This window comes from Chloroflexaceae bacterium (assembly GCA_025057155.1).
GTDB lineage: Bacteria > Chloroflexota > Chloroflexia > Chloroflexales > Chloroflexaceae > JACAEO01.
Map to the genome: position 1 here is coordinate 1 of JANWYD010000029.1, position 42,018 is coordinate 42,018.

34 protein-coding genes and 1 tRNA gene are annotated in these 42,018 nt (G+C 65.9%); 16 read left to right on the forward strand and 19 right to left on the reverse strand.

Translation table 11 applies throughout. The features are described from left to right. Window positions 1-448: 448 nt before the first annotated feature. From NZU74_19190 to NZU74_19205, 4 genes are all read right to left on the reverse strand, one after another. The gene (locus tag NZU74_19190; GenBank protein ID MCS6883459.1) at window positions 449-1,588 is read right to left on the reverse strand and encodes a pyridoxal phosphate-dependent aminotransferase; all 1,140 of its coding nucleotides are present in this window, start codon (window positions 1,586-1,588) and stop codon (window positions 449-451) included. Window positions 1,589-1,812: 224 nt separating this feature from the next. Next, entirely contained in the window at window positions 1,813-2,835 is a 1,023-nt protein-coding gene (locus NZU74_19195) for an LLM class F420-dependent oxidoreductase (GenBank protein MCS6883460.1), read from the reverse strand. Between the two features lie 13 nt (window positions 2,836-2,848). Continuing rightward, a complete protein-coding gene (locus NZU74_19200) occupies window positions 2,849-3,457 on the reverse strand; it encodes a hypothetical protein (protein MCS6883461.1) in 609 nt (202 codons plus the stop codon). After that, on the reverse strand, window positions 3,454-4,734 hold the full coding sequence (locus NZU74_19205) for a DNA double-strand break repair nuclease NurA (GenBank protein MCS6883462.1): 1,281 nt from the start codon (window positions 4,732-4,734) through the stop codon (window positions 3,454-3,456). The genes NZU74_19200 and NZU74_19205 overlap by 4 nt, the downstream gene beginning before the upstream one ends. A gap of 231 nt (window positions 4,735-4,965) precedes the next feature. Between NZU74_19205 and NZU74_19210 the strand changes: the two genes are divergently transcribed. From NZU74_19210 to NZU74_19220, 3 genes are all read left to right on the forward strand, one after another. Next, window positions 4,966-5,784: an META domain-containing protein gene (locus tag NZU74_19210; protein MCS6883463.1), complete on the forward strand. Its 819-nt coding sequence runs from the start codon at window positions 4,966-4,968 to the stop codon at window positions 5,782-5,784. A gap of 97 nt (window positions 5,785-5,881) precedes the next feature. Next, complete coding sequence (locus NZU74_19215) at window positions 5,882-6,244, forward strand: hypothetical protein (protein MCS6883464.1); 363 nt, start codon at window positions 5,882-5,884, stop codon at window positions 6,242-6,244. Between the two features lie 208 nt (window positions 6,245-6,452). Next, on the forward strand, window positions 6,453-7,019 hold the full coding sequence (locus NZU74_19220) for a GDSL-type esterase/lipase family protein (protein MCS6883465.1): 567 nt from the start codon (window positions 6,453-6,455) through the stop codon (window positions 7,017-7,019). 873 nt (window positions 7,020-7,892) lie between these two features. On the opposite strand, the gene NZU74_19225 is transcribed toward NZU74_19220, so the two are convergent. The 3 genes from NZU74_19225 to NZU74_19235 form a co-directional block, all read right to left on the reverse strand. Then, window positions 7,893-8,465 carry a hypothetical protein gene (locus NZU74_19225; GenBank protein MCS6883466.1) on the reverse strand — a complete coding sequence of 191 codons (573 nt, stop codon included), beginning with the start codon at window positions 8,463-8,465 and terminating at the stop codon, window positions 7,893-7,895. A gap of 8 nt (window positions 8,466-8,473) precedes the next feature. Next, a complete protein-coding gene (locus NZU74_19230) occupies window positions 8,474-8,854 on the reverse strand; it encodes a hypothetical protein (GenBank protein ID MCS6883467.1) in 381 nt (126 codons plus the stop codon). 265 nt (window positions 8,855-9,119) lie between these two features. Next, window positions 9,120-9,407: a DUF3253 domain-containing protein gene (locus NZU74_19235; GenBank protein MCS6883468.1), complete on the reverse strand. Its 288-nt coding sequence runs from the start codon at window positions 9,405-9,407 to the stop codon at window positions 9,120-9,122. Between the two features lie 27 nt (window positions 9,408-9,434). Here NZU74_19235 and NZU74_19240 point away from each other — a divergent pair, with 27 nt between their 5' ends. Together NZU74_19240 and NZU74_19245 are read left to right on the forward strand one after the other, a co-directional pair. Next, entirely contained in the window at window positions 9,435-9,653 is a 219-nt protein-coding gene (locus tag NZU74_19240; protein MCS6883469.1) for a hypothetical protein, read from the forward strand. 36 nt (window positions 9,654-9,689) lie between these two features. Further along, entirely contained in the window at window positions 9,690-10,091 is a 402-nt protein-coding gene (locus tag NZU74_19245) for a hypothetical protein (protein MCS6883470.1), read from the forward strand. A 67-nt stretch (window positions 10,092-10,158) separates the two neighbouring features. On the opposite strand, the gene NZU74_19250 is transcribed toward NZU74_19245, so the two are convergent. The 3 genes from NZU74_19250 to NZU74_19260 all read right to left on the reverse strand — a co-directional run bounded on the left by NZU74_19250 (window position 10,159) and on the right by NZU74_19260 (window position 12,205). Next, window positions 10,159-10,233: transfer RNA gene (locus tag NZU74_19250), tRNA-Asn, on the reverse strand. A gap of 503 nt (window positions 10,234-10,736) precedes the next feature. After that, a complete protein-coding gene (locus tag NZU74_19255; GenBank protein ID MCS6883471.1) occupies window positions 10,737-11,891 on the reverse strand; it encodes an iron-containing alcohol dehydrogenase in 1,155 nt (384 codons plus the stop codon). Then, window positions 11,888-12,205: an antibiotic biosynthesis monooxygenase gene (locus NZU74_19260; GenBank protein ID MCS6883472.1), complete on the reverse strand. Its 318-nt coding sequence runs from the start codon at window positions 12,203-12,205 to the stop codon at window positions 11,888-11,890. Before NZU74_19260 ends, NZU74_19255 begins: the two co-directional genes overlap by 4 nt. Window positions 12,206-12,458: 253 nt before the next feature. Here NZU74_19260 and NZU74_19265 point away from each other — a divergent pair, with 253 nt between their 5' ends. Further along, entirely contained in the window at window positions 12,459-15,029 is a 2,571-nt protein-coding gene (locus tag NZU74_19265; GenBank protein ID MCS6883473.1) for a protein kinase, read from the forward strand. Between the two features lie 496 nt (window positions 15,030-15,525). After that, on the forward strand, window positions 15,526-20,802 hold the full coding sequence (locus NZU74_19270; GenBank protein ID MCS6883474.1) for an Ig-like domain-containing protein: 5,277 nt from the start codon (window positions 15,526-15,528) through the stop codon (window positions 20,800-20,802). Between the two features lie 214 nt (window positions 20,803-21,016). On the opposite strand, the gene NZU74_19275 is transcribed toward NZU74_19270, so the two are convergent. Together NZU74_19275 and NZU74_19280 are read right to left on the reverse strand one after the other, a co-directional pair. After that, window positions 21,017-22,420: a UTP--glucose-1-phosphate uridylyltransferase gene (locus NZU74_19275; protein MCS6883475.1), complete on the reverse strand. Its 1,404-nt coding sequence runs from the start codon at window positions 22,418-22,420 to the stop codon at window positions 21,017-21,019. Window positions 22,421-22,634: 214 nt separating this feature from the next. Continuing rightward, complete coding sequence (locus tag NZU74_19280; protein MCS6883476.1) at window positions 22,635-23,288, reverse strand: hypothetical protein; 654 nt, start codon at window positions 23,286-23,288, stop codon at window positions 22,635-22,637. Window positions 23,289-23,587: 299 nt separating this feature from the next. On the opposite strand from NZU74_19280, the gene NZU74_19285 reads away from it, so the two are divergent. Next, window positions 23,588-24,286: a carbon monoxide dehydrogenase subunit G gene (locus tag NZU74_19285; GenBank protein ID MCS6883477.1), complete on the forward strand. Its 699-nt coding sequence runs from the start codon at window positions 23,588-23,590 to the stop codon at window positions 24,284-24,286. A 1,656-nt stretch (window positions 24,287-25,942) separates the two neighbouring features. Beyond that, complete coding sequence (locus NZU74_19290) at window positions 25,943-26,176, forward strand: LuxR C-terminal-related transcriptional regulator (protein ID MCS6883478.1); 234 nt, start codon at window positions 25,943-25,945, stop codon at window positions 26,174-26,176. Window positions 26,177-26,189: 13 nt separating this feature from the next. On the opposite strand, the gene pstB (NZU74_19295) is transcribed toward NZU74_19290, so the two are convergent. The 6 genes from pstB (NZU74_19295) to NZU74_19320 all read right to left on the reverse strand — a co-directional run bounded on the left by pstB (NZU74_19295) (window position 26,190) and on the right by NZU74_19320 (window position 32,748). Continuing rightward, window positions 26,190-26,960 carry a phosphate ABC transporter ATP-binding protein PstB gene (gene pstB / locus NZU74_19295; protein ID MCS6883479.1) on the reverse strand — a complete coding sequence of 257 codons (771 nt, stop codon included), beginning with the start codon at window positions 26,958-26,960 and terminating at the stop codon, window positions 26,190-26,192. Between the two features lie 288 nt (window positions 26,961-27,248). Then, window positions 27,249-28,067 carry a phosphate ABC transporter ATP-binding protein PstB gene (pstB, locus tag NZU74_19300; protein MCS6883480.1) on the reverse strand — a complete coding sequence of 273 codons (819 nt, stop codon included), beginning with the start codon at window positions 28,065-28,067 and terminating at the stop codon, window positions 27,249-27,251. Between the two features lie 258 nt (window positions 28,068-28,325). Then, window positions 28,326-29,267, reverse strand: a complete 942-nt coding sequence (gene pstA, locus NZU74_19305) for a phosphate ABC transporter permease PstA (protein ID MCS6883481.1) — start codon at window positions 29,265-29,267, stop codon at window positions 28,326-28,328. A gap of 105 nt (window positions 29,268-29,372) precedes the next feature. Beyond that, complete coding sequence (pstC, locus tag NZU74_19310) at window positions 29,373-30,227, reverse strand: phosphate ABC transporter permease subunit PstC (protein ID MCS6883482.1); 855 nt, start codon at window positions 30,225-30,227, stop codon at window positions 29,373-29,375. 282 nt (window positions 30,228-30,509) lie between these two features. After that, window positions 30,510-31,409 (reverse strand): phosphate ABC transporter substrate-binding protein, encoded by a 900-nt coding sequence (locus tag NZU74_19315; protein MCS6883483.1) that lies wholly within the window; start codon window positions 31,407-31,409, stop codon window positions 30,510-30,512. Between the two features lie 340 nt (window positions 31,410-31,749). Next, window positions 31,750-32,748, reverse strand: a complete 999-nt coding sequence (locus NZU74_19320) for a ribose-phosphate pyrophosphokinase (GenBank protein MCS6883484.1) — start codon at window positions 32,746-32,748, stop codon at window positions 31,750-31,752. A gap of 351 nt (window positions 32,749-33,099) precedes the next feature. Here NZU74_19320 and NZU74_19325 point away from each other — a divergent pair, with 351 nt between their 5' ends. The 4 genes from NZU74_19325 (at window position 33,100) to NZU74_19340 (ending at window position 38,032) form a co-directional block, all read left to right on the forward strand. Then, a complete protein-coding gene (locus tag NZU74_19325; GenBank protein ID MCS6883485.1) occupies window positions 33,100-33,234 on the forward strand; it encodes a hypothetical protein in 135 nt (44 codons plus the stop codon). A gap of 308 nt (window positions 33,235-33,542) precedes the next feature. Next, window positions 33,543-35,942 carry a hypothetical protein gene (locus NZU74_19330; GenBank protein MCS6883486.1) on the forward strand — a complete coding sequence of 800 codons (2,400 nt, stop codon included), beginning with the start codon at window positions 33,543-33,545 and terminating at the stop codon, window positions 35,940-35,942. After that, window positions 35,939-36,898 (forward strand): ABC transporter ATP-binding protein, encoded by a 960-nt coding sequence (locus tag NZU74_19335; protein ID MCS6883487.1) that lies wholly within the window; start codon window positions 35,939-35,941, stop codon window positions 36,896-36,898. Before NZU74_19330 ends, NZU74_19335 begins: the two co-directional genes overlap by 4 nt. 105 nt (window positions 36,899-37,003) lie before the next feature. Next, window positions 37,004-38,032, forward strand: a complete 1,029-nt coding sequence (locus tag NZU74_19340) for an ABC transporter permease subunit (GenBank protein ID MCS6883488.1) — start codon at window positions 37,004-37,006, stop codon at window positions 38,030-38,032. 159 nt (window positions 38,033-38,191) lie between these two features. Here NZU74_19340 and lexA read toward each other — a convergent pair whose 3' ends face one another. Then, window positions 38,192-38,854, reverse strand: coding sequence for a transcriptional repressor LexA (gene lexA / locus NZU74_19345; GenBank protein ID MCS6883489.1), 663 nt, complete (start codon window positions 38,852-38,854; stop codon window positions 38,192-38,194). A gap of 200 nt (window positions 38,855-39,054) precedes the next feature. On the opposite strand from lexA, the gene NZU74_19350 reads away from it, so the two are divergent. The 3 genes from NZU74_19350 to NZU74_19360 form a co-directional block, all read left to right on the forward strand. Next, window positions 39,055-40,089: an ROK family protein gene (locus NZU74_19350; GenBank protein ID MCS6883490.1), complete on the forward strand. Its 1,035-nt coding sequence runs from the start codon at window positions 39,055-39,057 to the stop codon at window positions 40,087-40,089. A 7-nt stretch (window positions 40,090-40,096) separates the two neighbouring features. Then, window positions 40,097-41,512 carry a hypothetical protein gene (locus NZU74_19355; protein ID MCS6883491.1) on the forward strand — a complete coding sequence of 472 codons (1,416 nt, stop codon included), beginning with the start codon at window positions 40,097-40,099 and terminating at the stop codon, window positions 41,510-41,512. Between the two features lie 210 nt (window positions 41,513-41,722). Further along, window positions 41,723-42,018, forward strand: a 296-nt coding sequence (locus tag NZU74_19360; protein ID MCS6883492.1) for a 3-hydroxyacyl-CoA dehydrogenase NAD-binding domain-containing protein, incomplete at its 3' end; no start/stop codon positions are given.

The following is a 42,018-nucleotide window of genomic DNA, read 5'->3' on the forward strand; positions in this document are numbered from 1 at the left end:
AGGTCAGGGTCTACCTGCCGCTGGCGCAGCGCTGAGCGCCGGTTCGGATAGCGGTTCTGCGGGGTCCGGGAGCGTTGTATGCTCCCGGACCCTCTTTTCCTACCATCCGCCTGTCGCCGCGCGGCGCACAGGCGGTTCTGCAGGAGCGTGTCGCGATGCCGAATACTGCGGCGGGGCGGGTTCTGCCTCCGGGGGCCGGCGGAGAACGCCGCGGGCGAAAGCCCTGGCTGAGCGCTTGCAAGCCCCTGCGGGACTTCCGCGTCCTGAGCTGCGCGCCGCGGGCGAAAGCCCTGGCTGAGCGCTTGCAAGCCCCTGCGGGGCTTCCGCGTCCTAAGCCCGCACCGCCACTGCAAGGATCAGACTGGCATACCGGATTCGCTTCATAATCTGCATATGAAAGCACTGGAGGCGGGCCAGCGGCTCTTTTCACCGCAGGGGCGGTTCCCCCTCAAAGCGCCTGAACCAGCCGATCGAGGCCCGCAGCAAAGGTCGCCGGTTCGGTCAGCGCGGAGAGCAGCAGATGGGCGCCGGGAACGTCGCCGTAGAAGTAGCCGGGATGGACCAGGACGCCCTGATCGAGGAGGCGCAGCGCCAGGGCCTCTTCATCGTCACAGCCGCTGACGGCCGGGAAGAGGTAGTAGCCGCCGTCGGGCGGGCGGACGCGCAGGCGGGGATGGCCGGCCAGGCGTTGCAGGGCCAGGTCGAGGTTGGCCCGCACCCGCGCGGTCATCCGGGCGACGAAGGGCATGCCGTGGACGAAGAGGGCCGGCAGGAGATGCTGGCTCAGGCTGTTGGCGCCCAGGAACGTGTCGTTGAGCAATTCGAGGCGCGGGCCAAAGGGACGCGCGGCGGCATTGAGGGCGATCCAGCCCAGCTTCAGGTCGGGGAGGGCGAAGAGCTTGGAGATGCCGTTGAGGGTAAAAACGGGCAGATCGGGATGCAGGGCGGCGAGGGGCGGCACGTGGGGCACGGCGTAGGTGAAGGCGGCGAACACCTCGTCGCAGATCACCGGCAGGCCCATGCGGCTGAGGGCCGCGAGGGGGGCCGAGACCACGGCCCCGGTGGGGTTATGGGGCGAGACGATCAGCACGGCGCGGGTGCGGGCGTCGGCAGCGGCGTGGAGGGCGCGCTCATCAATCGCCCAGCCCTCCTCCTCCCGCAGCGGATAGGAGCGCAGTTCCAGACCGCGGAGGGCGGCCAGGTATTCGAAGAGCGGGTAGGTGACATTGGGCGCCAGCAGGTTGTCGCCCGGATCGGCCAGGAGGGCGAAGAGCAGGCTGTAGGCTTCGCTGGTGCTGGCGGTGAGGAACACGTCGTCGGGTTCCAGGGGCAAGGGAGGCGCGCGCCCGGCGTAGTAGGCGACAACAGCGGCGCGGGCCGCCGCGCCGCCCCGCGGGTCGGGCTGGTAGCGCCGGGTCTCCCAGAAGCTCTCGGCAGCGGCGCGCAGGATGGCCGGAGGGAAGAGGAGGCCCTGGAGGGTCGGGTTGCTGCTGGTCAGGTCGAGGTAGCCGCCAGCGGCAAGGCGCCGCTGGCGGGCGAGTTCGAGGGGATTGGGGCTGAGATCCAGGTCGCTGAAGACGCCAGGCATAGGATTTTGGATTGCGGATTTTGGATTGCCAAGTGCTGAAGGCGCCAGGCGTAGGGGTTTTGGATTTTGGATTGCCGTATATGGTGACGCCATTCAATGGTCTGTAACGTAAGTTTTCTGGCATTTCCGCGCCTCTCCCAGACTCCCCCGTTGGGGGAGGAGCCGGACTCCCTCCCCCGGCGGGGGAGGTTCGGGGAGGGGGCAGAGTTACCGAAGGCTTTTCTCTACCCGCTGACGTCGCGCACCAGGCGGCGCCAGAACTCGTCCATCTGGCCGGGGACGAAGGGCATGTACAGGCTGATGCGGTCGAGCAGGCCGTCGTAGCGCTGGCGCAGGGCCGCGCCCAGCTCGCCGGGGGAGGCTTCGACGGCGAAGGTCGCCAGCATCTCATCACTCACCAGGCCGGGCATATCGGCCCAGCGCTGCTGGGCGGCCAGTTGCGACAGGCGCTCGCCGACCTCGCCCCAGCCGTGGCAGTCGAGCACGGGCCGGTAGGTGGGGGTGGAGCCGTAGAAGGCGATCTGCTGCCGCACAAAGGCGCGCATGCGCTCGGTGCTCTCACGGTCGAGACCGGTGATAACCAGGGGGCTGCCGGCCAGGGCGCACGCCGCGGGATCGCGCCCGGCCCTGCGGGCGCCCTCGGCGATCTGGGGGCGCAGATGCTCGCGCAGGTACTTCGCGCTGTTAAGCGGGTGGGCGTGAAACCCGTCGCAGAGTTCGCCGGCCAGTTGCGCCAGGCGCTCGTTGACCCCGGCGATGTAAATCGGAATATTGGGATGGTCAATTTTGCCGGGGTTGAAGAATGGCAGCATCAGCGTATGCTGGTAGAACTTTCCCCGGTAATTCAGGCGGCCATTGCCCTGAAAGCTCTGCCAGATGGCCCGCAGGGCCAGCACGTAATCGCGCAGCCGTTCGACCGGCTGATCGAAGCTGGCGCTGAAGCGACGCTCGATGTGGGCGCGCACCTGGGTGCCCAGGCCCAGGATGAAGCGGCCCCGGGAGAATGCCGCCAGATCCCAGGCGATCTGGGCGGTCACCATCGGGCTGCGGGGAAAGGCGATGGCGACCGCGGTGCCGAGGCCGAGGCGGCTGGTATGTTCGGCGGCGATGGTCAGGGGCAGGAAGGGATTGTGAGCGGTTTCGGGAGCCCAGAGGGCGGCGAAGCCCAGAGCCTCGGCGGAGCGGGCCACTTCGGCGGCGACCGGCAGGGGGTTGGCATCCACCATGAACCCGACATCGAGCAGCATAGGTTCCTCCTCATCAGGGCCGGATGCGCCGCAGCAGAGCCACGAGCCGGTCGTGCTCGTCTTTGAGCAGGCCGGCGAGATCGCGCCCGGCGCGCACCAGGTAGTCGTGGCGATCGGGGCGCGCCCGCGCCACGGCGCGGATGGCGGCGGCGAGCAGTTCGTCGCCGGGGACGGGGGTGGCGAAGAGCACGGCGCGGAAGAAGTCGTTCCGCGCGGAGAAGCGCAGCAGTTCGTCGGCGTCGCAGGCGTAGACCGAGTAATGCACCGGCGGCGGCTGGGGCGGGAGGTACTGGTAGATCGTCTCACCTTCGGCAAAACCTACGATGAGGGCCGAGAACTCGGTTTGCAGCACCTCGGCCAGGTCGGGGTTCTCGGCATAGATCTCTTCATCGTACAACTCGCGCCCGCTGTAGGTGCGCCCGCGGACCACAGCGCGGCCCCCCGGCTCGCGGCTGCCGGTGCGGATCTCGTACACCAGGCCATAAACGGCCAGGCCCTCGCTGCGGGTGGCCGCCCGCACCAGGGCGCCGAAGGGCGGGGCGGCCAGCAGTTCGTAGGCGCCCGCCGTGAAGCGGGTGGTGGATGACTCGATGATCTCGCCGATGCGCCGGGTGGTTATCACAGCCGGGTGAACTCCTTGCTCTCGCGTTTGGCGGAAATGGCGCCGTCGGCTTCGGCGCGGGCAAGGCTGCTTTCGAGCATACGCTCGAAGGCCCGCCGGTCCGCCGCGCGGATCACCGCCTGCTCGTGAGCGCGGGCGAGGGCCACGGGGTAGCCTCCCCCGCGAAGGCACTGATCATACACCAGGCTATGCACCAGGTCAACCTGTTCGGGCGCGGAGGCCACCCACTGCGGGATCTCGACCCGGCACACCTCCCGCCCGACGCGCAGGTGAAAGAAGTGGATGCAGTGGGGGCCGTAGCGCTCGATGTTGATGGTGCTCATCGAGACGAACAACGGCCCGCGCTGGCCCTCGGCAAGGCGGGGGCCGAGCACATCGGCGTCAACCAGGCCCTGGCAGAGAGCGCACGACGGCTCGCGCCCGACGCGGACGTCGCTGCACTCGGCGCAACGGGCGCCGCGGCTGGCGGCCACGTCCACATCCGGGCAGAACATCAGCCGGATGGCGCCGACCACCTCGGGGGAGCGGGGACGGCTGATGTACGACGCGGTCGGGATGCCGCGGGCGCGCATGCGCTCCAGATAGCCCAGGTACTGCCCCAGAAAGCGCTCCTGGACGAAGCGCTCGGCCCCGGCGAGCGCCCAGCGCACAAGGGTGCCATCTTGCAGCGCCAGGGCGGGCAGGGCGCCGTCGAGGAACGTCTCGGCCAGATCGGCCAGGGCCAGACCCTCTTCAACATCACGGCGGGCGCTCAGGTAGTTGCCCTCGATGAGCACGCGGCGGGCGCCATCGCTGAGGTAGAGGTCCTCCTCGCGGTAGTAGAGGGCGGGCCGCGAGCCAAGGCGCGCGGCGGGGCGCTGGCCGTAGCGGATGAAGACGTGGCCGATATTGATCAGGTAGCAGGCCACGCTGCCGTGGCGATCCAGATCGATCTGCGAGCCATCGGTGGCGACCACGGCATAGGCTGGCGGGCAGGCGGGCAAGTCGCGCACGGTGTCGAGGCGCTCGACGGGCCGGGCAAGCAACCAGTTTGCCGTGTCGCGGCTCAGATCTACCGCCCGCGTCCAGCGCCCCTCCTCACCGGCGGCGGCCAGATAGCGCTCGCGGGCCCGGGCGGCGCGCTGCGCCGCGCTGGCGGCGGTGCGCACCGCGGCGCCGCTCAACTCGCGGACTTGCCGGCTTAAGGCCGCCAGATCCAGCCCCATCCGCGGCTCCTTTCCGGTCATCCAGGGGGCTTCGCCGCACATCAACGGAATGATCCATGTCTGCCCAAGCATAGGACATTTGTTTCGAGTTGTCAATTGGTCTGGACGAGAGTGATGCACAAACTGGCAACTCAGGCTGCCCTGTCTGTGGCCTGTGGGAGCAACTCTGAGGGCTGCTCCCACAAGGAAAACCAGATCTCTCTGCTGCTGGCGGAACTTTCCAGCCCGCTGGCGCGTCTTGAGGTCGTATATTATGGTACTGGCCGGGCCGGTCCGGTGACCGGCTCACAAGGAGCAAGGCAAATGGCATCACGGATGGTCGCAGTTATCCTGGCGATGGCAACGGCTCTCGCCCTGACAGCATGCGGGGTGGGAACAATGACAACAACGGCGACAGAATCTCCCCTTGGCGGCACGAGCTGGCTGCTAGAGAGCCTGAACGGCGCGCCGCCGCTTCCCGACACGCAGGTGACCTTGAACTTCGAGGCGGACGGCTTCGCTGGCACTGATGGATGCAACCAGTACCGGGGATCGTACCAGGTGAATGGCGAGCGCATCACCATCAAGGACTCGATCGCCAGCACGATGATGGCCTGCCCGGAGCCGATCATGCAGCAGGCGACGGCCTACTACGAAGCGCTGAAACAGGCGGCCAGCTTCAAGGTTGATGGCCAGCAACTGACGCTGCTGAGCGAGAGCGGCGAGGTTACGGCGACCTTCGTTGCCCAGAGCCGCGCGTTGAGCGGCACAAGCTGGACAGTAACCGGCTATAACAACGGCAAGCAGGCTGTAGTGAGCGTGCTGAACGGTTCGACGCTCACGCTGGTCTTCGGCGCGGATGGCCAGCTCAGCGGCTCGGCCGGGTGCAACAACTACACCGGGTCCTATGAGGTCGCGGATCAGAGCCTGCGGATCGGCCCGCTAGCGAGCACGAAGAGGCTCTGCAACGAGCCGGAGGGGGTGATGGAGCAGGAGACGCAGTTCCTGGAGGCCCTGGGTACGGCGGTGACGTACCGCATTGACGGCGACCGGCTGGAGCTGCGCACCGGCGACGGGGCCATGGCAGTGACGGCTGTGCGCGCCGCCCCCGCTGCCGCGACGCCCGCCGGCGCCCGCGGGTGATCGTCAGACAGCAGACCAGGAGGAGGGAAGGGGCCAACTCTTCCAGGTTCTTGAAACGCTCGGGAGAGGGGTTGCGCTCGGCGAGCGGCTGTCATACGTGTGGTTCAACGACGCACGTTGTGGAGAAGGCAAAGGAAATCTGCCCATTCTTACTACCGGGGCCGGCGTTGACACCCGTGACGTCTACACGCTCGCGGTGAGCCCGGGCGAGAGTGGGGCTGCTGGAAGCAAATTCACCTTCGCAAGCAACATCTTTGCCGGCAACGAGCCGGTTTCGGCGTGGTACAATCTGCCTGATGCTTCGGTCCGCGCGGTTGGCGACTTTCGGGCCGACGCCGATGGGAAGTTAAGCGTCACATTCACCGCTCCTGGTACGCTTGCCCCCGGCACTTACTCGATGGTGTTGTACGGCCAGCGTACCGAGCTCACGGCGGTCGCGCGCTTTACGATTACACGCTGACCGTCTTTCCATCCCGTGTGGGCCGAGGGCGTTTGTTGCGGATCAGGGGCGCGGAGAGGCGGCGTCCTCTCTCAGGGAGAGGTATGGGCTAGAAAACCCTCCCTGCGAGGATGGCGCCTCTCCGCGCCCCTCTCGCTGCCCGCGGCGGTGTCTGACAGGCGCGAGCCACGGGCCGGCAGAGCCGGCTGTCCTGCTTCTGGCCAGCATGATGAGCGACACACAACCCACACCTGTGCGCCGCGTGGTCTTCTTCGGCGACTCGCGGGCCGACTGGTGGCTGCCCCCGCAGGCGCCGGGGTTTATGTTCATTAACACTGGAGTCCCCGGCGCCGGGGCGGGCTACCTGGCGCGGCGCTTCACAGCGATGGTCGCGCCGCTGCGCCCGGCGATCGTCGTGCTACAACTGGGGGTCAACGACCTGGCCGCCAGGTGGCCGGACCCGGCGACCCAGGAGGCGGTGGTCGAGGCGATTACGGCAGTGGTGGCCGAGGCGCGCGCGCTAGGGACGGAGGTAATCTTGACGACGATCTTCCCCCTGGCCCGCGGCCTCTGGGCCGATCCGGCGACTCAGGAGGCCATCGCTGCCGTCAACGAGCGGCTCGGCGCGTTAGCCGGCGCCGGGGTGCGGGTGCTCGACAGCGCCGCCATCCTCTGCGGGCCCGATGGCTACGTTCTCGACCGCTATGCCGATGACGAGTTGCACCTGAGCGCGGCGGGGTACGCGGCCCTGAACGCCGCGCTGCTGCCGTTGCTCGGCGGGGCAGCCGTTGGGTGAGTGGCGAGTTGACTGATCATATTCTCCTGCGAGACAATCTGCGGGAGCGTCGTGCCGTGGGCATTACCCTGTTCGACTATTCAATGCAATGATAAGGGCGCACTTGATGCGCTCGGCAAGCTCACGCTGAGCCACCCGGCGCCAACAAGAACGTTCGCGACGTGGGGCGCGCGCCGCCCCGCCGCCCCCGGACGGGATGCCGCTGCCGCGGGGTGCGGTGGCGCCCCATATCGGCCGGGCGACCTCCGGGTGGGGGCGTGGGGCGACCCGCCCCGATGGGGACGGCCCGCCCCGATGGGCGTGGCGTAGAGACGGCCCGCCGGGCCGTCTCTACGCCACCGATGGGGGAATGGCCTTCACGGAAGGGCGCGGCCGTTCCGGGGGGCCGTGGGCGGGCGACCCCGGGTGGCCGCCGCGCGGGGCAGGGTCCCAAACCCGCCCCTCGGCAGGGCATGGGGAAACCAGGTTTCCTGACCCTCCACCAGGCGGATGTGATATCGTTTTGTGATAATCTCTCGGACTAAGATAAGGATGCCGACCCTGCTGCGTCGCCTCTCATTGGCGGCCCTGATCGCCGTCTTGCTGCTGACCTGCGGTCCGGTGTTTGCCGAACATGAGGAGCAAAGCTCCGGGGCAAGCCCCAAACCGCACCGCTGGAGACAGAGTTTGTATTAGCTCTGCATGCAATACCGATCGCGCCGACGTCCGATTCCTGGGTGATGGGAGCAGTAAGGAGGCCGGCGTGAGCGGATTCCAGGTCACCTACTCCCAGAGCTGGCACAGGTCCGGCGAGCGTTCGCGCTCGTTCTCACCTGCGCATCATCCCAGGTCGCATTGGGACGCCATATACGGCAATCCACAATTCACAATCGATCACTCCTGGGGAAAGAAGAAATCAACGATAATACGGGTGGCGTCAAGGTTGCCGCTGGCCGCGCCCCCGGCGGCGACCCGAGGCTGGCGCGGGGGCCAGGCATGCCCCCCGCCTCTGACGATGTAAAGTTGCACCTCCGCTCCGCTTGCGCAGCGCGGGTAGACCCAATGCTCGACGCTGGTCCCGTCGTCTACCACCGGCGGCAGCGCCGTGACTCGTGGCCAGGCGGCGCAGCCGTTCGCGGCGGCGAAGCGCCTGACCGACTCGGCCGTGCTGAGCACAAAGCCCTTCTCGCAGACGCGCCGCATCCCAGCGCAGACCTCGCCGCCTTCAAAGGGAATGAAGGGATCCGCGTCGCCGTTGATGCTCAGAAGGTTGATTGTCGCCAGCGGCGTACAAGCCGCCGCCAGAGGCTGGGGGATGTTGGCGATGACCGGCGCCAGCCCGGCGAACACGCCGCGGGTTTCGCAGCCGAGCTGGCAGGTCATCATGCCGCCATTAGAAGCGCCCGTGACGTAGACCCGCGTCCGGTCCAGGGGGGCGCGCGCGGCGACCTCGTCAATCAGGGCCACCAGAAAGGCTACATCGTCAACCCCGCCCGCGAGGGGTCGAGGGCGCCCCGGCCGTCGTTCCAGCGCATGCCATTGAAGGCGTTCGGGTAGACGACGCGGAAGCCGCGCGCGTCGGCGTAGCGGTCAAAGCCGAGGGCGAGTTGCATGGTGCGGCCGCTGCCGTAGCCCCCGTGGAGCACGACGAGGAGCGGCAGAGGCTGCCCCGCGCGGGCCTGGGGTGGCACGTGCAGGATCGCGCTGCGGTCGCGGCCATCAACCCGCAGCGCGAGGGTGTGGTTGCCGGGCCACAGCGCGGCGCCGGGAGCGGCGGTCACCAGAGTAGTCAGTGCCAACCCGGTCAGCAGTGTCAGGGCGAGGAAGAATGCGGCAGGACGCAGAAGCTGGCGCATCGTGAACTCCTTGGATTATGCCGGGCTGGAGGATACTCGCAGGCCAGGTATAGCACCGGGTTGTGAACGCACCGTGAAGGTCCGGTGAAATCAAATCAGGCGTTGCCAACGGCGCCGGATACCTCCGTGTCGCCCGCATTGGCCGTGGAGGGCAGGTCTTATGGAGATTAAGAATTAAATCCGGTATAGCTCGCGCAGGCGGGTTTCGCATCGGTAGCCCGCGGCTTCAGTCGCCGGGCTACAGGGCAAATGCCGGTTGATACGCTTAAACTTCATCAGACAGTCCCAGGGCCGCGCGCCCGGCCGGGGTCAGCGCCACCCGGATCGGGCCGCGATACCCCGTGCAACCCACGGCGACTCCGCGCTGGGTGATGCGCAACAGGCCCCGTTCGCAGAGAGCGGCGCACACGGCGCGCATCCAGGCCATACGTTCGGGCGTGGGAACCGCGGGCCGCAGCGCGCGGCTGACAGCGCCCGGGCACGCCGTCGCTCCCGGCTGCAGGCGTGCCAGCGCCTGCAGCACGGCGTATTCGTCTGGAGAGAAGGACTGCATCTTTTCATTGATTATAGCATTCGGAACATGCCCGTGGCTCTGAGCTACCGCGCCCGTATCTCCATACCGGGTTCGCCAGCCTTCGCCATCCGGTCACCTGACCTGCTCCCCACTCGACCCGCAACCGGCGGGCCCGGCAATGATCAAAACGTCATCGAGTTCACTACTATCGAGGATGACGCCCTCGGCGAAGAGCTTCAGGTGATCTGGGAACTCGAGCCCGGCGCCCGCGAGGTCGCCAACTAGCTCGGCTGCCAGGCGCGCCGCGCCGTCGAGTTGCTCGTGCAGGCCCTCGATCTGGCTGACCAGAATGAGGGCAGCCGTCTGGAAGCGCTCTACACAGTTGCTCCGGGCCTGGGTCTGCGCGAGGGAGAGGCGCCCGGGTTACACTGGCGTGACATCAGCCTGGAGCAGCACACACTGTGCGTCGCACAGACCGTGCAGCGGATCACGGGCAGGCTGGCGCTCGAGCCGCCGAAGACCGAGCGCAGCGCTCGCTTGTTGCCATTGCCCCTCTTCGTCGAGCGAGCGCTGATGCGCCACGCCGAGCGCCAGGCGCTGGAGCGGCGCGTGGCTGGTGATGCCTGGGCGGTACAGACGACCATAGCCATCAGGTTGGACGCGGTGGCGCCTCCCTCCGCGTCCGCCCCCATACGCTGCCGGCCGCCGAGTTTGGCTACATGATTGGCTACATGGCCCAAACCAAAGCGCCCGGCGGTTGTCGCCGAGCGCTTCCTGATGCGTTATTATGTGGCTCCCCGACCTGGATTCGAACCAGGAACCTACTGATTAACAGTCAGCCGCTCTACCGTTGAGCTATCGGGGAACGTATTCTTATGCACCGCCGCATAGTATACCATAGGCGGCCTGGAGATGCAAATCAATGAAAGGTGATACGTGTTCACTTTTGAGGTAATGGTATCTTGGTTCTACTTTGTCACGTTGCCCCTGGCGGGGGCCTGTGGCGCCGAAGATCTCCCCTTCCTGGCGCGGCGAAGCCATGCCGCACCAGGAAGGGAAATCCTGGAGAGGTGCAACCCCTCCGAACCTCCTCCCAGCGGAAGCCGCGGCAAGTGACAAAGTAGAGTTGGGAGGACGACGGGGCTCATGCAACTGGGGCGAGCCCCGAACGTCGCACGATTTACTGGTTCTGGCGGTATAGTCGCCGCCGGACCCCGCCGCCGGGGGCGGACGGTGCATCAACCCTCAGGTAGCGAGAGCATCCACATTACGCTGCCGGCGTTGACGTAAGCGGGAGAGGCGCAAAGCCGCGACCTCAAAACCACCGGCGCTTTGCGTCAACCGAGGAACGCCGAATGCCTGCCACGGTCACAACGCGGCGTGCAGAATCGCCGTCAGTTCCTCGTCGGTCAGGGTGATGGGGTTGCCCTGCATGCTGCTCGCCCGGCTGGCACGGGCCACAATCGCGGGGAAGTCGCCCGCGGTGATGCCATAGGCGGCCAGACGCGGGATGCCCAGCTCGTCGGCGAGGGCGGCGGCCCACGCCGCGCCCTGCTCCGGCGTAGCCGCGGCTTCGCCGGTCAACAGGCGGGCCGCCTCGGTGTAGCGCGCCAGCGCAGGCGACTGCGGGGCGCGCTGCCGCAGCGCGGCGATGTTGCTCGCCATCACCGGGCCGAGCAGCCGCGCGCAGATCGCCCCGTGCGGAGCCGCGTACATGCCCCCCAGCGCCGCGGCAAATCCGTGGACCGCACCCAGTCGCGCGTTGGCCAGCGCCAGGCCGCCGCAGAGACTGGCAATGGCCATATCTTCGCGCGCCTGCCGGTCCCCGGGTTCGCGACAGGCGCGGCGCAGGCTGCGCGCCGCCCGCGCCAGCCCCTCGCGGCACGGCCCGTCGGTAAGCGGGGTGGCCGCCGGACTGACAAACGGCTCCAGGCACTGGGTCAGGGCGTCCATGCCCGTGCTGGCCGTCAGCGCCGCGGGCAGGCCATAGGTCAACTCCGGGTCCACCAGCGCCACCCGCGGCAGCATCAGCGGGCTGCGCAGACTGACCTTGACCCGCTCCGCGGGTACGCCCAGCACGGCGTTGCGCGTCACTTCCGAACCCGTGCCGGCAGTGGTCGGGATGGCGATACAGGGCAGCGGCGGCGCCGCCAGCGGTTGCCCGCGCCCCACTACCTCCAGATAGTCGAGCGGGTCACCCGGGTTAGCGGCGAGCGCGGCGATGGCTTTGCCGGCGTCGAGGGCGCTGCCGCCGCCCATCGCCACGACCAGATCGCAGCCCTCGGCGCGGGCCAGGGCCGCGCCCGCCGTCGCCGTCTCCACCGTCGGCTCGCCGGCGACCGCAAAAGTGGTCGTAGCGACCCCCGCGGCGCGTAGCGTCTCCAGCAGCGGCACCAGGCGCTCCGGCGAGCGGCTGCCTACCACCAGCGCCCGGCGGCCCAGGGCCGCGGCGAGTGTTCCCGCCTCGCGCGCCGCTCCCGCGCCGAAGATGATGCGCCCTGCGGTAGCGAACTCGAACCTCATCGCGGCAACTCCCACGCGGCAGGTTCGGGGAACACCGCGCGGTAGCGCACACTGCTGCGCGGCTCGGCCATCATTTCGGCCACCGTGTCGCGCCAGACGGCATAGTGCGCCGTGGCCTTGTGGGCCGCCGGGGCCTCGTCATCGCGGTAGATCTCGACCAGGATAAAACGAGTCGGATCATCCTCTTGCTGGATGACATCGAACCGCACCACGCCCGGCTCCTGCACACTGTTGCGCGCGTTCTCAAGCGTCGCCGCGCGAAACGCCTCGACGTATTCGGGCTTTACGTGGACATGCACGTGCACGATCTGCATGGCGCCACCTCCCTGAGGTTGTTATCGTACCCGATTGTACGGTCAGGTCGCCATAGACGCAAGCCCGGATCGCAGGGCGTCTCTTGTCGCCACAGGGCATCTGTGGGATTGGGTCTGCTACGATTTACCGTGGAGGGCATCGAAGACGGGCTATTTGAAACCTCCGCGCCTCTCCGCGCCCTCGGCGGTGAGTTCGTGTGCGGTTTCGACCCGTGCTATACTGGTTCGGACATTCGCCAGGAAAGCGCCGTCTATGACCGACCTGCTTGGCCAGCTTGTGGGCAACTACCAGCTCGAAGCGCTTCTCGCCATCGGCCCCACAGGACCAACCTATTCCGCCCGTCACGTGCAACTGCGGCGGCTCTGCACGGTCAAGGTGTTTGACCCGGGGCTGACCGCCGACCCTGCGGTGCGCGCGCGGCTGCTGGAGAGCCTGCAGCGCGTCGCGGGGCTCCGTCACCCCAATCTGCTCACGGTGTATGACCTGGGCGAGGTGCAGGGGCGAGTCTTCGTCGCCAGCGAGGCGCCCGCAGGCGGAACCCTGCGCAGCCTGCTCCAGCAGTTGCGCGGCACGCGCGCCCGTCTGACCATTGCCCGCGCCCTGGACCTGGCCCGCCAGTGCGCAGAGGGATTGGACCATGCCCATCGCGCCGGCATCGTTCACGGCGCGCTGCGCCCCGAGGCGCTGCGGTTGAGCAGCGTCGGCGAAGAGGCGACGCTCAAGGTGGGCGACCTGGGCATCGCCCCGGTGTTGCCAGTCGAGGCCACCGCCATGCCTGCCTACCTGACCCCCGAACAGGCCCGGAGCGGCCCGCCCGACGCCCGCAGCGACGTATACGGTCTGGGGACGCTGTTGTACGAATTGCTGATCGGGGTTCCCCCCTTCAACCTGAGCGACCTGGATCGGGCTACAGAGAAACACCTGCGCGCCCGCCCCGTGCCACCGCGTGTGGTGCGCCCGGAGATCCCCGCTGCACTCGAAACGATAGTGCTGCGTTGTCTGGCCAAGGCGCCCGAAGAGCGGTTCGCTCATGCTGGCGATCTGGCCGAGGCCCTGCGCCAGGTAGCGGGCGCCCCGGCGTCCACGGCGCCACCGCCGCCCGCGCCGGAACCGCTCCTTAGCAGCTTGCTAGAGACCCCGCCGCCTCCGCCTTCCGTTCCCGCCGGGCCGCTCGTCAGCCTGACCCCCGAACGCGAACGTATCGAACTGACCCCCGGGCGGCCCACGGTCGTCGCGGCGCAGATCCACCATCGCGGCCCCGGCGTCGAGCGCTTCAGCCTGAGCCTGGAGGGCGTGCCCGCCGAGTGGATCAGCGCCGTCGATCCGCCGGTTGAACTCGGCCCCGACGCCCGGGCGCGCCTGACGCTGCTCATCACCGCGCCCACCGACCACCGCCACGCTGCCGGCGAGTACCCGGCGCTGCTCCGCGCCCGCGCGGCGACCGCGCCGGAGCGTGAGGCCACGGCGCGCATCGTCTGCTCGGTGCGGCCCTTCGTCGCCCCGCATATCGTCATTACCCCCGAACGGGCCAGCGGGCGCATGGAGGGCGAGTACAGCCTGACCATCCGCAACGACGGGAACACCGAGGCGACGTTTGCGCTGAGCGCCGACGATCCCCGGCGCCTGCTGGCCTATGAGTTCGTGCAGGAGAGCGTGCGCCTGGCCCCCGGCCAGAGCGCCAGGGTGCCGCTTACCGTCCTGGCCCCGCGGCGGCTCTTCGGCGGCCCCGAAACCCTGCGTTTCAGCGTCTTCGCCGAGAGCGAGGAGGCCAGCCCGGTGGAGGCGCGGGCCGAGTTCACCCGCGTGCCGTTGCTGCCCCTCTGGGCGCCACTGGCCGCTGCCGGCCTGATCGCCCTGGCCCTGCTTGCGGGCCTGCTGCTCAACAACCCGCCCGGCGGCAACCCGCCCCCGCCCGCCACGGCCACCATTGCTCCCTCGCCGCAACCCGGCGCCCCGCAGATCGCCTATTTCACCGTCAAACCGGAGGTGGTAGCGCCAGGCGAGCCGGTAACCGTCGCCTGGGACGTGCGCGGGGCCGAGCGGGTGCAGATTGACCAGTTCGGCGACGTTCCCCCGCTCGGCGAACGCTCCTTCCGCCCCGAGCGCACCACCGACTTCCGCCTCGTCGCCCGCGCTGGCGACAAAGAGACCGTCGCCATCGTCCGCGTCCTGGTGGCCGAGGCCACCCCTACGCCCGAACCGACGGCCATCCCCACAGAGGCGCCATCTCCTGCTCCGGCGCCTTCGCCTACGCTTGCCGCGACGGCTACCCCGGTCGGAACGGCCACCCCGGCGGCCCCGACGCCCACCCTGGCCCCCGCGCCCGGCTCCATCGCGCTGCTCGACCTTGCCCCCGCCGCCCGCTGGACGACCAGCGCCGGCCCCATCACCTTCGGCGCGCCGCAGGGCAACCCCGAAGCGGGCGGCTGGGCCGACATCGCCAGGGTGATCCGCCTCGAAGACGGCAGCCTGGCCCCCGCCGCGCTGCTGACCTTCCCGCCGCTGGCGCCGGAGGCCGCGGGCGACGGCAGGACCTTTATCGAGGCGCGCTTCGACCTGCCGCAGATCCAGGCAGGCCAGTTCTTCCTCGCCGTCATCGGCTTCTCCAGGGAGGCCCGCGGGCCGGCGCTGGACGTGCTGGTCACCTTTAACAACGAGCTCCTCTACGAGGGGAGCGTGCTGCCCGACGGCGCCCTGACGGCCATCAGCGCCGACATGGCGCCCTTCGTGGGCCAGGAGGGGGACCTGGTGCTGCGCGTCAGCGCCGAGCAGGGCGCGGCGCAGGCCCTCTACTGGGTGAAGCCGCGCATTGATCGGCCGTGAGAAGACCAGGGAGGGCATAGCCCTCCCGGACACTTCCATTGGGCAGGGGAAACCTGGCTTCCCCACTTCTCAGGTGTAGGGTTTCCCGGCGCATGCTCGTGTCGCATGCGCCATCCGGGGCATTGGGACGCCTAACCCCCCTCTACCGCTCGCGGGAGAGGCGGGCGGGGGGGGGGTGAGGACCGTAAGCGCATTGGAATGCCAAAAACCTCTGCTCGCCAAAAAACCTGAGAGGGCTTCCCCAACCCCCTCTGGCTTCGCGAAGTTAAAAAAAGATTCACCCCCAGAGACACCAATTTGTCATCCCGTCATCCGACGAGTCTTAACATTCCCCTGCTACCATCGAAGGCGCAGTCCCGACGGAACAAGCGATGCGTGCGCCCTCTCCCGACAGGGTGAGCGCAAGCTGGCCACGTCGCTCGCTCACGACGCCCGGCGTTCGCCAGGGCTACGTACCGGGTGCTACGCGTATCGGTTCAGGGGAGAAAGGGAAGTTATGGCATCGTCGCACCCCCGTTGGCGCGCCGTCGCGCGCCTGGCGAGCATCAACGTCTTGCTGCTCGCCGTACTCGTCTCCTTCGTCGGACCCATTCCGCAACTCGCTCGCGCCACCGCCACCATTACCCGATGGACCTTCGACAACGACACCCTGACGCCCGCGGTTGGCTCGGGAACGGCCACTCTGGTGGGCGGGACCACGGCGTCCTTCGCTACCGGGCGCGTCGGCCCGCGCCCGCCTGACTCGGGCTGGAACACGACCACGTATCCCGCCCAGGGCGCTAACAACCGCACCGCCGGGGCACAGTTCGCCGTGAGCACGGTAGGCTACGAGAACATCGTCTTCAGTTGGGACCACCGGCACAGCAATACCGCCGCCAATACGGCCGTGCTGCTGTACTCCACCGACGGCGGCGCGACCTTTGCCGAGGCCAGCGTCTATACCGCCAACGCGGGCGACGCCTGGTTCAGCCGCAGTTTCGACTTCAGCGCCATTCCGGCAGTAAACAACAACCCCAATGTTATCTTCCGCATCGTTTCGTCATTCGCGGCCGGCGGCTCGACCTATGTGGCCTCGAACCCCGGCTCGAACTATGCTACCACTGGCACCTGGCGCTTCGATAATGTCACCGTCATCGGTACAGCCCTGGGCAGCGACGCGGCTCCGACGGTGACCAGCACCGCCCCGGCCAATGGCGCGGCCAATGTGCCTCTGGCCAGCGATGTTACCGTGACCTTCAGCGAGCCGGTGGCCGTCAGCGGCGACTGGTTCACCCTGGCCTGCGCCTCCAGTGGAACGCGCGCTCCCTCGGCAGCCAATGTCGCCGTCTCCGGCGGGCCGACCACGTTCACCATCAATCCCGCCGCTGATTTCGCCTTTAGCGAAACCTGCACCCTGACCGTGATCGCCGCCCTGGTGACCGATCTGGACGCAAGCGATCCGCCCGACACGATGGCGGCCGATTTCGTGGCCACCTTCAGCACTGTGGCTGCGCCCAGCGTCGCCACGCGCATCCGCGACATCCAGGGCGCCGCGCATGTCTCGCCGCTGGTGCCGGTTATCGCCGATAATGCCATCTCCTTCGGCAGCCGGGTCGAGAACGTGCCGGGCATCGTCACCGTCGTGCGTCCCAACGGGTTCTATCTCCAGGACCCCGAGCCTGACGCCAGTGATGCCACCTCCGAGGGCATCTTCGTCTTCACCGGCAGCGGCCAGGCGGTGATCACCCAGGGCGGCAGCGGCCCGGTGCAGGTCGGCGACCGCCTGGAGGTCAGCGGGCGCCCGGTGGAGATCCGCCCGGGCTGCACCAGCGCCGCCTGTGTCTCCGGCAGCAGCGCCTGGAATAACCTGACCATCACCAACCTCAACGCGACCACGTCTGCCGCCGATAACCGGGTGATCCGCCTGATCTCCCGCAACAACCCTCTGCCCGATCCGGTGGTGATCGGCCAGGGCGGGCGGACGCCCCCGGCCACGGCGACCGTCTTCGGCAGCCCCGGCGCCGCGCCGACCAACACGGTCGAGACAGCCAGCTACGTCTTCAACCCCGCCGCCAACGGCATTGATTTCTTCGAGAGCCTGGAGGGGATGCGCGTCCAGGTCAACGACGCGGTGGTCGTCGGGCCGACCAATAACTTCGGCGAGATCGTGGTCCTGGCCGACAACGGCACGGGTTATGGCCTGCGCACCCCCCGTGGCGGCCTGGTGATCACTCCCACGGACCTCAACCCCGAGCGCATTATCCTGGATGACGCCATTCTGCCCACGCCTCAGGTGAACGTCGGCGACCGCTTCCCCGGCGTCGGCGCGGTGGTGGGCGTGATGGACTACAGCTTCGCCAACTTCAAGCTGCTGATCACCCAGCCGCTGCCCCCCGCTGTGCCGGGCAGCCTCACGCAGGAGGTGACGAACCTCACCGGCGCGGTTGACCGCCTGACCATCGGCGCCTTCAACATCGAGAACTTCGCCGCCGACACCGTGACCCCCCAGCGGCGCGATGCTATCGCCCGGATCATCGTCAACAACATGGGCGCGCCCGACATTGTGGCCCTGCAAGAAGTGCAGGACAATAACGGCGCAACCGGCGGCACGGCGGACACGAACGTTGACGCCTCGCGCACCTTCGAGACCCTGATCAACGCCATCGTAGCCGTGGGCGGCCCGACCTATTCCTACCGCCAGATTGACCCCGTGGCCAATCAGGACGGCGGCGAGCCGGGCGGGAACATCCGTGTGGCCTTCCTCTTCCGCACCGATCGCGGTCTGAGCTTCGTGGATCGGCCTGGCGGCGCCTCAACCACGGCGGTGAGCGTGGTCAACAACGGCGGGCGGCCTGAGCTGAGCTTCAGCCCCGGGCGCATTGACCCCACCAATCCGGCCTTCAACAACAGCCGCAAGCCGCTGGTGGGCGAGTTCCGCTACAACGGGCAAACGCTCTTCGTCATCAACAACCACTTCAACTCGAAAGGCGGCGACCAGCCGCTGTCGGGCCGCTTTCAGCCCCCGACGCGCTCTACCGAGGTACAGCGGCACCAGCAGGCCCAGATCGTCAACGATTTCGTTGACAGCGTGCTGGCGATTGACCCCAACGCCAACATCGTCGTCCTGGGCGATCTGAACGACTTCCAGTTCTCGGAGACGCTCAACATCGTCAAGGGCACGCCGGGCGGCGTGGGCGCACCGGTGCTGTTTGATCTGAAGCTGAACCAGCCGGCCAACGAGCAGTACACCTACATCTTCGAGGGCAACTCGCAGGTGCTGGACAGCATCCTCATCAGCCGCAACCTGCGCGACAGCGGCGCGCAGTACGACACGGTCCACGTGAATGCCGAGTTCAGCGCCGCGAGCAATGCCAGCGACCACGACCCCAGCGTGCTGAGGTTGTACTTTCGCCCCCGCGCAACTCCGCCAGCGCTGGTGGCTGCCGGTAGTTATGACACCGGCCTGGGCGGCAACGGCGCCGAGATCATCAGCGTGCGCGGCGACCGCGGGGTGCTCACCAACGCTGGCGACGGCAGTATTGACGTGCTCGACACCAGCGATCTCTTCAATATCCAGCGCATCCGGCGCATCACCGGCGTGCCCAATCTGACCTCGGCGGCCGTCCACCCCACGAAGGACCTCTTCGTCGCCGTGGCCGGCGCGTCGTCGCCGCGCAGCGGCCAGTTGCTGGTGTACCGTCTCTCTGACGGGGCATTGCTGGCGACGGCGAACATCGGGCGCCAGCCCGACTCGGTGGAGATCAGCCCCGACGGGCGCTTCGCCGTGGTGGCGATCGAGGCCGAGCAGGTGAACGCCGCCGACGACGGCGGCGCGGGCGCGATTGGCGTGGCCGACCTCAGCGCCTTCGACCCGGCCAGTTCGACGAGCGTGCCCTTCAGCATCGTCGAACTGCCCGACCTGAGCAGCCTGCCCGGCATCGCCGCCAACCGGCGCTACGATGTGCCCGGCAACCCGCTCGTGTCGAATGCTCCCGGCGGGCTGGAGCCTGAAGGGATCGCCTTTACGCCTGACAGCAGCGCGGTGTACGTGACGCTCCAGGAGAACAATGCGATCGTGCGCCTGGACCTGAATGCGCCATTGCCCGCCGTGCTGCCGGCGAGCAACGCCTTCGGCCTCGGCCTCACCGACCACCCCGCCGACCTGATCAACGACGGGCGCTACAACCCATCGCAGCAACTGGCCGCCTTCCGCGAGCCGGACGGCGTCCGCGCCGTGGTCATCGGCGGTGTCACCTACCTGGTGACGGCCGACGAGGGTGACACCCGCCCCAACCCCCGCGGCGGTCGCACCCTGAGCATCTTTAACGCCGCCACCGGGGCGCCAGTGTCCGACGCCGGGGCGCAACTCGACGACCTGGCGGCCAGCTTCGGCGTTTACCCCGACAGTCGCAGCCCGAACGGCGGCAGCGAGCCGGAGATGCTCGACGTGGCCACGTTCGCCGGGCGGGTGATTGCCGCAGTGGGCCTCGAGCGCGCCAATGCGGTGGCCTTCGTGGACATCAGCGACCCCGCTGCGCCCCGCGCCTTCAGCCTGGTGCGCACCGGCGCGGCTCCCGAGGGCGTGAAACTGGTCGAACGGGGCGGTCAACTCTACGCCCTGACGGCCAACGAGGGCGACGGCACCGTGACCGTCACGACGGTTCCGGTGGTCCCGCTGAGCGTGTCGCAGCGCTTCGTCGAGGACGCGCCCGCCGTGCCGCTGGTTGACCTGCGCGGCATTGACCCCGACGCAGGCGACAGCTTCACGCTGAACCTGACCCTCAGCCCGGCCAGCGCGGGCACGCTCAACGCGACCTCGGCCAGCGGTTCGCTGGCGGACATCAATACCACCCTGGCAAATCTGGTCTTCACGCCGGCCCCCAACTTCAACGGCGCGGCGACAGTGACGGCCACCCTCAGCGACGGCGTCTTCCCCGCCGTGAGCGGCAGCATCACCCTCACCGGCGCGCCCGTGCCGCCGGTGACCACGGCGAGCATGTCGGGGGCGACGCGCGTGTGCTGTAACGCCACCGTGTACGACCCGAGCGCCACGCTGACGCTGACCACCGACGAACCCGTACTGCGCACGCAGTACCGGGTGAATGGCGGGCCGCTGCAAACCTACACCGGCCCGGTCGTCTTCAACGCGCCCGGCGCCTACGTCGTCGAGTACTTCTCAACCGACCTGTTTTCGCCTGAGGTGAGCGAAGCGCCGCGGACCATCGCCTTCAACGTGAGCGACTACCCGCGCACCGCGCTACTCGACACCTTCGACCGGCGCGACGGCCGGTTAGGTTCAAACTGGGCCGGCGGCGAAGGGCTGGGCGGCTACTCCATCCGCGCCAATCAGGTGGAGGTCTTCGGCGGCGGGCCGATCTACTGGCGCACGCGCTTCGGCAGCAACCAGGAAGCCTACGTCAAACTCACGCGGCTCAACGCCACGGCGCGGCACCAGGGCCTGCTGCTGAAGGTCCGCAATGGCAACTGGCGCAACGGGGCGATTTCGGTCTCCTACAACGCCACGGCGCAAGCAGTGGTGGTCGAGACCTACAACCGCTTCAGCCGGAGCTGGACGACGATTGGCACGTACCCGATCACCCTGCGCGACGGGGATCAACTCGGGGCGCGCGCCCTCTCCAACGGGACGGTGCGCGTGTACGTCAACTGCGTGCTGATCGGCCAGGCCAGCGCGGGCACGGCCTTCGACGACGAGGACGGGCAGATCGGCCTCTGGTTCATTGACGCGCCGGGGGCCATCTTCGACGACTTCGGGGGCGGCACGCCCGCGCAGTAGGCCCGTTGCGGGAGGCAGCGCAGCCCTGCGGAAAGGGGGAGAGGGAAACGTGATTTCCCTCTCCCCCTCTCTCCCTCGAACCTGGCAGGCAAAAATCTGCGCAGACAGTCAGAGATGACCGTCTGGTCGCCCCTGCTCTGTAACGATAGCGGCAAGAGCGTCGCGAACCACGCGGCTCAGTGTCCTCAATGGATCACGCGTTCCGGTCAGCGCTCTAAACTTCGCGCTCCTCGTTCTCCAGCGTAACAGGCGGCAGGCGACGCTGAACCTTGCTGCGGTTGATCACCTTCACATTGCCGCAGAAGGTTGACCCTGGCTCGAAGAAGACATCTCCCTCCACCGTCAGCGAGTTGCATGCCCGCAGGGACGGCGGGGCGGGAAACCGCGCCTCGAAGTCATCAATCAGGGTGTAGTACTTCTTGTCGAGGGTGACCACGGGATTGACGGCCAGGGCCTCGGGGTGGCGGCGGAGCCGGGCATTGGCGTCGAGCGTATAGATATCGGAGCGCAGCACCAGCAGGTCGGCGCAGGTCTTCACCGGCACGAAGCGGCTGCGGGGCACGCGCACGGCCTGGGCATCGGGAAACACCTCAATCGCCGCACCCATCGCCGTTTCGAGTTGATAGACCGGCGGCGAGTCGGGATCGCGGGGATCGAGGGTCTTGCGATTGCGGATCAGGGGCAGCTTGATCACATTATGGCCCTCTTCCAGCAGCGCTTTCAAGCGGTGCAGGTTCACCCAGATGTTGTTGGTGTTGAAGTAGCGATGGCGCGCGATGTCCTGGAAGTAGATCAGGTCTTCCTCCGGGCACTGGGCCACCTCGCGCAGCATGAACCGTCCATCGGTGCGCCGGGCCAGATGACCGCCCTTGCGGTCGGCCTTGGTGCGGCTGGCAACCTCCATCAGGAAGGGGATCTGCTGCTGAGCCATGTAACCGAGCAGGGCCAGGTCAAGGGTGGCGCCCAGATTGTCGGCGTTCGAGATAAACAGATACTCGTAGCCGTACCGCAGCAGTTGCTCCAGCACCCCCGAAGTCGCCAGGGCGACGTACACTTCGCCGTGGCCGGGCGGGCACCACTCCAGCTCCGGTTCGGCGGGCCAGACGGCAGGCTGTAAAGTCTCCTGCAACACCTTGGGCACCTTGTGTTGCAGCATAGTCCGGGGCACGTCGCAGGCCAGTTCAGGGTAGCGCGCCAGGACCTCGCGGGTATCCGCGTCGGTATTGAAGCTGTTCATGAAGATCAGCGGGATGGTCCGCCCGTAGAGGGCGCGATCGGCCAGGTTCTGGCGGGCGATAATGTCGAGGAACGTCAGGCCCTCGCGGGCGATGAGCACCGACTTGGCCCGCTCCAGCCCCATGCTGGTGCCCAGGCCGCCATTGAGCTTGAGCACCGCCACGCGGGCCAGAGAGGCCCGTCCCGCTTCCTCGTAGGCCCCCAGGTGCTCCAGGTTCGGCAGCGCGCTCACCGGCCGAATCTCGCTCTCGGGCACGAGGCCGGTGTCGCCATTGACCAGGGCGGTGTAGTAATGGCGGAAATTGTCAATGACAATCTCTTCAAGACCTTCGCGACGCATTTTCATTTCAAAGGGCGCGAAGTTAACCGGCTGTGCAGTCATAGTGTTCCCCTTGTTTGCTCCGAGCGACCGGAATGGTTACGCCGAAGATTGTCGCCCTTGACAGCCTGGCGCAATAGTGAAACCCCGCTTGATTTCCCGGTTTTCAGATCTCAACCATTATACGGTCATGAGTTTCTTTGTCCATCCACCCGCCAGCGTACTGCACGGAACTGAACGCCCATAGAGTGTCGTGACGCCTGCGATGAGAAGATTGTTACCTGTCTGTAGCGCCACCCGCCGAGTTGCGCCGGGGTGACCTGGGTTCCTCGCTTCCGCAGGCACGCAGTTCGGTGGAGGAGATATCGGCCCGGAAGAGGGTCTCCGGGATAGGGGCAAACAGGTCGGCGCAACCGGCTGGAATGGGAAGATCGGCCAGGGTGTGAAACCGCCCCTCTACCAGCCGCCCGGCGACGAGAAAGGAACAGCCCGCGGCGCGGATCGCTTCCAGCGCGGCGATCATCGCCGCTTCGCCGCCATAGTAGCGCGGGGCGATGAGCCGGGCGGCCGTATCGTAACCTACTACGAAGCGCCGCCCGGGGTAGAGGGCGGCCTTCTCCACAAACAATGGCGCCCGCGAGAGCACCAGCGTGTAACGCCCGGCAAACTGGGCGGCGCGACGGGCGATTTCCTCGGGCGCAAGCACCCCCTTGTCGGCATTGACCACGGCCAGTTCAAAGGCCACCGGCAGCCCGGTGATCCGCGCTGCCGCCGCCGCCATCCCCTCATGCCCGGCGTGCAGCGGATTGAACGCCCCGGACAGGATCAACCCTTGCGGGGGATCGTCGGCCCGCAGCGTCCCTTCGGGCGCGATCGTCAGTGTCGCGATGCGTCCGCTGAGCAGATCGTTGATGGCAGTACGTTCGTGCATGGTCAGTCGCCTGATGTGATGCCGGTACAGGCAGTGAGCCTTGCAGTGAACACCCGCCCCTCCGTGAACTTCTCCTCCGGGGGAAGGCCAGGAGCCGGGCAGAAATGCATGGAAGACTCGAAGACATTCTACACCCTTGCCGTAACCGGTGGCCCGTTCACTCGAACAGCAGGATCATCACGGGAGGTCAACGCCTGCCTTGCCGATACATCCGGCCTGATGTAGCATGGCGGGACACAGTAGGCCGGTAGCGCAATGCTCCGGGTTACGCCACCCGCATCCTAGCGAAAGGAACCCCCGTGCGGATTGCCGGAAACTACACCTTTGCAGCGACCCGCGAAGCGGTCTGGAGCACGCTGAACGACCCCGAAGCGCTGGCGCGCGCCATTCCAGGGTGCCAGCGCCTCGAGATGGTAGGCGAGAACGAGCAGAAGAGCATCCTGGAGATCACAGTGCAGGCCGCGCGAGGCGCCTACACCGGTCGCGTCAGAATTGATAACGTCGTGTCGCTCGAGTCGTATGATATTCACGTGGAAGGCACGGGCAGCAACGGCTTTTTCACGGGCGCCGGCGCCGTAAAGCTGCGGACGGACGGCGCGCAGACGATTCTCGACTACGGCGGCGAGGCGATGATTGGCGGCCCTATCGCCGATGTTGGCCAACAGTTGCTCGATAGTGCGGCGCGGTCGTTGATCAGCCAGAGCCTCAGGGGGCTCGCGGCGGAGATCGAAGCCCGCCAGCGTCGCCAACAGGCGCGCCTGAGCGAGGCGCCGGCGGTCGAGGAGGCTCCGCAGCCCTCCCCCTGGACGCCGGAGTCCATTCAGATGTCCTCGGCAACCGCCGCCCAACGCGCGACTGGCACTGTCGAGGGCCAGGATCTCAGCGAAGCTGCCGCTGCACACCCCGCGGTCGAAGACTTCTTCGCCCGGCGGCCGTGGTTGCCCTGGATCCTGGTCGCCTTTTTGCTCGGCTATCTTCTTGGCCGCCGCAGGGCGTAATTGTGCAGATGGCAGATCCTGGCGTGCGGGTCAAGGCTCGCGAGCCGGTTAGCGATCGCGCCCTCGGCAGCACTTTCTTTACCCTATGCTCGCCACCACCCTCACGCGAGAATGTAGCTGATTGCACCACGCAGGGCAGATGCTGGATATACGATCCTTGACAGTTTATTATTCATTCTCTAATAAATTAACAACAAAAAGTTAATCACTCTATTCTACAATCTAAATCTGGGAAGACAAACTTTTTTGCGCATGGTGATGCCAACCGGAGATTCGCTCATGGCGTCGTGGGACCCGCAACCCTTCGCGCCGAACAAACTGACTCCACCATTGCTGCACTCCGGTCTTGTCTGGCGCAAGTCGCTTCTTGAGCGCCTCAATTGCTCTCCTACGCGCCCCCTTACCCTTGTGACCGGCCCTGCCGGCTCCGGCAAATCAACACTGGCTGCCCAGTGGCTTTTGAGCGCCTTTCGTGCCACCGAACACTTAGCGGCGCCTGGTTCGTTGCACCAGCCCGGGGCCTCACGCAGCCCGGTCGCCTGGCTGAACCTTGATGAGCGTGATCAGGATCCGCTGAACTTCTTACGCTGGGTAACGGTTGCCATCGATCAGGTTGCACCCGGCCTGTTGGCAACCAGTAATCGCCTGCTCCTTGCGTCCGATCCGCCCTCACTCGACGCAGCCGTGGAGTTCCTGCTCCTTGAGCTCCACAATACCACGGCGGCGCTTACCCTTGTCCTCGACGACTACCATTCCATAACCGCAGGGGCGGTTCATCCCCTGTTGACCTACGTCATTCACCACCTCCCCGCTCACTGCCGGATGGTGATACTTAGCCGAAGCGACCCGCCACTGGCCGTTTCCCGCCTTCGGGCCCAATGGCAGGTGACCGAACTTCGCGCCGACGATCTGCGCTTCAGCGAGGCCGAAACGGCCGCCCTGCTGGTCACGCTTACCGGCAGGACTCCACCCGGCGAACTGGTGGCGACGCTACAGCAGGAGAGCGATGGGTGGATCAGCGGGCTTCGTCTGCTGGCGCTGGCGCACCACGCAACACCGGGACGCCTCAACCAGGCCAGGCATCAGATCAAGGTCTATCTAAGTCGGGAGGTGTTCAACCGGCAATTGCGGGAGATCCAGCGGGCCCTGCTGGCCCTTGCCCTGCCCTGGCGGGTGTGCTCGGACCTGGGGGCGGCGCTTCTTGGCCGTCCCAACGAAACGGTGTATGTCGAGGATCTCCTCGAACGGTTCGAACGCAACAACCTCTTCATGATCCCCCTTGACCCGGACGGGCAGTGGCACCGCTTCCACAGACCATTTCGCGAGGTGCTCCTGCATCGCCTCCACCACTCGTCCGATCACGGTCTGAACGTGCAACAACTGCACAGGCGGGCCGCACAGTGGTTCGCTGCTGCGGGGTTGCTAGAAGAGGCTACGTTTCACGCGGCGTTGAGCGCCGATGAAGAACCGATCTACACCCTGACTGTGCAGCGGCGCTATGCCGCAAGCAACGCCAGAGCCGAACCGCCGCGCGCGCCCGCATGCGACGATTCGGCCCTATATGCGGCTCAGAACCAGCCTCTACCGTATTACCAGCACGAATGCACTCCGACGGCCACCTCGATCTACACCCCCCCGCCGGTCACTCGTCGCACATTGACAGAAGGCAATCCGGGCTCAGCGCAGTATGAGCCTCTAACGCGGCGTGAATCAGAGATTCTGGCGCTGCTCGCTCTTCGCTGGTCCGACAAAGAGATCGCCGAGCAACTGATTATCTCCCCGAAGACTGTCCGCCGGCACACCAGCACGATCTATTCCAAGCTTGGCGTACACGGCCGCCGCGAGGCGGTGGCGGTGGCGCGCCAGCTCGGGCTCCTTCCCGCGACATAAGACTCGCCGACCTTTATCCAAACTTACCCGAGATGTAGGCCTCGGTTCGCGGGTCGTCCGGGTTACTGAAGATTTTCTTGGTCGGGCCAAACTCGATCAACTGACCGGCGCGAGTCTCCGGCTTCATGTTCATGAAGGCTGTATAGTCAGCGACACGCGCCGCCTGTTGCATATTGTGGGTGACAATCACGATTGTGATGCTCTTTTCAAGCGCGAGCATCAATTCTTCGACTTTGAGGGTCGAAATCGGATCGAGGGCCGCGCACGGCTCGTCCATTAGCAGAACCTTGGGTTCGACGGCGATGGCCCGGGCGATGCAGAGCCGTTGCTGCTGCCCGCCAGAGAGCGCCAGTCCCGACTTCTTGAGGTTATCTTTCACTTCGTCCCACAGGGCGGCGCCGCGCAGCGCCTGCTCTACCCGCCCTTCGATCTCCGACTTCGAGTATTTCTGGCTTTCGAGGCGCAGGCCGTAGGCCACATTGTCAAAAATCGACATCGGGAAGGCCGTCGAGCGCTGAAAGATCATCCCGATCCGTTTGCGCAGATCAACGAGATCCTCCCACGTAAGAATATTGCGTCCTTCGAAGCGAATCTCGCCTTCTCCGCGGGCGCCGATGGTATTGTCGTGCATCCGGTTGAGGGCCCGCAGCAGGGTTGATTTACCACAGCCCGATGGACCGATAAGGGCCGTAATGTTGTGCTTCGGGATGGTCAGCGAAATCGATTCGAGGGCCTGAAACGAGCCGTAGTAAAAATCGAAGTTGCACACCTCGATCTCGGGCATAGCGCCATCTTCGAACAGCGTCACGTCACGAACCCTCAGCCGCCTGGCGCTCTGGGGATTCGGCTGTGCCATCATAAATGTCCCTCCCTGGTGAGATTGCGGATGGTAGAACTCCGCTTGCAGCCTGGACGCGGCCAGTCTGGACGAGATCCCGCTCGGCCGAAGCTCCAGCAGGTCGTCTATAACTGCTTTCGCGCTTATCTGGATACCCGGGGTATCCACTTTCTTTCTGGAAGGACGCGGGCCTACCGGACCCTCTTCGCGGGCAGGGTTTCCTCGGACATACGCTTAGCCGAACTGCCCGGAGATGTATTCCTCCGTCTGCGGGTTCTGCGGATTGGTAAAGATCTGGTCCGTGGGGCCGAATTCGACCACAATTCCAGCCCTGTCCATCGGATCAACGTTCATCATGAAGCAGTAGTCGCTGGCGCGGGCCGCCTGCTGCATATTGTGGGTAACGATAATGATGGTGTAGTAGCGCTTCAAACCCAGCATCAACTCCTCGACCTGTTGCGTCGCGATCGGGTCGAGCGCCGAGGCCGGCTCGTCCATCAGCAGCACCTCGGGATGGGTCGCAATTGCCCGCGCGATGCAGAGACGCTGCTGCTGCCCGCCAGACAGGCTTTGCCCCGACTTGTGGAGCTTGTCCTTGACCTCGTTCCACAGCCCGGCCTCGGTAAGCGCCCACTCGACAATCTCGTCGAGTTCGCTCTTCGGGAGCCGTTCGTACAGGCGCACGCCGAAGGCCACGTTGTCGTAGATGCTCATCGGGAACGGGTTGGGACGCTGGAAGACCATGCCCACCCGCTGGCGCAGGGCGACCGGATCAACGGACTCTCCGTAGATATCTACGTCGCCCACCAGGATCTTGCCCTCCACCCGGAAGACGGGCACGCGGTCATTGATGCGGTTGATCGAGCGTAGCACGGTAGATTTGCCGCAACCCGAAGGACCGATCACCGAGGTGATCGCCCGTGGCGGGATGTTCAGATTAATATCCTTTACCGCGCGATACGTGCCATAGTAGAGATGGACGTTTTGAAGACGCACGGCTGCCGCCGCCTGGGAACCCGCGGCGACGCCCTTGACCGAGGCAGTTGCCGTCATATGTTGATTTCTCCCCTTCTGACCGCTGGTTAGTACGACAACGAGACTTCGTCTCTGCCGGAGCTGCGGGGGCCTGCGGCCTCCGCAGAATCGCCCATTCCGGTGCGGCGCTTTCGGAGGGGCTTCGCCCCTCCGAGCCTCCCCTACAAGGAGAAGTTTCGTTGTAGTATGAGGGTCGGAAAACCAGGTTTTCCCACGCCCCTGCCTGATGGAAGGGGTTCACCCTCCCAGAACGCCATCGCGGATCCGGACAGGCTCTTAGCGCAGCCCGCGCAGGCGCTGATTCAAGTTCCGCGTCAGCAGGGCGCCCGCCAGGCTCAGGATCAGCACGATAATGATCAGCAGCGCGGCCGCCCCGGCAGCCACCGCATTTGCGTCCTTCAGGCCAGGCACGCCGATGATCTTCAACACCCAGATGCGTACCGCCAGCGTCTCTCCGGGAAGGAACGGGTTGAGACTGAACTGGGCATTGGGGGAAATCGAGGTGCCCATGGTGAGAATGAGCGGCGCCGTTTCACCGATCACGCGCCCGGCAGTGAGCACAATGGCAGTAATGATGCCCGGCAGGGCCGTGGGCAACACCAGTTTGCCCAGCGTCTCCCACGGCCTCGCGGCGAGAGCCTGGCTGGCCTCACGGTATTCCTTCGGCACCGTCCGGATGGCTTCCTGGCTTACCCGCACCATCAGCGGCAGGTTCAGGATCGTCAAGGTCAGCGCACCGGCAATCAGACTGTACCCCAGGCCGAAGGTGACCAGGAATACCGCCGCGCCAAAGGTGCCGAACACTACCGATGGCACAGTAGAGAGGGCCTCGACGCAGAAGCGCACCGCGTTGGTAAAGCGGTTGGGCCAGGCAAACTCCTCGAGGTAGATGGCCGCGCCAACGCCGAGCGGCACAGTAAACAGCAGCGTGAGCACCAGCAAGTACATGGTGCACCACAACTGCGGCCCGATGCCGCCGCCGGGCTGGGTCAGCGAACTGGCTGTGGTTAGAAACTGCCAGCTCAACTGGGGCACCCCGAGGATGAGGATACGGCCAATAATCAACACCAGGAGCGCCACCAGAATCCCCACCGCGGCGAACAACACCCCCGTGCCGATCCGGTCATAGAGCTTCGCGCGCTGCTGGGCCGCCGTTCGCGCTTCGCTGCGCGCCGCGTGGCGCGCAGCGAGCACATCAATCTGCGCCTCCGAACTCATAGCTCTTCTCCCTGAGCCTTCCTCTTGAAGACGGCTTCCTTCGGATGAGGAAATGGTCCTTCCCCTCGCCTCGGCCCAACGCACCCTCAGAGACAAGGTTGCAGGTTACGCGCGTCTGGCTGAGAACCGCCGCACTAGCACAATCAACCCGAAGGTGATACATAGGAGCAAAAACGCGACCATAATAAGCGCGTAGCGCTGCGTCGGCAGAGCCGCTTCGGGCAACTGTGTAACGATCGCTGCGGGCATCGTGGTAGCGCCGGTAACGAGGTTGGGAGGGATGCGCGAGGTAATGTTCCCGATTACCATCTGCACCGCCATCGTTTCGCCAATGGCGCGGCCCATCCCCAGAATCACCGCTGTGAGCAATCCGGATCGCGCTGCTGGCAGCAGTACCCGCATAATCATCTGCAGCCGCGTGGCCCCCAGGGCCTCGGCGCCCTCGCGGAGCGAGTTTGGCACCGAGCGCAGCGCGTCCGAAGCAATGCTGATAATCGTTGGCTGAACCATTAGCACGAGGATGAGCGCAGCCGGCAATATGCCCTGACCTAGCGGGGCGTTGAAGGTTTCCCGAACCCAAGGCACCAAAACCGCCAGGGCGATCAGTCCGAAGATTACCGAAGGCACCGCCGCAAACATATCAACGACCACTCCCAGCGGCTCCCGAATGCGCTCTGGGGCGATTTCAGCAAGATAAATCGCCGCTCCAAGAGCGATCGGGGTGCTGATTACCATAGCAATTAATGTGGTCATTACGGTGCCGTAGAGCAGCGGCACTACTCCGAACACCTGCGCAGTCTTGTCCCAGGTTGTGCCGAAGAAAAATTCGATTGGACTGGTGAAGGTAAAGATCCGTAGTCCATACAGTCCAAGAAAGCCGATCAGTGCGGCAACGGCAAGCACGATGATCGCGGCGCAGGCAAAGAAGATCGTTTGGGCGCGTATCAATGGCTGGGTCATATTGCACCTTGCCTGAGACTGATTCCGCTCCGAGGCCTACTACATACATACAAGTTCGGGAGGCGAGGAGGACGGCGACCTCCAGGATCCCTATCTGACACGTTAAAGCCTGGTTTTGAGGGAGGGTTGGCCCATCCCAGGGCTCACACAACGTCCGCCTCCAGGTGGGGCTAAAGCGGCGGAGCCGCCCGTCCAGTCGGTTGGTTTTGGCGGCCTGGCCGCCAAAACCAACCCAGAACCCAGGGAGTGGGTGAAGCCCCTGAGACTTGAGCATAGCCCGCATTAGCGTGAACCGGCCGCTTTCAGTGCTGGCGAGACGAAGCCAAGATTCTGCCAGATGGGGTCGTTGGCGAATTCCGCGCTGGTTATGAAGTTCAGGAACGCCTGCTCGAGTTCGCTGGGCGGGCCTTTGGTAATTCCAAAGCCGGGGCCGCCGATGGGCCATTTGCCGGCCGCGATGTTGGCTTCGGACAACTCGACAACCTGGCCAGCATCGTCCAGTACATTGAAGGCGACTATCCCCGCATCACCGAGGAAGGCAAAGCCGAGGTAGGAGATCGCGCCGGGCGTCTGGCGAATGTTGTTGACCACCGTCTGGTTGGCATCCACCTCGGCGGCGCCGGTGGCAAACTGGGAGTCGTCGCCATTGAAAAGATAGTTCGCCATCTGAGCGCGGGTTCCTGAACCAGCCGCGCGGTTAATCACGACGATCCGCTGGTCGGTCCCGCCGACTTCCGACCAGTTGGTGATCTTCCCGCTGAAGATGCCTACCAGTTGTTCGCGACTCAGCGCCTTCACGTCTCCGGGACCCTGCGGGTTCGCCGCCGCGCCAAAGGCCTGAACGGCCACGACCGTCTCCACTGCATCGGCGCAGTTGAGACTCTGCTTTTCCTCTTCTGAGAGGGGCACATCGCTAGTGCCGATGTCAATAGTGCCCTTGCACACATTGGCGCGCCCGGCACCTGAGCCGCCAGCGGAAACGGTGATCCGTACAGCGGCATTCTCCCTCTGAAAGACCTGGGCTGCCTGATCCACCAGGGGTTGCAGCGCCGACGACCCGGCGATCGTCATGTTGCCCCGCAATCCATCGCCGCCTGTAGTGCCACCCTGACCACAGGCCACTGGCAGCAGGCTCAGCCCAACCAGGGCGATCAGGACGATAGGCATTCCTTTCCTGAGCATACGCTCCTCCATACGCGTAGGACGCTACTCGGCATCGCTAGCTTAGCAAGCCTGGCGCGGAGACGTATTACTCAAAATGCCCCAATTCTTGTTTCCTTGAATACTCCTTTTTGTATGACCATCTCGTCATGAGAGCCTATCAGGACACCTCCTTCGGGGAGGGTGGGGAACCCGGGGCGCCCCGCGCCCCGGCCCGCGGGGAAGACTCGGAGGGTGGGAACCCGGGGCGCGGGGCGCCCCGGCCTGAGGAAAGCGACTGGGAGAGCGAAGCCCTCCCAGTCCCTCCCGTTGAGCTGCGGTGTGGGGGAAAGCGGGGTTCTCCGCGCTCCTGGAACTGCGTTCACCCCAGCGCCGGATGCTTGCGATGGGTAAAAATTGCATCCACGGAAATGCCGCTATGGATGCGCTGGATCACCTCACCCAGCAGCGTGCTGACGCTCAGCACGGTCAACCCTGGCCAGTGTTGTTCGGGCGACAGGGGAAGCGTATCGGTGACCACCACCTCGCGCAGCCCGCACTGCTGCAGGCGCTGCGCCGCCTCGCTGACGAACACCGCATGCACACAGCAGGCGTAAAGTTCACGGGCGCCCTCGCGTTCGAGCAGGCGCGCGACCTCCAGGATCGAGCCGCCAGTGGCGATCTCATCGTCAACGATCAGGCAGCGTTTGCCGGTTACATCGCCGATCAGATTCAGCGCCTCGGTTGAAGTCAACGGCCCATCGCGGCGCCCCAACTGCTGAGTGCGGCGCTTCTCGACGATCGCCAGCGGCGCGCCAATGGCCTCGGCGAAGTTTCGTCCGCGTTTGGCAAAGCCGACATCGGGCGCCACGACGATCAGATCATCCCAGCCCTTGTCGGCCCAGTAGCGCACCAGCAGGGGCATGGCCGTCAACTCGTCCATCGGAATGCTGAAGAAGCCCTGGATCTGCCCGGCATGCAGATCAATCGTGAGGACCTGATGCGCGCCAGCGGCCTGGATCATGTCGGCCAGCAGCCGGGCCGTAATCGGAACGCGCGGCTGGTCCTTCTTGTCGGTGCGACCATAGGCGTAGTAGGGGATCACCGCGGTGATGCGCCCGGCCGAGGCGCGCTTGCACGCATCGAGCAGGATCAATAACTCCATGATCCGGTCGCTCAGGTTGGGAGTCGAAAGTGATTGGACGACGAATACGTCCTTTTCCCGGACGCTTTCGTTGAGTTTGACAAAAATGTTCTCATTCGCAAACTTGACAATCGTCGCATCTCCCAACGGTACGCCAACCCGCTCACAGATCGCCTGAGCAAGGGGGATATTTCCATTGCCCGAGAAGATCCGCATCTCATCAAAGCGACTGCCCATGGCGCCTCCCTGCACGCTTGCAAGCTCCGCTGACAGCTCGTCGGAGGATGGAGAAACGTTGGTTCCCCATGACCCCGCCAGAATTGTAGCATCCTCACCGAGAGTTCCTGCCGGTTGCCCGGAGCGCCGAAATCGTGAAGAAAAACTCCCGAAATTGGTATGGACGTGGTGCGATCTTTTCGCTATACTACCCTATACAAGATAACGACGCATGCCGACCATGGCGGCGCGAAGTCCGTAGCGGCCTGATGAACGATGGCGGTGAGCTGGTTCTCGTTAGAGCGGCCTCCCTCCAGTCCCAATCCGTTCAGATGAACGTTTCAGGCCAGTAGGTCGAAAGGAACCCCTGCTATGAGCGCACTCGTTTTCCTTGCTATCGCCATCGTTCTCGCCCTGGTCTCCGTTGCGGCGCTGCGCGAAGTCCAGCACGCGCCCGCGCGCGTCGTTATCGAGCCAGATACGCTGCTGCGCCGGCGTCGTCGCTAGGGCGGCTCCTCCGGGCGCTCCGTACCGGCATCACCGTGAGGTTTCCTGCGTCTACACCCAGCTACTCGGAATCGAACTGGCATCCGACGTTTTCCCGGACTTCTCCCCTTCACTCGTGCGCCTGGCGTTCACAGGCCAGGCAGTGGGCTCGCTGTAGACCTGGATGGCGATTCTCTATACCGCAAGGCGGCCGTGGAACTTCCACCGCCGCCTTCTCGTCTGTATAGCAGGCCTGTATCTCTGCGCCGGCAGGTCAACCTTCTTGAGTAATGCTCGAACGGTAGCGTGTCTCGCGAGGAGCGCCGGTTGTGTCCCGATCCTTCCGTCGTTTGCTCCCCATTCTACTGATTGCACCGATCTTGACTGCCACCCTGGCACAGACGGGCCGCGCCGCACCCGTCGCCGCAGAGACGATCAGCCTCACTGCCCGGCCCGCCTATGAGGGGCTGTTTCGCCCCAACCACTGGATGCCGATCATTGTTGAACTGGCCAACGAGGGCCCTGGCCGGATCGTAGAGGTGCGCGTCAGCAGCCGCGAGGGCGCCCGCTACACGACCGTCGTCGAGTTGCCGAACCGCGGGCGTAAAGCAGTTCCCATTTATGTCTACCTGACTCCCGCTTCGCGGCGGCTGCGGGTGCAGGCGCTCGACGCGGGCCAGGAACTCGCCGCCACGAACCTGCAACTCCCCCCGCTCAATCCTCGGGCCCGTTACGTCGCCATCGTCGGTCCAAACGACGCGCCGGTGAACCTGGCCGCGCGTCTGTCCGGCGGGGACGTGCTCGTCCCGGTTACGCTGCGTCCCGGAAACTTCCCTGAGCACGGCCTCGGCCTCAGTGTGTTTGAGACGATCATTCTGGAAGATGCGTCTACTGAGAAGTTGAACGACCGGCAGCGCGTAGCGCTTAGCGAGTGGGTGCTCCGGGGCGGCCAGTTGATCCTCGGCGGCGGAGATGGACTGCAACGCACCCTGGCCGGCCTGCCTGAGACTCTGCGAACAGTAACGGTGACCGCAGTCGAGCCGGTGGCCGCCACGTCGCTGTTCGGCGCCGCTGCCGGAGCCGGCTCGGTGCCGCTGGCCCGCCTGAAACCTCTGCAACGGGCTGGCGCCCCTTCTCCCTATGCCGTACCGCTCGTCCCCGGCGCGAATGTGAGCGCCCTGGAGCAGAGCCTGGGGCGCGGCGCGATCACCGTGACCCCATGGCCGCTGGTCCATCCGGCGGTCCGGGCGTGGGTCGAGGCCCCGGAGGCGTGGGAGGTGTTGCTGCGCCCTCTCGTGCCGCCGCCGCCGGGCTTCGAGGCTCAGGCCACGCACCCCGACAGCTTCCTCGAAAGCAGTCTGGCCGCCAGTCTCACCAGCCTGCCGGTCCTGGAGTTTCCCCCCCTCGGGTTGCTGGCCGGACTGGTGCTGGCCTACATTATCCTGGTAGGTCCGGTCACCTATCTGGTACTGCGCCGCTTCGACCGGCAGGCCTGGGGCTGGATCGCGGTTCCGGCGGTTACCCTCGTCTTTGCCGGGTTGACCTATGGCGTCGGCTACGCCCGGCGCGGCGGCGACGTGCTGCTGGCCTCGGTCAACCTGGTCGAGACATTCGACGGCGATGCGGCCCGTTTGCGTTCCTTCATCGGGCTGTTCTCCCCCGAACGGCGGATGTACAGTCTGCGCGTCGCGGCAGCGAACGACGCCGCTCCACTGCTGCGCCCGGTCTCCATCCAGGGGCCGTGGGATCCGTCCACGGCCGGCGGCGGCGTGTTTCTCCAGGAAGGCGGCGCGGGCGCGCAAGCGCACTCCTTCGAGGTGGCCCAGTGGTCCATGCGCGCGGTGACGACCGATGTGATTACCAGCTCGATGGGCCTCGCCGCCCAGCTCACCATTGCAGGCGACGAGCTGCGCGGCGAGGTCGAGAACCAGGGCGATCAGGCGCTGCTGGATGTAGCCCTGGTGCAGGGCGACCGGGTGGCGCGCCTGGGCGATCTGGCGCCAGGCGAGCGCCGCAGCGCCGTGCTTCGACGCCAGCGCCTGGGCCAGCCTGGTCTGCTCGGGCCGGTCTTCCCGCTGGGGTACCTGATCTACCACGAAGAGATCGACCAACAGGGTCAGTCTGGCGTCCAGCCGATCCCTGCCTATGTGCAGCAGCGCATCCGCATTCTCGACGCGTACTACAGCTATGGCCTGTCGCTTCGGAACGGTCAGCCTCTGGTCATTGCCTGGCAGCGCGCGCCAGCTCTGGCGGCGAACCTCGACGCGACGCGAACCACCGCCCAGCACACGACGCTCATCACTGCTACGCCGCAGATACGGTTTGTCGGCAATACGGTGACGCTGGGGCGAGGGTGGCTGGCGACCCGCTTCGAGAGCGCCGCCACCGTCACCTGCACGGGCGGCCAGGGTCTGGGCCTGCTGGTGCGCTCCGAGCCGGCGGTGATGAGCCTGGTGCTGCCCCGCGACCTGTACGGCTTGCGTCCGGAGGCGCTGACCCTGGAAACCGGCGCCGATGGTCCCTGGCAAAACACCACCGTGATTGAACTGTACAACTGGGACGCGGGCGTCTGGGAAGCGCAAACGCTGACGCACCGTTCGCAGCCCATCGAGGCCCCGGAGCGCTTCCTGAGCAGCAACGGGGTTATTCGCGTGCGATTAAGCAACCCTCTGGGCAATGCTGGCGGATGTATCTACGTAGATGCCACACTGAAGGGAAGCCTGCCATGACCCCGGCGATCGAAACGGTCAATCTCACCCGGCGCTACGGCCGCACGTTGGCTCTCGACCATCTAAACCTGACGGTGGCACGGGGGAGCATTTACGGCTTTATCGGCCCCAACGGCGCCGGCAAGACCACTACCCTGCGCCTGCTCGCCGGGCTGATTGAGCCGACCTCCGGGGAAGTGCGGCTCATGGGCCAGCGGCTCATCCCCGGCGGCGGCCAGCGCCTGGTGGGCTACATGCCCGACTTCTTTGGCGTCTACGACGATCTGCGGGTCTGGGAATACCTCGATTTCTTCGCCCGCTGCTACGGACTGGACGCGGCGCGCCGCCGCCGGACGGTGGACGAACTGCTCAGTCTGGTGGATCTCGCCGATCGGCGCAACGCCTATGTGCAGAGCCTGTCGCGGGGCATGCAGCAACGGCTCTGCCTGGCCCACGCCCTGGTGCACGATCCGCCCGTGTTGCTGCTCGACGAACCGGCGAGCGGTCTGGACCCGCGGGCGCGCGTGGAGCTGCGGGAATTGCTGCGCACCCTGCGGGACATGGGCAAGACGGTGGTAGTTAGTTCGCACATTTTGAGCGAGCTGGCCGAGGTGTGCAACGAGATCGGGATCATTGACAGCGGGAAGATGGTGGTCAGCGGGCCGGTGGAGACGGTGCGCCGGCAGTTGGAAGGAAGCGCCCGGCTGCGCATCCGCGTGCTGCGGGGCCTGGAGACAGCGCAGACCCTGCTACAGCAACTGGCGGCCGCGCCAGAGGAGGGCCTGCCGCGGCTGCGGGGCGTGCGGGCCGATCCCTCCGACGCGGCAGTAGTGCTGGTTGAGGTGGAGGAAAGCGACGAAGAGCGGCAGGCGGCGCTGCTGACGCGCCTGGTGCAGGCGGGGGTGGTGGTAAGCGAGTTTCGAGCGCAGGCGGAGAACCTGGAGGAGCTGTTCCTGCGCCTGACAGCGGCGGAGTAGTATCATTTCGGATTGGGGATTTTGGATTTCGGATTGCTGAATATGGCGTCCCGATCAAACCTGGCGCTGACGCGCCTACACGCTGTGTAGCAGGAAGTTGGAAGTATGCAGGGAATACGCCTCCAGAGACCACAACTGAACCCGATCATCGTGCGCGAGGCGCGCACACGCATGCGGGGCGCGCGGCCCTATGTGGTTCTGACCGTATTTCTCACGCTACTGGCCCTGACCGGAGCGGGGATCTTTCAATTGATGGCGCAACAGGCGCGCTTCGGCGGCGTGCTCCTGAGCGCCCAGGTGGGTCAGGGATTATTCAAGGGCCTGGCCTTTGTGGAGTTGCTGCTCGTCGTATTTCTGGCCCCGGCGATGACCAGCGGAGCCATCAGCAGTGAGCGGGAAGGATTGACCTACGATATGCTCATAGCCACGCCCCTGCGGCCTGAGCAGATATTATGGGGCAAACTGGTGGCGGCGCTGGGTTACCTGTTCATGCTGATCTTTGCCGCCGTGCCGGTGTTCAGCGTTGTCTTTGTGTTTGGCGGCGTCGAGCCTCTGGCCCTGTTGAAGGCGCTGGCGCTTCTGGTCATGACAACGATCTTCTTCGGGACGCTGGGCCTGTTTTGTTCGGCCCTGCTGCAGCGGACCACGCTGGCAACGGTGGTGGCCTACGCCCTGGTGTTGCTGCTGCTGGCCGTGCCGCTGCTGCTCGCGACCGTCTGGGAGCGATTTACGATGCCGCCGGGGCAGGCGCCGCCGCCGGCGCTGGTGTACCTGCAACCCTTCAGCGCGCTGACAGCGATCACCACGTTCACACCATCGGATGACCAGGCGATGAACTTCTTCGGCTACGGCGATCCCCTGAGCGGCCTGCCGTTTTTGACCATGTTGTGGCCCGGGGTCATCCTCTCCGGGCCGGGAGGCCCGATGGTAGCGCCGATCTACCGGGCAACACTGATCTTCTACGCCATGCTGACGGTGCTACTCGGCTGGATGACGACGCACCTGATAGTGCCGGGGCGGCGCTGGCGCCCGCGCGGGAGCGATCTGGGGTTTGCGCTGCTGCTGCTGGCGATGGGGCTGGCAGCCTACGTCTGGCGCGACTGGTGGCACGTGACTCCGCCGCGTGCGGGGTGAGCGATTTCACGCAGGAACACCTCAGGATTGAGGGCAGGAGAATCCGGCTTTCCCGCGATGCCAGCGGCGGCCTCAGTCGCGCTGAAGGCCGCGGCTCAGGATTGAGGGCGGGAGAATCCGGCTTTCCCGCCCTCTACCAGCCACCGGGAAGAGAAACCTTCAGAGCAGGCTGCGCAGCACTCCTACGACGCGCCCCTGGATGCGCACGTTCTCAGGGGAGGTATAAATTGGTTCCATGGTGCTGTTGGCCGGCTGAAGACGAACCCGGTTGCCCTCCAGGTAAAACTTCTTGAGGGTCACCGCGTTTTCATCAATCAGCCACGCGGCGACCATCTGGCCGTTCTCGGCCTTCTCCTGGTGGCGCAGGAGCACAATGTCACCATCGTCAATCAGCGCGTCAATCATAGACTGGCCGCGCACCCGCAGGGCGAACACGTTGGCGAGCTTTTCCGGGGGAATGATCTCGGCAGGCACTTCGATCTTCTCGGCCGCCTCTGTATCCACCTCTTGCGGGTCGGGGAGCGGAGAACCGGCGGTGATCACCCCTAGCAGCGGCACGAGACCGGCTCTGCCACTCAGCCTGACGGGCGCAGCGTCACCGCGCGACGTTAGCCGGATCCCGCGCGACACCTTGCCGTTACGACTGAGCAGGCCCTTGTCCCTCAGGGCGTTGAGGTTGTAGGCCACCACCGACGTCGAGCTGATCTTGAGTCCGCGCTGAATATCGCGAATTGCCGGCGGGTAGCCGTTCTCACGTACAAAGTCCTCGATGAAGTCAAGGATCTCTTTTTGACGATCCGAAGGCTCATCGCTTCGACGCATGTTCCCCATCCTTTCTCTGGCCGCAGCCCGGATGGGGCCAACGGCGAACGTTCAACAAGGCGTGTGCGCTGTGCGAACCGCTCTGGCTGCGCGCGTCGCATGGCGCAGCCAGAGGCGCCGGAGTAGAACTTTTGTAGCAAGTATAGCAAAGAAAACACTTGTGCGTCAAGAGGGCGGGAAGAGGGATGAGGAAAGCGGGTTTGCCTATCCTTCTCCCCCTGGCAAAGACGGTGTATCAGCAACGTCTGGCGGCAGGGCGCCGCTCCTGGCCCTCCCGGCGGCGTGCTATAATCGCGGGTATGGAGTATGTCATCACCGTAGATCTGGGGGGCACCTTCTTGCGCGCTGCGCTGGTGACGGCGCGCGGGGAAATCCTTGCCCACGAGCGCATTCCCACCGAGGTCGAAGCCGGCCCTGCGGCCGTCATCGGGCGGATAGTGGGGTTGATCGAGCGGATGCACGCCAGGCTGCCGGAGGGCGCCGCCATGCTCGGCGTGGGAATTGGCGCGCCCGGCCCTCTCGATCCGGCCACGGGGACGGTGTATTCGCCGCCGAATATGCCCGGCTGGCACACGGTGCCCTTGCGTTCGATGATCGCCGAGGCCACCGGGCTGCCAGTAGAACTGGGCAACGACGCCAATGTCGCCGCGCTGGGCGAGTGGCGTTTCGGCGGCGGCCAGGGCTGCCGCGATCTGGTCTACGTCACAGTAAGCACCGGCATCGGCGGCGGGGTGATCAGCGATGGGCGCCTGTTGCTGGGACGCATGGGCGCGGGCGCCGAGCTGGGGTTCATGATCCTCGATGCCGAAGGGGGCACAGTCTGGGAGGATCTGGCTTCGGGCACGGCTCTGGGGCGCGCCGCCGCCGCGGCAATGCCTGCGCGCCCCGAGAGCCTCTTGCACCAGCGGGCCACGCCGGCTACGGTGACCGGCGCCGATGTGGCCGCCGCCGCGGCTGCGGGCGATGCGCTGGCCGCCGAATTGATGGACCGCGAAGCGCGGCTGCTCGGCCTGGGATTCGCCTCGATCCTGCACATTTTCAGCCCGGAGATCGTGATCGCTGGCGGCGGAGTGATCTTGAACAATCCGGGCTTGCTTGAACGAGCCCGAGCAATCGCCTACGCCCACGTAAAGGTGGCCCTCTATCGCGACGTGCCGATCATCGCCGCCACCCTGGGCGATAATGCCGGTCTGCTCGGAGCAGCCGCGCTGGTGCTGGCCGCCCGGGAGCGGTAGCGCGTCTATGGACTACGCCGAACCATCGCCAGTTCTGCGGAGCGCCGCCCGCCAGCGCACCCTGCTGCTGGCCTGGCTGACGCTCCTGTTCTTTTTTGCTCTGTTTGCCGGGATGGTCGCCTGGGCCCTGTGGACCGCGCGCCAGGTCTACCGCACCACTACCGAGCCGCGCGAGGCGGTGCTGATCCTGCGCGGTCCCGCCGAGGCGATCGCCTGGCGACCGGCCAATCGCACGGTGTATCAAGGCTCGCGCGACCAGCAGCCGCTGGCCGAGGGCGACTCGGTGCGGATCGTGGCTTCCGCCGGCTATGGGCAGATGGCCAGTGTGCGCCTGTTCGAGAACAGCCAGCTCGATCTGTGGGCCGGCGCCGAAATGACGATGGAGACGCTACGCACCAGTCGCTGGCACAGCGGCACCCTCGAGATTGCCATCCGCCAGCGGGCCGGTTATGTCCGCTACGACATCAAGCCCGACCAGCGCTACGAGCAGGCTCGCTACACGGTGCGGGTGGCCGACGCGCTGATTGAGCTGGGAGTTGGCGGCAGTTACAGCATCGAGTTGCTTCCACCCGAGCGCGCGGTGCTGCGACCCGATGGCGGCAATGCCCTCTTCGCCGACGTAGCGGTGCGCAGCGGCGTGGCAGTGGTGCGCGGAGCCGACGGGCGCAGCGTCGAGGTGCGGCCCCGCGAACGCCTCGTGCTCGACCCGGCCGGCGTGCCCGGCGTGGTCGTGCCTGCCCGCTGGGAGCTGATCCGCGATGGCGGCTTCAGCCAGTTCAGCGAGGAGGAATACAATAACACAACCCGCCAGGACGACCCGACCCTGCCTCGATCCACGACCTGGCGGGTCTACTCCGGCCCGGCATTGCCGCTGGAACAACGGGGCTTCTTTCGCCTCTCGCCGATCTGCCGCCCCCAGCTCCCCGAGGGAAGCTGCGGCCCGGAGGACCGGCGCGTGGCCGCCTGGTTCTACCGGCCCGGCAACCAGGTCAGCGGCTTTACCACGGGAATCAAGCAGGATCTGGGGCCACGCGGCGAAGGGGTTGACATCTCGGAGTACCGCTCGCTACGCTTTTCCCTCTGGGCGCGCATTCTCTACCAGTCGCTCAACGATGTGGGCGACCGCGGCACAGAGTGTCCGGTGATGATCCGCCTGGTAGCTAAGCGCAGCTCACCCGCCGATCCGGAGGAGGAGCGCGTCGTCTGCGTCTACAGCGACAATGATGATCAGCCCCCACGGGTGACCCAGCCCGGCGTTACGTATATTCCTATTGAACGGGCCGCCTGGGCCAATATCAGCTTCGATCTGCGCGACGAAGGCTGGCTCCCTGACTATCGCCTGTTGCGCAGCATTGAGATCTATGCCAATGGACACGACTACGACTCGCGGGTCACCGAGGTGTCGCTGATTGGCGAGCAGTGAGGACCAGAAGGGATCTGCCTGACGATCGCGCCTTCACCATGGAGGTGGGGAGGCGGGAGGTGGAGCGCCTGCGGATCGGTTCTCATCTCCACATCTCTACAGCTCCCCACCTCCACAGACCGGCCAGGAGGGAGGGTGAAGCAACGGTTAAGCTGGAACGACCAGATCTGAAATATGCCTTGAATAGAACGAGCAGGGGGCTGAGGCTTCATGAAAACGATATGCGTTGTCGGCGCCGGTTATGTGGGCCTTGCCACAGCAGTCTGTTTTGCCGACCTGGGCAACCGGGTCACCGGCGTAGAGATCGATCCGCACAAGCTGGATCTGCTGCGAAGCGGGAAGACGCCGATCTACGAGCCGGGTTTGCAGGAGTTGCTGGACCGGAACATGCGCGCCGGGCGGCTGAGTTTTACCGATGACTACGCCGCGGCCCTCGACGGGGCCGAACTGGTCTTCATCACCGTCGGCACTCCCATGGGCCCCGACGGCGCCGCCGACCTCAGCCA

Excerpts from the sequence above, each read along its gene's own strand:
- NZU74_19260 (MCS6883472.1), bottom strand. The coding sequence starts at position 12,205 with ATGCAGATCGTGCACGTGCATGTCCACGTAAAGCCCGAATACGTCGAG.
- pstC (MCS6883482.1), bottom strand. The coding sequence starts at position 30,227 with ATGACCCAGCCATTGATACGCGCCCAAACGATCTTCTTTGCCTGCGCC.
- pstB (MCS6883479.1), bottom strand. The coding sequence starts at position 26,960 with ATGCCCGAGATCGAGGTGTGCAACTTCGATTTTTACTACGGCTCGTTT.
- pstB (MCS6883480.1), bottom strand. The coding sequence starts at position 28,067 with ATGACGGCAACTGCCTCGGTCAAGGGCGTCGCCGCGGGTTCCCAGGCG.
- NZU74_19220 (MCS6883465.1), top strand. The coding sequence starts at position 6,453 with ATGAGCGACACACAACCCACACCTGTGCGCCGCGTGGTCTTCTTCGGC.
- pstA (MCS6883481.1), bottom strand. The coding sequence starts at position 29,267 with ATGAGTTCGGAGGCGCAGATTGATGTGCTCGCTGCGCGCCACGCGGCG.
- NZU74_19240 (MCS6883469.1), top strand. The coding sequence starts at position 9,435 with ATGCCCGTGGCTCTGAGCTACCGCGCCCGTATCTCCATACCGGGTTCG.
- NZU74_19315 (MCS6883483.1), bottom strand. The coding sequence starts at position 31,409 with ATGCTCAGGAAAGGAATGCCTATCGTCCTGATCGCCCTGGTTGGGCTG.
- NZU74_19355 (MCS6883491.1), top strand. The coding sequence starts at position 40,097 with ATGGACTACGCCGAACCATCGCCAGTTCTGCGGAGCGCCGCCCGCCAG.
- NZU74_19210 (MCS6883463.1), top strand. The coding sequence starts at position 4,966 with ATGGCATCACGGATGGTCGCAGTTATCCTGGCGATGGCAACGGCTCTC.
- NZU74_19205 (MCS6883462.1), bottom strand. The coding sequence starts at position 4,734 with ATGCTTGGGCAGACATGGATCATTCCGTTGATGTGCGGCGAAGCCCCC.
- lexA (MCS6883489.1), bottom strand. The coding sequence starts at position 38,854 with ATGCGTCGAAGCGATGAGCCTTCGGATCGTCAAAAAGAGATCCTTGAC.
- NZU74_19340 (MCS6883488.1), top strand. The coding sequence starts at position 37,004 with ATGCAGGGAATACGCCTCCAGAGACCACAACTGAACCCGATCATCGTG.
- NZU74_19320 (MCS6883484.1), bottom strand. The coding sequence starts at position 32,748 with ATGGGCAGTCGCTTTGATGAGATGCGGATCTTCTCGGGCAATGGAAAT.
- NZU74_19335 (MCS6883487.1), top strand. The coding sequence starts at position 35,939 with ATGACCCCGGCGATCGAAACGGTCAATCTCACCCGGCGCTACGGCCGC.
- NZU74_19195 (MCS6883460.1), bottom strand. The coding sequence starts at position 2,835 with ATGCTGCTCGATGTCGGGTTCATGGTGGATGCCAACCCCCTGCCGGTC.
- NZU74_19325 (MCS6883485.1), top strand. The coding sequence starts at position 33,100 with ATGAGCGCACTCGTTTTCCTTGCTATCGCCATCGTTCTCGCCCTGGTC.
- NZU74_19255 (MCS6883471.1), bottom strand. The coding sequence starts at position 11,891 with ATGAGGTTCGAGTTCGCTACCGCAGGGCGCATCATCTTCGGCGCGGGA.
- NZU74_19270 (MCS6883474.1), top strand. The coding sequence starts at position 15,526 with ATGGCATCGTCGCACCCCCGTTGGCGCGCCGTCGCGCGCCTGGCGAGC.
- NZU74_19275 (MCS6883475.1), bottom strand. The coding sequence starts at position 22,420 with ATGACTGCACAGCCGGTTAACTTCGCGCCCTTTGAAATGAAAATGCGT.
- NZU74_19265 (MCS6883473.1), top strand. The coding sequence starts at position 12,459 with ATGACCGACCTGCTTGGCCAGCTTGTGGGCAACTACCAGCTCGAAGCG.
- NZU74_19230 (MCS6883467.1), bottom strand. The coding sequence starts at position 8,854 with ATGCGCCAGCTTCTGCGTCCTGCCGCATTCTTCCTCGCCCTGACACTG.
- NZU74_19280 (MCS6883476.1), bottom strand. The coding sequence starts at position 23,288 with ATGCACGAACGTACTGCCATCAACGATCTGCTCAGCGGACGCATCGCG.
- NZU74_19190 (MCS6883459.1), bottom strand. The coding sequence starts at position 1,588 with ATGCCTGGCGTCTTCAGCGACCTGGATCTCAGCCCCAATCCCCTCGAA.
- NZU74_19235 (MCS6883468.1), bottom strand. The coding sequence starts at position 9,407 with ATGCAGTCCTTCTCTCCAGACGAATACGCCGTGCTGCAGGCGCTGGCA.